The organism is Bulleidia extructa W1219, from assembly GCF_000177375.1.
GTDB lineage: Bacteria > Bacillota_I > Bacilli_A > Erysipelotrichales > Erysipelotrichaceae > Bulleidia > Bulleidia extructa.
Window position 1 is genome coordinate 114,974 of the sequence record NZ_ADFR01000002.1, and the last position, 56,649, is coordinate 171,622.

The window sequence follows — 56,649 nt, forward strand, 5'->3', positions numbered from 1 at the left end:
TTTTGAAAAGCTCTTAAAAACTAAAGTTAAGAAAGCCACCTTTTTTTCAGAAAGCATTCGTTACTCTATAATTTCCAATTAGCCGCTCGTTCACGTGCGTTGATGAAAGATGAATAAATACCTTCTTCCTTTATCAAATCACTATGCTTCCCCTCTTGTACCAATTTACCACCATCAATCACTAAGATTTGGTCTGCTTTTCTTACAGTAGAAAGCCTATGAGCAATAGAAATCACGGTATGTCCTTTAGACAGCTCTTCAATAGCCGCCAAAATTTCATATTCATTTTCAGGATCAACTGAACTGGTTGCTTCATCTAAAAGAATAATTGGTGCATTTTTAAGCAAGGCTCTAGCAATAGAAACCCGTTGCTTTTCACCGCCAGAAAGTGAACTTCCACCCTCACCAACCATGGTATTATAGCCATCCGGAAGCGCCATAATGAAATTATGACAATGTGCCTTTTTAGCAGCTGCCACCACTTCTTCATGACTTGCCTGTGGATTAGCAAAGCGAATATTATTCTCTATCGTATCTTGGAAAAGATACACATCTTGAAAAACAAGAGAAAGATTTTTAAGCAATTTTTCAACCTTGTATTCTCGTATATCCTTACCTCCTAATCGAATAGCACCACTATCAATATCATAAAAACGGGATAATAAATTGATAATCGTTGTTTTTCCGGATCCTGAAGGCCCTACTATAGCCGTTCTTGAGCCTTGAGGAATAGTAAACGATATATCTTTTAAAACCGGATTACTTTTATCATAACTAAAATTTACCTGATCAAAAACAATATTTTGATTTGCTATGACTTCTAAAGTACCATCATTTATTTCAGGAATATCCAAAACCTCATCTAAATACTGCATATTAGCAGGATTTTTCACCATCAAGATAGCCGCATTTTCAAGCTGCTTCAAACCACCGAAAATCATAAAACCAGCTGCCGAAACCGTCAGTGCTTGTGGTAATAAAACCTCTCCTTTGGTATAAAGATAACAAGAAAGTAATGTAACAAGTAAGCTGGAAAGGTTGATAACAGTTATAAAAATTCTTGAATAAGCGACAAAGACCACCTCAAAATGAATTTGCGCACGCCGAAGTTCCTCAGAAGAATTTTTCAATTTAGAATGAACTTCTTCCACCACTCCTGCATCAGCCAATGGAAAGCTACGCAACACAGGAATACCACAAATACTATCAATAAGAGCATCACTCACCTTGGTAATTGCGGCATGTTCTCGAGTAACCTCTTTCTTAGACTGATTGACCATAAGAAATACACAAAACCAAATCAGAGCTAAGCAAATCAGCGTCAAAAAGCCAATTTTAATATTGACACCAAACATCCCAACTAAGAGGAAAAAAGATATTGAAGCACCAGAAATCGCAAAATCAATACTCATCGAAGAGTAGTTTTCAAGACTTTTCATAACATTAGTAAATGCTGCCATGATTCTTGAAAGACTCTGCTCAGCAAAATAACCCATAGGGGCTTTTTTTAATTTTTCACCAACTATCAGTCGGTAATCCTTAAAAATGCCAAAAAAGACTCCATCACTAAGACTACTTTTTGCCCAACCTGTTAGAAAATTAAACAAGAAAGACGCAAACAACACTCCAAAAATCATCCAAATATGAGCTTTGGTCGTTTCTTTCATCCAGCTAAATGAAAGAAAGAGGGCAAAAAAACCAAATAAGACAGAAGCGTTCTGTAGAAAAATAAAGAATATTCCAGCTTTAAGACGATTTTTATACTGGCCAGCTAATTTAAACGATAATTTAATAAACTTCATACCTTATTCCTCCCCTAAATATTGTTTCCAAAGTCTTGCATACAGTGGCTCTTTCATTAATTCATCATGTCTTCCTTTTGCTACAATTTGGCCTTTATCCATTAAGATAATTTGATGAGCTTGCTTGATTGTATTCAGTCTATGTGCGACTATCACAAGATTTTTTCCCTTTACAAGATGAGATATTGCTTCTTGAATAAGAGCTTCATTTTCCGGGTCAGCATAAGCGGTTGCTTCATCTAAAACAATGGTGGAAGCGGGTTTTAAAATAGCCCTAGCAAGTGTTATACGTTGGCGTTCACCACCCGACATTGCACCACCTGCCTCGCCTGCTTTGGTATTGTATCCATCCGGCAGTGCCATAATAAACTCATGACAATGAGCAGCTTTGGCCGCAGCAACGATTTCTTCTTCCGTCGCATTCGGTTTGCCAAGACGAATATTATCCCTGATGCTGACATCAAATAAGAAGTTGTCTTGTGAAACAAAAGAAACCTCTTCGGCCAGTTGCTTAAATGAAATATCTGTTGTGTCTACCCCACCAAGAGAAATTGTACCTGATGACTGATCCCAAAAGCCTACTAAAAGTTTTGCAATGGTCGACTTTCCGCTTCCAGAAGGGCCTACAAGTGCAGTTACTTCCCCTGGCTTAGTTACAAAGGAAATATTATGTAATACTTCATTGCCATCGTGATAAGAAAAACTTACTTTTTCAAATTCAATTCCCTTATTACTGTCAATAACCACCCTGTTTTCAGCATCAGGGCGCTTTTGAACAGGCATATCCAACAATTCTTTGATTGGTACCCAGTTGCTAGAAGCCATCTGAAAAAGTTCAAAGCTCATCATGATGGCAAAAGCCTGCGGTAATATAGAAATGGGAAGGATTAGTGATAATAACAAAGTTTCCATGCTCATCTGACCTTGTCCGTAAAAATAAAAGGCTAAAGGCATACTCACCAGCTGTGGCGTCATCATTGCAGCGGTCATTAAGGCTCTACCTAACCAACTTTGTTTCCACCACTTCATCGTAGAAAAATGATAAAATTTCACGGCATCAGAAAATTTCCCATAAGAAAGCTTATCCTGTGCAAAGGCTTTAATGACTGGAATCCCACGAACATATTCTGCACTTCTGTCAGCAACATTAGCATAGCTGGATAGCCAAACAGCCATCCTAGCACGATATTGGTACATCATCGCTGCCATACCGATAATGACAATAGGCAATGGTGCAAAAATAGATAAACCTATCCGCCAATCCACAAAAAATAAAATGATGACACAAAGTATTGGGTGTAAAAGCCGACTTGGTAATTCAGGCATAAGATGAGCCACCCAGTCTTCCATATCCGCCACTCGCTCCATAATAATCACCTTAATTTTACCAACAGGATTATCAACCAAATATCCCATTGGAATCACTTTTAGTTTTTCAAATAAAGCTTGCCTGAGCCTTGCAAGTATAGAAAAAGATGTTTTATGAGAAATAATAGTACTGAATCCAGTCAATATGAAATAAAGCAACAATGAAGCCATTGCCAAAAAAGCATATTTCAAAAGTTCATCAAAACCGATCGGAATGCCACCGGCTCTTTTTATAAGCCAGCTAGCAGCGTAAGCACTGAAGAAATAAGTAGCAAAGCTAAAAAGCTCTCCAACACAGGCAAGAATAACGGAAATACGCATCCACCCTTTACACTCTGGAGCAATATTCATCAGCTCCTTGCTCAAGCCACCTATACTGATTTGCGCCTGCTTTTCACTTTTCTGCATATCATCCTTAATACGATTCAGAATTTCATCAGGAACATCCAGATTTAGACTTTTGACCTCTTTCATTAAATCTTCCGTTTGTTTGACTTCCTTACTATCCAAAGTATGATGAAACTTTTCATCACAATGACACTTCTCATTTTTCATATCAATCACTCCTTTTTATTCGTATCAACCAGTTTATGCCTCAATATTATTTTATTTTGCCTTCATCGTGGCGATCCATAAATAGTTTTACTATTTCAACAAAAAATTCTCTATTCTTCACAAAGCTATCCCTTGCTCCATCCAAAATTTCGCATCCTAGAACAATTGTATTCATAAAAAAGATTAAAAAATCGTTGGCTAGATACATGTAATCACTGTTTTTTGCCTCTTGAACTCCTAAATATGTAGCACTTAGGGTTTCCTCAACCAAGATGGGAAATAATTTTTTTAAATCTTCATTATTTTTTTGCGCCTGAAGATAGATGACATATACACTTATCAGTTCGTTGTCATCGAGCACTTTATCCACAATGATCTGCGCTATAGCATTTTTATCCAATCCTCCTGAATAATCCTTCAAAAATTCTTTCATCTTATCTACACGATATGCTATACCTTCTTTCATTAAGTCATGTAATATTTCCACCTTATTTTTATAATGGTAATAGACACCTCCTCGAGATAAGGATGTTTCGGTAATAATATCTTCCATTACCGTATCAGCGAATCCTTTCTTCAAAAAGACTTTTTTAGCTACATCTAATATTTCTTTTTTTCTGATTTGACCAGCTTTTTGCTTTTTGTCTTCCAAAATAGCCCTCCTCTTACGGTCAATAAAAACCGACAGCTTTGTCGGTTTTTATTTTAACACCGGTCCTAGTTAGCGTCAACTAACTAAGAAATAATAGTTAATTTTAAAAGCTATTTCCCTATTTAACCACTATGATATGTGTCATAAATCTATAATCACTTTATAAATTAGATTCTTTATCCACTTTATTTACTCTCATTCCAAATAACCCAGCACACGAAATAAAAATATTTACACCACAAGAAGTAATTGAAAAGCCTATAACAATCATGGGCGAAGTTGTGGAAAGAAGATTCTTAAAAGTGGTGATAAGCTATGACCAATCATGCCAATATATCCAACTATATTCATGAAGTTTTAAACTATTATATTTTGCTAACAACTATAGATTTTTCAACATATAATAGAATCATGGAAAAACTACCATCTTATATTACTGGAATTATCATTTGGTTATTTATTATCTATCTTACTTATAGACATTATGCTGTTCCAATACGTAAGTATAAAAAAGATACCAAAATCACATGTAAACGAGAAGAAAAACCAAAAAACTTGAAATAAGAAAAATCAAAGAACAAACAATGGCAAAAACTATTGTTAAACATGCTAATAAAGGTCAACCTGATGTTGATTTCGTTAAAATTGACATTAGTTCTGCTCATCAAGGTGATAATATGGCACATGAACCCAGAAGATATAACAAAGAAGTACTATTGAAAAAGTATTAAAAAAGTTGACAAAAAAAATCTAAATGTATAGAATGAGCTTACTTAAAAGCTGTGGAAACTTGTGAAGCCCATTTGCGAGAAAAGGTCTACTCATTTGAGAAGACCTTTTTCTTTTATATCCACAAGAGGAGAATGACATGAAAAAATTCAATTCAGTTGATGAGCAAATCGAAAAACTAAAATCGAGAAATGTTAACATTTCAAATGAACAAATCGCAAGAAGATATTTAGAGCTCAACAACTACTATAATGTTATAAATTGTTGTGCACGTCCTTTTTTGCAAAATAAGGGAAATAGTGAAATGTATAAAGACGGTTCGAATTTTGATGAAATTATAGCTATCCATAAATTCGAAAATGCCATTAAACAAGATATACTAGAAAATTTACTATTAATTGAAAAACATTTGAAATCAACAATTGCACATGTTTTTTCAAAATATCACCAAGAACCTTTTTCTTGTTTAGACAAAGATAGTTATAATTTCAACACCTGCACAATTTTAGACATTTCTACTCTAATTTCATTGATTTCTAAGAAAATCAATGAGCAAACAAAGCAGAAAGAGCCGAATTCTGTCAAGCACTATATTCGAGATCACAAAGATATCTCGATGTATGTTTTAATTGATCATTTTACTTTTGGAAATATTGTATCAATGTTTAAAATTATGAAATTTAAAGAACGCGCAGAAATCATAGGTACATTTAACAAATTATTATCTGAAAACATAGATGGCGTTGTTTTAAATATTTCTCCTCATAATTTTGATACAATGCTAGCCAACCTGTTATCTTTACGAAATACAACGGCACATAATTCAAGTTTATTCTCATTTAGCACCAGAGCAAATATCTCATACATTCCAGCCCTTCATGATAAATATAGAATCAATGCAACCTCATCAAAGCAAAATCTATATAGTAACCTTATCACTTTTGCATGTTTTCTACCAAGCAACGATTTCAAAAAATTTTATAATTCAATTTTGAAAAGAAGCAAAAAACTGAATAATAAACTACATACAATTAGTGTTAATGAAATATACATGAAATTAGGTTTCCCTATTGGTTTTCACACATATCCAAATTTAATGCAAATATAACAATAAACTCAGTTGCATAAATTTGATTACAAGGTTAACCATCTATTAAGAAGCGAAAAATAGTACCTAATTACAGTTAGATATGTAAAAAACCGCCATTTCAAGCGGTTTTTATGTTATATAGTGGAGCTGAGGGGAGTCGAACCCCTGTCCAAGAGAAGTCCCACATTCGAGCCTCTACAGTTTAGTTACTTTGTCATAAGACGAATACTTTTAAAGTCACCAAAATATATTCGAATTTACCTATTCATTGTCGAAGGAATAAGCTAGGTTATTATTCCTCGTATCCGTTTTTTTACACTATTGAAAGAAGACGGCTACTCTTCCAATAGGGCGCTGCGAACGCCTCTAGCGTTAAATTAAGCAGCGAATGCGAAGCTTGCGCTTCTATTTGTATTTGCGTTTAATTTGTTTGATGATTAGGTCATCACTCCACTGCCACCCGAATCAAACATTAACCTGTCGAAACCTTGACAGCCCCATAAGATAACTATAGGTAACTTTTCTTTGAAAATCAATAGCGCTTTAAAGCTTTCGCCATTTCCCTCTTCGCATCTCTTTCCTTTTGGCTTTCTCGTTTATCATGAAGATTTTTACCCTTAGCCAATGCAACCTCCAATTTAGCCTTGCCGTTTTTTAGATAAATACGAACCGGAATCAATGTATATCCCTTCAAACGAACCTTTTGATCCAAGCGTTGAATTTCCAACTTATGCAATAACAGCTTGCGGTCTCTTGTCTCATCCACATTGAAAATATTGCCATACTTATACGGAGAAATATGCAGCATCTTGACCCAAGCCTCCCCCTTACGAATGGTAATATAAGAATCCTGAAACTGAACCTTTCCCAAGCGAATGGATTTAATCTCTGTACCCGTCAGCACCATACCACACTCAAAACGATCTTCTAAGAAATAATCATGTGCAGCACGACGATTGAACGCCACTACTTTTATAGAATCCATATTTCTTCTCCTTATCAATGACCGGAATGTTTTTTCCGTCTTTTTTTAGCGAAAGACTCTCGCTTTTCCTTTTTACGCTTTGGAGGCGAGGAATGAAATTTGAACTTTCGATCTCTTGGATTATCCCAATACGAAAAAGATTTTTCTTCCCTTTTATGTCTTTCCAAATTCTTTTTCAAACGAAAATCTTGACCCTTTTGCCTTGGAAGAACCAATTCAAAATCCACATTTCCCTTTTGTTTATTCGCTGCAACCACTTTAACTTTTACCGATTGGCCAACCCGATATACAACCCCGTTTCTTTTCCCAACCAACTCACTACGATCCTCATGAAATAAATAATAATCCCCTGGAATGGAACGTGTTTGGACTAAACCTTCTACTGTATTTTCTAACTGTACAAAAAATCCAAAATGAGTCACACCTGTAATGATTCCATCAAAATATTCGCCAAGATGATCTTGCATATATTCCGCTTTCTTCATATCCAAACAAGCGTATTCTGCATCACTACAATTTCTTTCTTGGATAGAAGCGTGTTCCGCAAATTCCCGATTGCGACGATTATCCCAATCTTTATCTTTCTTCTGATTTTCACCAAACATATATTTCCATAGCATACGATGAACGATTAAATCCGGATAACGGCGAATCGGAGAGGTGAAATGTAAATAATCTTGTTCCGCTAAACCAAAATGGCCAATATCCCGAATATCATACCGAGCTTTTTGCATAGTTCTTAACATCATCATATTCAAAATAGGAGCACTGTTTTCATCCTGAATACTAGTCAAAAATTGTTGTACATCTTTTGGCTGAACATTTGATGTTTTAAGGGTAAATGGTTTTCCTAATATCTCGGCTAAATGACGATATTCTTTCAATCGTTTAGCACTAGGTTCCTCATGAACCCGATAAATTCCCGGAATTCCATACTCCTTTAAATATTTAGCCACCGAAACATTGGCTACTATCATACAATCCTCGATTATTTCTTCAGCAACACCTCTTTGTTTTGGATAAATATGGATTGGTTTTCCCCTTTCATCCAAGTCTATTCCCGTTTCTGGATGTTCAAAATTAATAGCTCCTTTATCTACTCTTTGATGACGAATAGCATCCGCACAATCTAACAATACTTCAAAAAAGTTACCCATATCCGCATATTCTTGAATGACACTTTCATTTCCAATGAGGATTTGATTGACCTTGTTATATGTCATTCTCCGCTTCGAACAGATAACAGAAGGGTACACATCGTATGAAACAATTTCTCCCTGCTTTGATATCTGCATTTCACAAGTTAACGTCAACCGATCCACTTGTGGATTTAAAGAACAAATTCCATTAGATAATTCATGTGGCAACATTGGTACCACACGATCCACCACATAGGTCGAAAAAGACCGTTGTTGGGCTTCTTGATCCAAAGCAGTATTTTCCTGCACATAACTCGATACATCCGCAATCGAAACCCACAAATGGTAACCATTTTCATCCTTTTCAACCGATACAGCATCATCAAAATCTTTGGAACTATCCCCATCAATTGTTACAAATATTTGATTTCTTAAGTCCTTTCTTCCAATAAATTGAGAGGGATGTACTTCCTGGGAAATAGATTTAAGTTCTTCTAAAACCTCTTCCGGAAATTCCAAAGGAATTTCATGATCCACCAAGATAGAAGCAATATCCGTTCCCGGATCATCCTTATGACCAATCACTTTTAAAACAGTCACATCCAAAGGATCACCATAACGTGTAATATGACCAACTACTTTTAAACCATCAATCGGCAGAAAATCCTTAGAATACGATAAGCGAACTTTTCTTTCTTTCAGTCGCTCATCATCCAATCCCAAATATACTTTTTTACCTTTGGTAAAAATTGTACCGACAACGGTATCTTTTGCCCTCTCTTTAATAGCAATGACTTTTGCAAAAGGTAAAATCTTCAGAGCTTGAATCAAAACAAGATCTCCATTCATGGCCGTAGCCAAATCAGGAGCTTCAATTCGATATGAATCCTTGTCCTCTATATCCACAAAACCAACGCCCATTCGATTAACAGACAACCGTCCTTCTATCACTTTTGCTTGACTTTGTGTTAAAAATTCATTACGAGCATTGCGGAAAATAAAATATTCTTGTTCCATTTTCTCTAAAACATGATTCAACCGAATAAAATCCGCTGAAGAGGTCATCCCAAAAGATTCCAAGAGATGAGAAATCGTATGTTTATACCTTGGTTCTGTTTGTAAATAACGTAAGATTCTTTTTTCTAATTCTTCCATAAAACAACTCCATCATACAAAAAACCGGTAGGATTACCGGCTTTTATTTAACAACACGAATTGCAACAACTAGGATAAAGAAGATAACACCGAGAACCAACGTCATATTAGAAATCACTTTCTCAGATCCTCTTTCCTTTTGATTCGCAAATAAGTTCAGTCCACCGTTTCCTGTAAACGCTCCAGAAATACCATCAGACTTACCACCTTGTAACAACGTTAAGACGATGATCAAAGCGGACACAATCATTAAAATTGGATTTAATACATTTGCCATTTATACCACCTTTTTATCATAAGCATTATAGCATCTACTTTCTATTTCAACAACTCTAGCCCGCTTTACAACCGGACTTATCACTATTACAACCACCCACTTGATTTTTTTCTTGAGCTCGCTTATTTTGTTTCACCAATTGAGCTAAACGTTCTTTCAGAGAAGCTCTCTTTTCCGATGTCCAATAATCTTTGGTTTCCATACCACTCACTTCACTGGTTTCATTATCAAAACCAACAATTTTACCCTGCTCCACAAATAAGACCAAAGGCACATAAATCACTTGTTTGCCATCGTTATCGTACTTCACAATTTTCTTACCTGTTGTGTTATTTTTTTCCAAAATAGTCGCTACTTGGTCATAGAAAGTGCGATCAGATTTCTTTTGTTCATAAATATTAAAGTACTTCGTTTTTAAAGAAGCCATTTTTAAAACTTCATTTAAATCGGGATAATAGGCTTGACACCATTTACATTCCGGAAATCCTAGTGTTAAAACACCAGTTCCATGCTTTAAAAAGTTCAAAACATCTTCTTTTTTCATCTGTTCAAACTGATGATCTTTCGGTAAACCCGTATAAGAAGTCGCTAAATTTACTTCTTCTTTTTTTTCTGTTGATTTAGTCACCGGTTTTCCACAACCCATCAATAAAACACCGATCAAAGAAAAACATAGCCATTTTTTACACATAGCACTTAGCCCCTTCTAATTTGGTTCGAATATACCACACTTTCCTTTTTAAGTCTAACTAAAAAGAAGATCTCCTAAAAGAAACCTTCTTACTGAATCTCCTTATTTAGAAGAAACGGCTTTAACGTTATAGAAAGCCTTTCTACCACGGTATTGAGCCACTTCATCCAATTCTTCTTCAATTCTCATCAATTGGTTATACTTAGCAATACGATCTGTACGACTCAAAGAACCTGTCTTAATTTGACCGGCATTGGTAGCAACTACTAAGTCAGCGATTGTGCTATCTTCCGATTCACCAGAACGATGTGAAACAACCGCTGTGTACTTCGCTTCCTTAGCCATTTCAATCGCATCTAAGGTTTCCGTCAAAGTACCAATTTGATTTACTTTAATTAAAACAGAGTTAGCTGCCCCAAGTTCAATGCCCTTCTTAATGTAAGTCGTGTTAGTTACGAATAAATCATCACCAACTAATTGAACTTTTTCACCTAAACGTTTGGTTAATTCAACCCATCCGTCCCAATCATTTTCTGCTAAACCATCTTCGATAGAAGTCAGTGGATACTTTTCAACCCATCTTTCTAACATTTCAATCATTTCTTCAGAAGATTTCTCACCTTCACCAGAACGAGATAAAACATACTTGCCCTTTTCAGCATCATAGAATTCAGAAGCCGCCAAGTCCATTGCAAAACAAATATCCTTGCCTAATTCATAACCGGCTTCCTTAACAGCTTCCACCATCAATTCTAACGGACCTTCATTTCCCAACGTTTCTAAAGGACCATGATTACCTTTGATAGTTGATGGAGCGTATCCACCTTCATCACCAACTGATGTGTTATAGCCATATTTCTTCAATACTTTCTTCAAAGCATGGAATGTTTCAGCCCCCATACGAACAGCTTCATGAACATTATCAGCCCCTACCGGCATAATCATGTATTCTTGACAATCTGAAGCAGAATCCGCATGTTTACCACCATTTAAGACGTTCATCATAGGGACAGGCAATACCTTAGCGTTTGTACCACCAATATACTCATATAATGGAAGTCCACAAGAATCAGCAGCTGCACGAGCGGTAGCTAAAGAAACCGCTAAAGTAGCGTTAGCCCCTAAATTACTCTTGAATTCAGTGCCATCTAATTCAATCATCACACGATCAATTAAAACTTGATCAAAAACATTTAATCCCTCTACCACCGGAGCAATCTTTTCATTAATATTATCAACAGCGGTTAAAGTTCCCTTTCCTAAATAACGATTTTTATCCCCATCACGCAATTCCAAAGCTTCCCGTTCACCAGTAGAGGCTCCGGATGGAACAATGGCACGACCAAACGCACCGGATTCTGTATAAACTTCCGCTTCTACGGTCGGATTACCACGAGAATCTAACACTTCACGAGCAAATACTTCTACAATTGGATCAATAAAATTAGGCATTCTTATATCCTCCTATTCCTAATGTATTACTTTGTTGCCATGATCAATTCTTTAAAAGAGTCTTCCTTAAGAGAAGCACCGCCAATTAAAGCACCATCAATATCTTCACAAGCCATGTATTCCTTGATGTTGGTTGGTTTCACCGATCCACCATACTGAATACGAACTGCTTGAGCCGTTGGTTCATCGTACAAACCACACACCGTTTCACGAACCAATTGACAACAAGCTTCAGCTGTATTTGAATCAGCTGATTTGCCGGTTCCGATTGCCCAAATTGGCTCATAAGCAATAACCATTCTAGAAACTTCTTCTGCCGTTAAGCCAGACAAAGAACCAGACAATTGAGACTTGATTACTTCTTGAGTCTTCCCGGTATCATATTCCGCTTCCGTTTCACCAATACATAGAATTGGTGTAATTCCATCTTGGAATAAGCGCTTTGCTTTAGCAGCACAAGCTTCATTGGTTTCATTAAAGTATGTTCTTCTTTCTGAATGACCGATAATGCAATAGGTCACACCCACCGCTTTCAACATCGGAACAGATACCTCGCCCGTATAAGCACCATTGTCTTTTTCATGACAATTTTCAGCCGCAATCAACAGATGCTTAGCATGACGAACAGCCACATCCAAATCAATAAACGGTGCACCAATACCATAATCTGCTTTTTCATCTCCGGTCAAAACAGCTTCAATTTCTTTCACAAAAGCTTCCGTTTCAACCGGCGTCTTATTCATTTTCCAATTTCCAACAATAATCGGTTTTCTATTCATTTTATTTTTCAGGAATAATCGCAATTCCCGGCAACTCCTTTCCTTCCATGTATTCAAGAGAAGCTCCACCACCGGTAGAAATGTGGCTAAACTTTTCAGCGTAACCTAAATTTTTCGCAGCAGAAGCAGAGTCACCACCACCAATAATCGTTGTGGCGTTTTCCAAACCGGCTAATTCTTCACAAATGGCGATTGTTCCTTTAGCGAAACGTTCATCTTCAAACACACCCATAGGACCATTCCAGAACACAGTTTTAGCCCCTTCTAATTCCTTTTTAAACAGTTCCACTGTCTTAGGTCCAATATCTAAACCCATGAAATCACTAGGGATATGACCGGCTTCCACCGTTTTGATTTCCGTTGGATTTGAGAAATCATTCGCAATGACCGTATCTACCGGTAAGAACAACTTCCCCTCTCCCTTTGCCATAAATTCCTTGGCTAAATCCATTTTATCTTCTTCTAATAAAGAAGTACCGATTTCACCACCTTTGGCTTTAGCGAATGTATAGGACATACCGCCACCAATCAGAACCTTATCTGCAATCTTCAATAAATTTTCAATGACACCTATTTTATCCGATACTTTAGCACCACCTAAAATAGCCACGAACGGACGTTGAGGATCATTCACCGCCTTACCCAATACACTCACTTCTTTTTCCACTAAGAAACCCAATGCACTAGGTAAATGACTGGCAATACCCACTGTCGAAGCATGAGCTCTATGCACCGAACCAAATGCATCTTCCACAAACAAATCGCCTAAAGAAGCCCAATAAGCTCCCAGTTCTTCATCATTCTTGGATTCACCCTTTTCATAACGGGTATTTTGCATTAAGACAATTGAACCATTTGCTTGATTCTTTACTGCCTCTTCCAATTCAGTACCGCGAGTCGCATTCACAAATGTGACAGGAGCACTTTGAAGCTTTGCCAGACAATCCGCTACGATAGACATATCATTCTTAGCTTTGTCTTCTTCTGTCTTCACTTTACCAAGGTGGCTGAGTAGTAATACCTTTGCTCCCTGCTCTGTTAAATAATTGATGGTAGGTAATGCTGCACGCACACGATTATCATCCGTAATAACTCCATCCTTATGAGGTACATTAAAATCCACACGCACAATGACGTGCTTGCCTGTTACCTCTAAATCTTTAACCGTAACCTTCGCCATGGTTATCCTCCTTTTACTTGTTTATTATATCACTAAGTTTTCAGGGCTTTCTATCCTTTTCATAGACTTTCTAAATGAAGGAGCCATTTTCCTTTTCTATCTCAACAATTTAAAAGGACAACCGATCGAAATAAGAAGAATCAGTTGTCCATGGTGCCCCTAATTATCGCATTATTTTATTTATTTTCTTCCTCTAATATATCAATAATCACTGTGTAATAATGTTTAATCACCTTGAAATGTGACTTCAGTTGTTCTATTTTTTCTCTATTTTTTGGAGCATCCGGTAAGTAACAACATCAATACAATACAGATCTTTTCTTTTCTCATATGTTTCTCTCCTATCTACATACCATCTAAACAACATCCTATTTTATAGTCTTATTTTATTATGCTTTTTTTGGTATGATTATTATGTTGTGAATATACAACTAAATTGGAATTTAAATAATAAATGAGAAACGATAAGTGAAAAAGGAGAGATTATGGAAGCAGATTTTTTACAAGATAAACCAGAACTGATTTTGGCATATCCCCATAAGTCTAAATTTAATAGGATAGGCTATTTGTTTATAATATCTTCGTTTTTTATTGTTATATCGATACTGAATCATCTTAAAAGATATAGAACTGATTTTTCAGACAAAATGATTATTGTAATAGTGCTGATTTACTTTCCGATCCTCGTTTGTTTTATGGGATATTATCTCTTCATAAATGGAGTGAAATTAGAAATTTATGAAAACAATGTTATTAAATATTATACTTATGGAAGAAGAGGATATAGTGTCTTACATTTTAAATTTAAACTCGAAGATATAGAACAAATAAAAATTCAAAAACGTCCGTTTAATTGTTTAAAACTGACCATAAAAATCAGGAATCCTATTTTTTATGGTTTGCATGAGAAGAAACTAAATAAGCTAATGAATGTAAATATCATCACAGATAGAAAAAATTGGAAATTTTTATGTGACAGATGGGATAATTCCAAAGAAAACAAAGAAGAATAATTAATTAGACAAATGGCTGTATTAAACGAAGATAAGAGTAAATGTGTTAGGAAATCAGTAGGAAATGCTTTAAGGGATATTAGTAAAAAATTTTCAGAGTTAATTAAATCTGAACTCAAAAACCGGAAGTTAGAAAACAAAGAAATAAATTAAGTGTATAAATTAGAATTTATTTTATGTTAGCTATTTTAAATCCTTTTACTCTTAATTATAAAAAAGTGGTTTCTTTTAGAACCACTTTTTTACCATTGAATCGGATCATAACCCCATTTTTGTAATTGCTCATTGACCTTTCGAAAAACACCAGATCCAAAGAAACCTCGATATGCTGATAAAGGAGACGGGTGAACCGACTTCAACACCAAATGCTTTTGCGGATCAATCCACTTTTCTTTAGCTTGGGCTTGTCTACCCCAAAGTACAAAAACCACATGGTCTTTTTCCGCATTGATTTTCTGTAAAACCGTATCTGTGAACATTTCCCAACCTTGACCTTGATGACTCAATGGTCGTCCCTCTCGAACCGTTAAAATCGTATTTAGAAGAAAAACCCCCTGTTTAGACCAATCTTGCAAATTTCCCTTGTTCCTTTGATAACCATATTCACTTTCAATTTCTTGGAAAATATTTTTTAAACTGGCTGGTAATTCCCTTCCTTCCTTCACGGAAAAGGCTAACCCGTGCGCCATCCCTCTGGTTGGATAAGGATCTTGTCCTAAAATCACTACTTTAATATCTTCAAACGGACATAAATCAAACGCACAAAAGATTTCATTTATCGGTGGAAAGACCACTTGACGACTATATTCCCTCGCCACAAATTCATGTAAGTGCTGATACTCGGGATTTCCCAATTCTCTAGCCACATACCCATTCCAAGCTTTTGTCTTAGCCATGTTGAACCACAATTTTTTGGAAACTCATTGCCAAATTCATCACCAAAACCTTAAAAGAAAATTCCGTCTGCACTCCTTTTTTCTTTAAGAAGGCATCTACATCTTTTTGTACCATCCAAAAAGGACGATCCCCATTGGTTAAGAAAACTTCATTTAACTCTTTAAGTACCTTTGAACCAAGCTTTTCAACAACCTGATACTTCATTGTTAGAAATTGAGTCAAACCAACGCCATATGGTATATAAATAGCCGGATCCTTGATCACAGCTTCATACAATTCTTTTGCTGCATTGCCATCCAGTCCTTTGCTGTTGACATAATTGATCACATCCTCTCGCTTCCAACCAAGTCCATTCACACCAATATCAATAGCAGCCGGTAGCATGTAATTAATATTAGTTAAAGTACGATTATATTCCACTGCCTTTTTCTTTAAACCGGAAAACTGCCACATAACATCTTCCACATACATAGCCCATCCTTCACTATATCCAATATGACCCACTACCGAGCGAATCGGGTGTGGTTTCGTGTTTAAAAACCATGTCATTTGGTATAAATGACCAGGGTACCCCTCGTGAGCTAACGTGGAATACATTTCATTGGTATCTTTAACAGCCGAACGGTTAATCCGGATGACATTATTTCGAATATCATCAATTGTCGGATTCAAATAATAAGCGACCACTCCATCATTGGCAACAGACGGATCTAAATAACTAACTGTATATTGCACCTTAGCAGGGCTAGGGAACAACTTCTTCAAATTTTTCTTATGCTCTTCCAAAATTTGAACCGGATCTTTCCGAGGAATTCTTTCCCCCAATTCTTTTTCTTTGGACGTCATAGATACAGTCATTAAGGCTCGAATCTCTTTATCCAAAGCTTTATCGACTAAATCAAAGATTTCTTTCGGTGTTCCCTTTGTGTTGGATTTGGCTTGCAATAGATTTTTATAATAATCCAAGCCCCCTTTCATATCGTAAAGCGACCTCCCTTTGCGACTGCCTCGAAAAGACTCCAGTTCTTTCTTGGCTTTTTCATAAGAAGGGATAAAGTGTTTCAAAACAAGATCCCGATTTTTCTTTTTGTATTCTTCTTTTTTGGTATCGGAAATTCCCTTAACAGCATCTATTTTCTGATTAAACGTTTTAATCAAAGCACTATTTTCCTTTTTTCTAATAAATTTATCAATTTGTGCTTCCGTTTCATCTAAAGCCTTATCACTCATAAAGAAGCCTCGATTGGCTTGATCTTTCGTTACCTTTAAAGCTCCATCAATATAAGATGGAACCGACGTTAAAACCTTCAGATAATTTTGAATGTCCGTTTCATTTTCAATCTTAAATTCTGTGAAATTCGTAGTTAAATTTGTGATCAACCCTGATTGAGGCAAGAAATAAAATTGAAAATTATAAAAATTTTGTTGACTATCTCTTTCCAAATGATCCTTCAAAATATCATAATCCACTTTTTCTCGTGCACTTAATTTATCTCGATCGAATTGTTTCAATTCATTCAAAGTTTTCCTATTTTCAGCAAGTCCTTTTTCATATTCCTCTTTGCTAGGCGCTTTTCCTAAAGAAATTTCTTTGGCTTTGATGCCATATTTTGACGGATTTTTCAAAGAGAAATGAAGATTCATGAAATCATCTTCCATGCTGTTTTTGAACTGTTGCATCGCCCACTCACTAAAACTAGGTTCTGCCTTTATCGGTGTCAAAAGAGCTAAAGCCATCCAAATTGAACAAATAGATAAAGTTAGTTTACGCCATATCAATCGCATCATTTACCCCCTAAACGAAGTTGTTGTTGTAGGTCTTCTAAGAAGAGAGAAGCTTTTTGTTGTGCCGCTTCTTGATTCTTACCAACAACCGTTAAATAAATCTTTAATTTTGGTTCTGTACCGGAAGGACGAACCATTACTTGAGTTCCTGACTCAAAATGATAAGAAAGTACATTTGCTTTTGGTAAGCCCGTTTCTTCCTCATAGTCCACGACTTCCATCACCTTTTGCCCATCTACCGCTGTCATCGGATCCTTACGAAGACGGTTCATAATTGCGGCCATTTCCTCCATCGCTTTAAAACCGGTGAATTCATAGCTCATCACTTTAGCATAATAGTAGCCGTGTTTTTGATAAATCTCTTGCAGGGCTTGCACAATAGAGGAACCAACAGAACGATAATAAGCGGCCATTTCACAAATTAACATACTCGCTACCACCGCATCTTTATCCCGAACATAAGTTCCTGATAAATAACCATAACTTTCTTCAAATCCAAATAAGAAACGAGATTCCTCTCCCTTTTCTTCCAATTGATGAATCTGATCGCCAATCCACTTAAAGCCTGTTAAAGTATGGCGTAATTCCACCCCATATTCTCGCGCCACTTCATCTGCTAAAGGGGTAGATACAATGGATCGAACCGCTATCGGATTGGAAACCAAAGTTCCTAATTCTTTCTTACTCTTAGCTAAGTAATCTAAAAGAAGCACCCCCATTTCATTACCACTAATTAAGTGATATTCTCCATTATCTAATCGTGCCGCAATTCCCACACGATCGGCATCCGGATCCGTCGCCAAGACAAGATCAGCTCGTTTCTGTTTCGCTAAAGCAATCCCCAATTCCATGGTTTCTTTCTTTTCCGGGTTTGGGTAAGTACAGGTGGAAAAATAACCATTTGGATACGCTTGTTCCTTGACTAAGTAAATGTCTTGAATACCTACTCTTTTTAAAATTTCACAAACAGGTACTAACCCCGTTCCATTCAAAGGACTATACACCAACCGTAATCCTGATTTTCGAACCACATCCTGACGAACCTGTTGTGAAAGAACGGCTTGATAAAACGCTTCTAAGCAATCATCTTCTACAAACTCCACTAAGCCGGATTGAATCGCCTTAGCAAAAGACATTCTCTTGACCCCTGTAAAAATATCGGTCTTTTGAATCTCGTCATAGACCGTCGTGGCTCCTTCATCGGTTAATTGGCAACCATCCTCACCATATACTTTATAACCGTTATACGTTGATGGATTATGGGAAGCCGTCAACATAATACCAACTCCACAATGATAATAACGAGTCGCAAACGATAAAGCAGGAACAGGCATTGCTGCACTATATAAGTAGACATGGATTCCATTAGCCGCCAAAACACAAGCCGCATCCTTAGCAAAATCCCACCCTTTTAATCGTGTATCATAACTGATGGCTACTCTTGGTTTTTGAATTTGATTGACATAATGAGCTAATCCTTGTGTGGTTTGACGAACCACAAAACGATTCATTCGGTTTGTTCCAACCCCCAAAACACCTCTTAAGCCAGCCGTTCCAAAACTCAAAGATTTTCCAAAATGATCTTCAATGATTTCTTCTTTCCCTTGCATGGAACGTAATTCTTCCATTAAATCTAATTCTTCTAAATCTTGTTGACACCAACGTTTGTATTCTGAATTCATGTCATACCTCCTTATCTAAAAAAGAGGAGCCGAAGCCCCTTTTCCCATTTTCATTAAGCAATCACTTTTTGTGCGCGTAATACGTCTTCGATTGTCTTAGCAGCTAATTCTTCATCGTCACCTTCACAAGAAACCGTGATTTCAGATTGTGTCGGAATTCCTAAAGACATCACACCCATGATAGACTTCATGTTCACCGTACGACCCTTATACGAAACCTTCACTTCACTCTTAAATTTACTTGCAGCATTAACAGCTACCGTAGCAGGACGTGCATGCAACCCAACCGGGTCAATGACCGTAACTGTAATTTCCTTCATATAAAATCCTCCTATAGTCCTCACTAGTACACTGTCATTCTACACTTATTTATTTTTCGTTGCAATCGAAAGTTAAGCGATTTCATTTCTAAATAGGGACATGTAGTGATTGAATTTTCTATTCTCCAGGCTACCACAAATCTTCATACTGATGAATCCATTTGAATATAACAAAACCATTCTGTTTTTCAATATATCTGTTTAGAAAACCAGGACAATATCCTTAAATTCGTTCAAAAGATATTTTATTTGTGATAAGGTTCATGATTTAAAATTCGAAAACTGCGATAAATTTGTTCTAAAAGAAGAATACGGACCAATTGATGAGGGAATGTCGACAAAGATAAACACCAACGATCATTTGCTCTAGTCATGATTTCTTTACTCAAGCCTAAACTGCCTCCTACCACAAAACAAATTTGACTTTTTCCTTGAGTATAAAGATGATCTAATTGATTGGCTAATTCTTCGCTTGTCCTTTGTGTACCGGCCAAATCCAATAGAATCACATATTCCTGACTCTTAATGTTTTTCAGAAGACGATTACCTTCTTTTTTCTTGACTTCTTCATTTTGAGCCTCAGAATTTGATTCCGGTGCTTTTTCATCGTTTACTTCCACCACTTCCACTTTTTCATAAATAGATAAACGCTTTAAGTATTCCTGAATTCCTGAACGCATCCAAGACTCTTTTACCTTTCCAACCACGATTAAACGGATCATTAGAAACTCCTCGGAATAGATCTTTCTTTTTCATCTTGCCAAATTTTTACATGAATACTATCTTCTTTTTTCTTATGAATACACAACACCTTCATAAATTCCTCCACAGGCCTAATCTTTTAACCATCCAGCATGGTGATCACATACCATTATTCTGATACCACTATGATTTGAAAACAGTTACCAGCTAAGAATGAGATTCCATATCCACAACAGACCAATCATTACCAAAGTCCATTTCTCCAGCCTTTTCCCCTTTTTTTAAAGCGCAAAATTGTTTTGCTACTGCTACTTTGATCGAACCGTTTAATCTCATTTTCTTTAAAGCCTGAACCGTACAATTTAAAGCTAATTTCGGTGTATTAGCCTCTTGAGATAAATGTGCTAACCAAATATACTTAGTATTTTCCGTCACGATTTTTTCTAAAATAGCCGCACAATCTTCGTTATTTAAATGACCTTCATCGTCCAAGATTCTTCGTTTTAAATAAAGGGGGCGATTGGTATTCATCAACATCTCCACATCATGATTGCTTTCAATAATCACATAATCCATTCCCCTTAAATAAGAAATGTATTTTTCATTTAAATAACCTGTATCTGTCATATATAACAAACGTTCCACACCATTATCAAAGACATATCCAACGGTTTTTCCAGCATCATGTGACAAGCCAATCGGCATGATCTGAAGTGTTTCAATCGTAAACGCTTTATCTGCCTCGATTAGGAAAACATCGACTCCTTCTAATTCCACAGGAGAATAGATAGGATAGTCTTTAAAAGCAGTTACGGCTGCAATGTGATCACCATGATTATGAGTAATTAAAACCGCATCTAACTCTCTTTCATCTACCCCAAAATCGTGAAGACCCGCTAAAATCCTTTTTTTAGAAGAGCCACAGTCCACTAAAATATGAGTGGTACCATCTTCCAGATAAAAGCTGTTTCCTTTCGAGCCTGAACAAATCAATGTATATTTCATCATTTCAAATACCCCGTACAATCCATCAACCCGTTACAAGCATTCATCAATTTACCTGTTTTCTTTTGACGAATAGAAAAACCCACATGTGGGTGACTTGCCTTTCCACTCATTCCGATCCAGCCAATCACATTTCCTTTTTTCACAATTGAGCCTAATTCACCCTTCGCTTTTTCTTTCAGATGACTATATACAGTTTCATAACCATTATGATGATCAATGATGATATAGTTCCCTAACGTATCATTCTTCCCTATTTCCGCAATAGTTCCATCATCACTAGCATAAACCTGAGCCCACCGTTGATAGGCATTGATAAAATCCAATCCTTCATGCCCGGCATAACAAGCCCACTTGCAACTGATTTTAGGATTTTTAACAGGAGCTATATAGCTACCCGTTCCAATAGCCAGTTCATTTTTATTACCAACTGCAATCAAAGCATTTTTAGCTTCTTCTATGACCCTATGACTCTTTTTTTTACCACTGACTAAGATACCATTCACCCATTTTTCTTCGTATAAGACATTCTGAAAACCATTCTTCCCTGCTTGAAGTTGTTTCCATTCTCCCTTTTTCAATTGATTATCTTGAACATATTCAGTCCGAAAAGGAATTTCTTCTTTCTTTAAAACTTCTTTATAAACCACCACCTCCAAAGGTGAGCGAAAATATTGTACATTCCATACTTGTCCCTCGGAAATAGCTTTTACATTAGCATTTAGACGCTTCAACTGTTCAACACTCAAACCACCATTTAACGTGCCAATACCATCCAACTGATCCCCCTCTTTCGCCACATACGTGTTCCTCTTCTCTAAATCACCATATTCTAAGAAACGAAGAACTTCTTCTTCACTACTTTTGATTTCTTTTGGCAAAGCATAGGCAGTTTCTATTTTAGTGTTTTCCGGAAAAGAAACAGAACGAATTTTTGTGCCATAATCTTTAAATTGACTGGTTGGCTTTTTTAAAGAAGCTAAGTTATCTTCACTTACAAAATAATGTAAAAAACGTTGATAGGCTTTTTGATATAGATCTTCCGAAGCCACGTAGATCCTTGTATATTCCTTCCCTTCCTTCAAAAAGCGAACAGCTTTAGTTTTCAAGGTATAAGCTTCATTTTTTTCTAAATACGCAAATATTTTTTCATCTTGATTCTCTATCTTCTCAAAGCCTTTTTGTTTCAAAAGATAAAACCCATTTCCTAAAGAGCAATGGCTATTCGGGTATTTTTTCTTATAATTATTTTCATAGATTTTTTTAAGATGTTGTTCATAGGCTTCTTGAGAAGAAATAAAACCAATAAATTGATCACGATAGTATAAAGCCAAATGATTTTTTGGAAATAAGAAAAGGGACTCCACTTTCTGATTAAACATACCCACGAGTCTTTCTCTTGATAAATGCAAGGAATCAGGGGATTGACTACAGAATGTGATGCCAATAGCCAACCATAAAGCTACCAACAAATGAGCCCATTTTTTCATTAGTGACTACCTCTCCAATCCACCGAACTAACCGCATTGGTGTTACCTGTAAAGGCTAATTTAACCGTCCCTGTTTCACCATTACGATGCTTTGCAATGATCACTTCCAGTTCATCCGCTTTTCCATCTTCTTCCGGCCTTTTTTCCGCTCCTTCACCTGCTCGATCATAGTAAGCTTGGCGATATAACATCATAACAATATCCGCATCCTGTTCAATTGCCCCTGACTCACGCAAATCTGCCAGCATAGGTCGCTTATTTTCACGCTTTTCCACTTCACGAGATAATTGAGATAAAGCCATCACCGGAACTTCCAACTCTCTGGCAAGACCTTTTAAAGCTCGTGAAATTTCCGAAACTTCTTGTTGACGATTTTCACCTTGTCTACGATCTGTCGATAACAGCTGAATATAGTCTACCACTACCAGACTAAGACCATGTTGTTTTTTAATTTCACGACACTTTTGATACATATCCCGTACTTTTCGATTAGGAGCATCATCAATAAAAATCTTGTTTTTCATCTTAAAGTCATTCATGACTTCATACAATAAATTCCATTCATCATTATTTAAATTTCTAGGAGATTTTAATTTATTAGATTGAATACCTGATTCAGCACTTAAAATACGTCTTCCCAAGTCCACATTTCCCATTTCCAAAGAAAACATCACCACAGCACCATCGTTATGATTCGCCACATTCTTTAAAACATTTAATGCAAACGCTGTTTTCCCCATCGCCGGACGAGCAGCCACAACAATCAAATCCCCTTTTTGTAAACCATGGGTAATGCGATCTAAATCCGCATAGGCTGTTTTATAACCTGTCACATCGGTTTTTAATTCTGCATTCCGTTTCAATTCATTTTTTAACTCATCCATAGTTTGAATCATATCTTTAAAGCCACCGGCTTCCCTTGAACGGGCAATGCGCAAAATATATTCTTCCGCCTCTGAAAGATATTCCCCCAAATCAGAGACACCTTCATAGCCCTTTTCCGCAATAGCTTCACTGGCTTGAATCATTTCTCTTTGGATTCGTTTTTCCTTTAAGGTAGGAACAAATTGTTCAGGCTTATTATATGAAATGGCGGATTCTTGCAGTTCTAATAAATAATGAAAGCCGCCCACTAAATCTAATAATTTCTCATCTTCCAAGGCTGATTGAACCGAAGGGATCTCACTTGGAATTCCTTTTTCTCTTAGTTTCTTTAAAATACGAAACACATACTGATGTCTTTCTTCAAAAAAATCTTGTTCCTCTAAACTATCTAATACTTGATGATTCCCTTCCGGATATAACAAAATAGTTCCTAAAAAGCTTTTTTCAATATCAGGAACGGTTGGTAATTTTCTAGCCATCAGTTCGTTCCTAACACTTTCACGGAAATTGTACCAATCACACCCTTAAAGATTTCCAGACGAACTTTCGTTGTGCCTAAGCTTTGAATGGGGTGTGTATCTAAAATAACATGTTTATCAAAGTGATATCCCAGCCTTCTTAACTCCGTCATGATTTGCTTGGTAGAGACAGAGCCAAACATGCGACCGCTTTCTCCTGATTTCACATGAAAGGTTAAGACCAATTGATCCAATTCTTTAGCGGTTTCCTCCGCCTTAGCTTTACTGAGTTCATATTCCTTTTTCGCTTCTTCTTTTTGTTCGGAAAGAATTTCACGAGAGATTTTCGTTTCCATAACCGCTAAACCACGAGCTACTAAAAAATTACGTCCATACCCATCAGAGACCTCTACTACTTCTCCTTTTTTGCCCACTTTTTTAACGTCCTGTTTCAAGATCACTCTCATTTCTATTTCCTCCTTCTTGTTGAATTTGTTGAATCAATTGTGTTTTTAAGTCCTCAATGCTTAAATCATTCCTTTGAACAGCCGCAGCACTCAAATGACCGCCGCCACCCAGTTTTTCCATGATTCTTTGCACATTGACATTTCCATTACTTCGAGCACTAATACAACTTAATCCTTGTTCATCATTGGCAATCACAAAAGCCGCTTCGCTGCCTTGAACGCTTAATATTTGGTCTGCAATCTGTGACATCATAGAACGAGAAATACGCTTCTGACTCACCAAAGCAATGACAATTCCCCCCTCATACCGCTCAGCATTCGACATCACTTGATTTTTTAGTTGAAACTCTTCATAAGTTTCTTTCAAATACCCATACGCCACCTGTGGATCTCCTCCATAGCTTCGAATGATGCTGGCCGCATCGTATGTACGAGATCCCGTTCTCACACGCCATTGTCGCGTATCAATAATCATACCGGCCATCATAAAGGACGCATCCAAAGGACTAATATCTGCCTTAGGAGCCACATACGGGATCATTTCCGAAACCAATTCATTCGCACTGGAGGCCGCTGCTTCAATATACATCAAAATTGGTTTAACCCCCATTTCACTACTACGGCGATGATGATCGATGATGACCACTTTCTTGGCCTGTTCTTCTACCTTAGAACCATTGGATTGTTGCACATTATGGTGATCCACCATAATCACCAAGGTTTCTTCGCGAAGTTCATTTAAAGCTTCATTTTCCGAAATAAAATGAATACCCTCTTCTTCAAATTCAGAAAGGTGTTGTTCTAAAGCAGCTGATACCTTTTCTTCCAAACCGCCTGTTTTTGCAATAATAGACGTATCTTTTCCTAAAGACATGGTCATCTTCGCTACCGCTAAAGCCGATCCAATACAATCAAAATCCGCATCTTTATGCCCTGCTACAATCACATTAGAACTATTCAGAATCAAATCTCGAAGAGCATGTGAAATCACCCGAACACGAACACGAGATCGTTTCTCTGTCGCCTCAGAAGAGCCGCCGAAGAATTGCACTTCTTCCCCTTTGGTTTGAATGGCCACCTGATCTCCCCCACGAGTTTGAGCTAAATCCAATAACTTCGTCACCATTTCATCCAACTCTAAGAAATTACTGGTGCCTTTCGCAAAAGCCATGGATAGCGTAATGGACACATCAACCGCATTCGCTGCCTTTCGAATGGTTCTGAGAATAGAAAACTTATCTTCTACCAATTCTTCATAAATTTTTTCATTTAAGACCATTAAATATCGATTATTGCTCAAACGACGTAAAAACATCTTATGTTCTTGGGCATACACGTTCAATGGTGTACGGATACTAGCATTAATGAAAGCTATATCCCCCTCATCTGCATATAAGGTACTTTCTTCGTAGTTATCAAAATGAGCGATAGCAATTACAATTTTTTCTTGTTTTAATTGATCCTTTAATTGGTTTAGATCCGTGACATCTTTAAAAAAGATAATGGGTTCCTCTTCTTGTCTGGTTAACTCATAAACTCTTCCATCTAAACTGACATAGCTAATATCTGCTGCCCCACTCAATAAATCATTGGCTTCCGGAATCCAACTCAGCAGTTTATAACCGATACGATCAATCCCTAAATCTTTGAATAAATCGGACATTTGAATGACGACATAGTTTTCATCATAAACGACCATCCCTAATTTTGCTAAGCGATATCCATCCATCGCCGATTTTCCTAAAACACGTTCAATCGTTGTTGTCTCTTCTAAAGCACTTTTTTCCAAATAATCAAAACACCACACTAAAAGAACCACCTCAACAACAATCACCAATATCATCGGCCAAATCGTCATTTTAAAGACAGTTCCTAAGGCAATCGTTACAATCAGTTCAAACCCTATGACAATCGCTGCCATTCGTTGTATTTGTGATAACTTTTCTTTCATAATTCTTATCCTCTAATTTTTGGATAGAAGATGGAAATCATCCCTATCAATAAAACTACATAGTACAAAATAAGCGATACAATCAATACTAATAAAGCAGACACCATTTTAGGAAAACCAAGGTGCATCAACCACGCAATCAAACATAAACAACCCCAAAACATTAAATAAACCAGACCAACTAAGCCAATGGTTAACCCCAACATCTGCAAAATTTCTTGTGACAGCGGACGACGCATTAAATAGATAAAAAGAATGACAGCAGCGGTTGATAAATAACCATACAAAGACCTAGGCTTTTGGTTACCAAAACGTTCTAAAACAGGACTTTGAATCTTTAAGCGATCCAATAGAACTTGAGATAACAAGCACGTACTTAATGCTTGTAACATTCCTAATAAGATAGAACTCAAATACACTAAATTCTTCAAAACAGATGGTTGATACATTTTCACGATATTTGGAAATAAATCCGTCATTTCTTTGACTTGAGAATCCAAATTGACACCAAATACCTTTAAAGAAATTGTAAAATCAATTAATTGCACAAGCACCCCAAAAATCACCATTTTCCAAAGAATTTGTTTGAAATTCTGACCATGATTCGCTAAATAACCATAGAAAAAACCGATGATTTCTTGGGCTGATACCAAAAATAGAGATAACGGGTTAACTAATACAATATTCAGAAAAAAGGCAGCAACTAAAACCATCAAGCCTATCTTTCCTCCATGTTTCCTTGTATAAACAGCCATTGGTAATGGCATCACAAACGCAAACACAGACGATAAACTGCCCGCTAATTGACGATCCACTAGGAGAAACACTCCCATCATCGCTAAAATCATGGCTCCTTCTGTTATTTGTAAGGTTGTTTTTTTCATTGAATTCATTGTAACACAATGTCGAAAACAAGGAAAAATAGGAAAGTCAAAATATACTTCTCCATAGTGAAAATAATGGTTGATTTCCACCAAAATATCCCTTATTTCTTACACTTATTGATTATTCTTTGATGATATCTCCATGAGATCTGTTTCATATGGTTCATAACTCTTTCATATCAGGAAACTCTTTTTGTAAATCTTTAACTAATAATTTTACAAAGGTATCTTTCCATGAATGTGATTTCTGATGTTTACGATATATTCTTCCAAAAGGCTACTACAAATCTAATAGCTCATCACTGACCTTTATGACTGTTTTTAGTTGACTACTTCTTATTTTCTCTTTTAACTCTGATCATCGATTTTGATGATCTACATGTCCCTTTTCATCTTTGCGTAGTCGATTTTCTATCATGATACAAGTTTCTAAGTCATAACCATCTATTTAGAGACCACTCAAAAGAATCCTTTAAAGCTAGAGCTGCTCAATTAAATAATTTTTAATATCTTCTAAATAACTTTTTTTCCATTGCCCATTTTCCGCTTCTTTTGCTAAGGGATATATAATCCGAAAATCCAAGCCTTCGCCCTCCACACGACCACTCCTTTTTTCTGCTAAAAAGTTTTCTTCCCATTGTTTCTCACTTGCCTGCCTAAATTCTTCCGGCTTTTGATAGATCAATTGACGTTTATAAGCAGACACCATCATTTTAGCTGCCAATGGTTTTAATAATTCATACTGATCAGAAGGAACATGTTGGAAAATCACCGGCAATGGGCAAGCTTCAATGTGCTCTACATCTCGATTAATTTTAATCCCCATGGCATCCCAGACAAATTCCGTTTCTGTGAACTTAATTTTCACCAATTCTCCTATATCCGTATGAAATTGACTGCGTTGATAATCCGTATCAAAAATAAAATTTCCAAGGGAATAAAAAATAATCTTATCTTTTACGATTTCATAATTCATCGGTACATGCGGATGATGGGCGACGATCACATCAGCTCCCATTTCTAAATAACGCAAATATCGATCTCGAGTATACGGAGAAGGTAATGAAGTAAACTCTTCTCCTCCATGAACCACCAACACACACCATTGACAATTTTTCTTGATGGTTTCAATACTTTCTTGAATCAATTCCATTTCATTCCAGAGATAACAACCGGCTTGATTCTTACTTGCCGGTTTACACCCTCTACGATAGCCCACGCTAAAGATACCAATACCGCCGGCTTCCTCTAAGTAAACGGGTCTTCTAGCTTGCTCCAAATTCATGCCAGCTCCTATGGTTTGAACTTGATGCTCGCGTGCCAAATTCAAAGTATTTTCAACTCCTTTTTCACCCGCATCCATCATATGATTATTACAAAGATTCCAAATATCCGCCTTCATTTGTTCAAGTACTTGAATGGCTAAAGGATTCATCGTATGTTTCAATTCTTGATGATTTTCTTGTTGTTCAATCAAGGCCCCTTCCACATTCACAATCACATGATCTCCCTCATGCAAAAAATCCATTACCTCTTGAGCAATTAAATGTGGATCTTCCCATTTATGATCCATGTATTTATCAAAACCAATATCCCCGGTGAATACCAATGTACTACTCGTCTTCATCATGACCTCTTCAATTCTTTCTATCATCATAGCACGTATTCTATTTCTCTTAATGGAGTATAATGATAAACGTGTCAAAAGGAGACTACTCATAATGATTCAAAACCAAGTCAAACCTGAGCTATTAACACTTGCTCAACAGTCCGAACTGGATTTAAAAGAAATTTACGAGCAGATTGATGAAGTTTGCCTTTATAATTCTGACCGTATTCTTTCCGCTTTCATTGAAAACAATGTTTCTTATTCCGATTTTGCGGATATCAATGGTTATGGTAACTACGATGAAGGTCGGCATAAATTAGAACACATTTTCGCCACTGTTCTAGGTTGTGAAGATGCCCTTGTTCGCCCTCAAATCATGTCAGGAACCAACGCCTTATATCTAACCTTCTCCGCTCTTTTAAAATATGGAGATACGATGATTTCCTTAACCGGTACCCCTTATGACTCCCTACAAGAAACGATTGGTCTAAGCGGTCATTCCAGTCAATCTTTAAAAGCTAATGGTGTCCTTTACGAACAAATCGACTTAATTAACAGTGAATTTGATGAAGAAAAAATCATTAAACGCTTACAGAAAAAAGATGTCCGGTTAGTAGAAATTCAACGTTCCAGAGGCTATGCTTCTCGTAATTCTCTTTGTTTAAATAAAATAGCCCAGTTGATTCAAAAGATTCGTAACATCAATCAAGAAGTCATCATCATGGTCGATAATTGTTATGGAGAACTGGTAGAGAAACAAGAACCGGGGCATATCGGAGCCGATGTCGTCGTTGGTTCTTTAATGAAAAACTTAGGTGGTGGCATTGCCTCGACTGGAGGTTATATAGCTGGTAAAAAAGAGCTTATTCAAAGCATTTCAGATCGTTTGACCGCTCCCGGTATAGGAAAAGAACTGGGGGCTAACTTTAATACACATAACACTTTCTTTAAAGGCATTTTTATGGCTCCCAATGCAGTCCGTAGTGCTTTGAAAACCCAAGTGTTTACAGCTTATATGCTCGAAAAACTGCATTATAAAAATGTTTCACCTAAGTATAATGATGTCAGAACCGATATCATTCAAACCGTTGAATTAGAAACAGAAGAAAACTTGATTAATTTCACGCAAGGAATCCAAGAAACGTCCCCCATTGACTCTTATGTAAAGGTTTTGCCGGCACCTATGCCCGGTTATCCCTTTGATGAAGTGATGGCTTGTGGATCTTTTACACAGGGAAGTACCATCGAATTAAGTGCAGATGCTCCTGTCATTCCACCTTATGTGCTTTATCTTCAAGGTGGTTTATCTTTAGAATATGGTAAATTATCCATTTTATTAGCTTTATCAAAATTACATGAATCATCCTCTAAAAATCATGAAAAAAGCACTACTTTATAAAAGATAGTGTTTTTTATATCTGCTTTTTTTACCAGAGAGATTTTTCTCTTTGTTCAGTATCCAATAATTTTTTTTGATAAGATTTTCGTACCAAGCAATAACTAATCAAAACTGTTCCTAATTCCGCCGATAAAAACGATAACCAAACGCCATCTACACCAATCAATTTTGGCAAAATCAACGCAAATAAACAAATTAATGCCGTCCCTCTTAACATGGAAATCACAAAAGATTCTTTTGCTAAACCAATAGCACTATAATAACCGGCTTGAACCACATTAATCACCGCTAAAAAGAATCCTATAAAATACAACCGTGTTCCTCTTTGTGCTAATTGAGCTAAAGCCAAAGACCCTTCTTCATTAAACACCGCCACCAATTCTTCCGTAAACATAAACGTAATCCCCACTAAAACAGCGGTTAATGAAAGCCCAAACAATAATGAATATTGATAAACTTTTTGGCTTTCTTCTTTTTTCCCTGATCCAAAATAATGAGAAGCTAATGGCTGTAACCCTTGTGCAATTCCATTATAGATAGCGATAATCACCAAGGCACAATTGGCCACAATCCCATACGCCGCTACTGTAATATTTCCCCCAAGACCTAATAATACAAAATTAAACACCATGGTTGTCATTCCCGAAGCCATTTCACCAATAAAAACCACCAACCCCAAAGACATGGAACGAAATAATTTTGAAATTGATGGTCGACGCCATATCCAATATAAATGATTTTCTTTTCGCCAAAAATGAAGTGAACAGATACTCATGGAAACCATTGGTGCAATAGCGGTCGCAAGTGCAGCCCCCAGCATTCCTAGCCTCATTGGAAACATCAACCACCAGTCCATCACAATATTAAACAAACCTGAAAATAATGTAGCGACCATTGCCAGTTTCGGATTATGATCATTCCTGATAAAAGCCACAAAACAACTATTAACCATCGTAAACGGAGATAAAATCATCGCTGTCCGCATATATGGTATACCAACCTGTAATAAAACAGCATCTGCACCTAAAAATCGCAAAATTGGTTCTGTAAAAAAACCAAATATCAAAGCAAACAACAAACTAAGGCACAGATTCCACATAATCGCATTAGAAAAATAAAAATCAATATCTTTTGACCCTCTTGCCTTTTGCAAAGAATAGCGAGTAGCTGACCCAATACCAATCATCCCACCAACTCCATAAGTGATGGAATATAAAGGTAAAACCAAGTTTAAAGCCGCAATACCATTCGATCCTTCCGCTTTCGCAATGAAAAAAGTATCGGCTAAAATATAAAGCGATGTACCCATCACCGCCAACATGCTCGGTAATAAATAATGTGCCAATTCTCCCACTATTTTTTTCTTCATATCATTATCTTAGCAAAAAAAATTCTAAGCTACTATTCTTGTGGAATCTTGATTTTTTGAACCATGACACAAACCAATGTAGCACCCGATGCACATGTTATCCAACAAAACATCAAAAAGAAAGAAACTCCAAAATGATCTAAAAAATAACCACCTGTGATATTACTGATAACTCCTGCTATCAACATCATCATGGTAAATAAAGCTTGACCTTTAACCGCCTCCTTTTCACTCATAATTTCTATCGTGTAATTCACCATGGCCGGATAGAAAATCGCATAGCCAATCATCTGCAAAGATTGCGATACATATAACATCCAAACACCCTTTGCAAAACAAAAAATGCTAAATTTCAATACAAAACCCATCATTGAAAACACCAACATTTTCTTAGAACCAAATTGTTTTTGAAGACGACTATAGAAAATCATGGAAGGCACTTCTACGATAGCCATTAAGGCAAACAAAAAGCCCATATCCGTCTCTGTTCCACCGATCGGTTGAATCATTTGAAATAAGAATGCTCCTAAAGCATTCACATGATAAAAAACCAACATCACTCCGAGGTTTAATAATAAAAAAGTTCTATTATTTCGTACAAAGGTGCTTAAAGAAATTTCTTCCATTTCTTCTTTGTAAAAAGAGAGATTCGGTTCTTTTTTCATAAGTTGATGACACATAAAATTAGAAGCCATCAATAAAATTAAACAAATCAAAGAAGCCATTAAAATGGATTGATTCCCATAAATCATCACTATTGAACCTAACAATCCCGTAACCAATGCAAACCCAACCGAACCGGCCGATCGACATAAACCAAAATTAATAGCATACCCTTTTTTCAAAAAACGTTGATTTAAAGCATTGATAAATGGTTGAAATACCCCATGCGCGGCTAAAGCTAACACAAACAAACTAAATACCCAAAAGGTATGTCCCTTTGCCCAAAACAAAGCCAATAACGCAACCAACAGAAAAAGACCGATACCGGTAATAATATCGGTTAATTTCACTTTTTCGGATCGATCTGCCCAATTGGCCAAACCCGGTTGAATAAAAACAGCCAACAAATTCGCGATACTGACACATAATCCAATTTCAGAATTAGAAAACCCTTGTGCCAATAAATACACCGACACAAAGGAGCCGATTCCTGCATAAATCATGGAATAACTTCCCTGGATTCCGGCGTAAACAGCTGTTATTTTTTGTTTCATGTTATTCATTGGTGTAATTATCGAAATAGCCTTGAATATGAACAATTGGGGTTCCTTTATCACCCGATCCAGAAGTTAAATCGCACAAAGAACCGATCAAATCCGTCAACCTCCTCGGTGTAGTTCCCTCTGTTTCCATCTTGCCGACTAAATTTGTGTCTTTTTCTTTAATACGATCTGAAATAGCATTTTTCAACGCTTCTCCAGTTAGTCCCTTGAAATCATTATCCGCTAAATACTTCAGTTTTAATTCATTTGGTGTTCCATCTAACCCTTCTGTAAAAGCTGGCGAAACTACCGGGTCGGCTAATTCCCAAATCTGACCCACCGGATCTTTAAATGCGCCATCTCCATAGACCATTACTTCCACATGCTTCCCTGTCTTTTCTAAGAAATTCTTTTGAATTTTCTGAACTAAATCTTGGCATTCATTCGGAAATAATTTCACACTACTTTCTGTACTTTTATTTGAACCCAATAGACCATATTTTGCATTAAAACCACTGCCATTCACCGAAGTAGTTAAAATATCGGATAATGAACAAACCGTTGCTTTGGCTTCTTCCAAAATTCTTTTCGTTCTTCTACGAGTATGAATATCACAATTGATCACTTTATCCGTATACTTCAAGATTTCTTTAGCCTGATTTGCAAACACAAATTCCACCTCTGCCCCCGCTGATTGAACCACTTCTTTATAATAATCCACATAATCAATACCGGTAAATGGATGCTTATTTTCGCCAAATAAGGCTCGATATTCCTCTAAGCTCAAAACCGTTTGATAAGGGTCAATATGATGCTCATCTAATTGCTCTTCTGTTAATAACTGATTTCCCACTTCATCTCTTGGGAAAGATAACATCAATATGATTTTTTTTGCGGCCAGGGAAATACCTTTTAAACAAGTCGAAAAACGATTTCTAGATAAAATAGGGAAAATAACTCCTATGGTTTCAGTCCCTAATTTATTCCGAACATCCTGACCAATCGCTTCAATATCGGCATAATTTCCTTGGCTTCTGGCTACAATTGACTCTGTGATTGCAACCACATCTCGATCACGAATATCAAATTTTTCACTTTCCGCCGCTTCTAAAACAGAATCCACCACAATCTTGACTAAATCATCCCCTTGACGAATGATAGGACAACGAATCCCCCTTGAAACAGTTCCAACTTTTCTTTCCATACCTTTTTCTCCTATGACACTCTTAGTGTACCTATATCTCTGTACGCTGCCAATAGGATAAAAATAAATTTGTTTCAAATCCTACATTTTTGGTATTCCACGTCAATAAAATTTCAGTCTCTAAATCTTTTTCTTCCAGTGGTAATACTTGTAAGTCTTTCTCTATTAGTTTTAAAGAAGCCGGCACGATGGCTATTCCATTTCCTAACTTAGCTAACTCAACTGCATCTCTTCCATCATCACACAAGTAAGCAATCCGGCAATTCAGATGGCGATGATCAAATGCTGATATAATTAATTTTTGATAACGACGATACACAATCAAAGGATATTGACTGACTTGGTCTAATGCCACTTTTTTGAATTGGTAAGATTTTCGACAAAAAACAATCACCATATTTTCTTTCCGAATCAAATGGCTTTTCAAATTACCTAAAAACACAGGACTTCTCAATAGAGCTACATCAATCATCCCTTCTTTCAAAAGATGATTCAATCGATAACTATTTTCATCCCATAATTCATAATGAATGTGTGGATAATCCATTTGAAATCCTTTTAATACAGGCATTAAAACCGGTATCGTCGTCGGTGTTACTCCAATTCTTAAAATAGGATGATGTCCGGCTGATCTCACTTCCAATTTCAGGGCTTCTAATCTTCTTAATAAATCACCGGATTCTTGGTATAAAAGTTGACCGGCCTCCGTTAAATGGATCTCTTTTCTTCCTCTTTCAAATAATGATAAACCCAATTCATCCTCCAATTTTTTCATTTGAAAGGATAACGGAGGTTGGGAAAGGCTCAATTTTCTAGCTGCTGCTGAAATAGTCCCACTTTCAACGACAGCTCGAAAGTATTCTAATTGTTTAATTTCCATATTTTTTTCCTATACTTTTCTAATAAAAACAATATTTTACATGATAGTATCTTCAGTATATCCTAAAGACGAAAAGAAGAGAATATTTTATGAAACGACTATTTATGTATATGAAAGATGATCGTAAAGAAATCATCTTGGCTCCTTTATTTAAACTGTTAGAAGCTCTCATCGATTTGTTTATTCCTATTATTGTGGCAGATATCATCAATCAAGGAATTCAAAAAGTCAATTTTCCTTATCTATATTCCCGCTTTTTCTTGATGTTTATACTAGCAACCATCGGATTCTGCTTTTCTGTTTTAGCTCAATACTTTGCGGCAAAAGCTTCCTCTGGTACTTGCTGTCAGATTCGCCAATCCCTTTTTAATCATATCCAGGATTTATCATATAAAAATTTAGATCAAGTTGGAAAAAGTACGTTAATGACTCGTTTAACTTCGGATATCAACACCATTCAAAATGGTCTTAATTTAGCTTTACGCTTAGTATTACGAAGTCCTTTTGTGGTTTTCGGTTCCATGATCATGGCTTTTACCATCAACGTACAAGCCGCTCTCATTTTTGTGGTAGCGATTCCACTTTTATTCTTTGTCATTGTTACGATTATGTTGATTAGTATTCCTCTTTTAAAAAAAGTACAAGCCCAATTAGATGAAGTCATGACCGCTACTCGAGAAAATCTAGCCGGTGTTCGTGTGATCCGTGCCTTTTGTCAAGAAGAAATTTTTAATGCCTCTTTCCAGAAAAAAAATAATCAATTTACCAAATTATCCGAAAAAGTCGGTCGTATTTCAGCTCTTTTAAACCCAATGACTTATGTCCTGATCAATTTGGCAACTATTTTCCTAATTTATACCGGATTTCTTCAAATTCAATCTGGCATGATGAAACAAGGAGACTTAGTTGCTTTATATCATTATACTGCTCTAATGATCATTGAATTGATTAAACTTGCCTCTTTAATCATTACCATTAACCGCGCTTTAGCTTGTAGCGATCGGGTTGCAGATATTTTAGATATAAAATCTGATCTATCCTACTCCTCTGCTATTATCAAAACAAATGTCCAAGGAAAAGTCGAATTTCAAAATGTTAGCTTTTATTATGACAAACAGGGGGAGCCTTCTTTAAACCACATTAGCTTTATTGCTAATCCTCAAGAAACCGTCGGTATCATTGGTGGAACCGGATCGGGTAAATCCACCTTAGTTCAACTCATTCCTCGCTTTTACGATGTTCATCAAGGAGCGATTTTTGTGGATGACCATTCGGTAAAAGACTATCCTCAAACACAATTGATTCAAAAGATAAGTATTGTTCCTCAAAAAGCTGTTTTATTTAAAGGAACAATTCGTGAAAATCTATTATATGGCAATGAAAATGCCAACGATGAGGATTTATGGAAGGCTTTATGCCTTGCTCAAGCTGAAGAAGTGGTTAAGCAAAAAGAAGGACAATTGAGCTTTCTCTTAGAGCAAGGAGGAAGAAATCTTTCCGGCGGTCAAAAACAACGTTTAACTATCGCAAGAGCCCTTGTTCGAAAACCGGAAATTTTAATTTTAGACGATTCTGCCAGTGCTTTAGATTTTGCGACCGATGCTGCTTTACGAAAATCATTACAATCAATCCAAAATACAACTATTTTTCTAGTGAGTCAAAGAGTCACTTCAGTTCAACAGTGCGATACCATTCTAGTCCTAGACAATGGTCAACTTGTAGGCAAAGGCAAACATGAAGAGTTGATGAAAACCTGCCCTGTTTATCAAGAAATTTATAAATCGCAAATAGCTCAATAGGAAGAAAGGAAGTTCATATGAGAAAAATTCAAGAAAATGATTCTTTTATTCTAAGAAAACTTTTTCACTATCTAAGACAATATCGGGTTTTTCTAGTTCTCAGTATCCTATTTGCCATCATTTCTTCCATTTTTATGTTGTATGTACCGATTCTATTTGGTCAAGCTATTGATGACACCATCCATCTCAATCAATTTCAATTTTCCATCATTCTTCGAACTCTGATTTTCATTAGTATTTTTGTATTGATGGGTGGTTTATCAACTTGGCTCATGAATCTTATTAACAATAAACTTACTTACTGTATTATTCGCGATTTACGATCTGACTCTATGAATAAAATCCAACATTTACCTCTTCAATACCTAGATACTCATTCAATTGGAGATATAGAAAGTCGTATCATTGCAGATTGTGATCAAATAGGAGATAGTTTACTGCTCGGATTTTCACAATTATTTCAAGGCGTTATCACTATTATTGTTACATTGACTTTCATGTTTTCTAAATCTTGGTTGATCACTCTTTTAGTCATTCTTTTAACACCGATTAGTTTCTTTGTAGCGAAATTCATTGCCTCCCGATCGTTCTATCTTTTCAAAGACTTATCTGTCCTTCGAGGAGAACAGACATCTCTCATTGAAGAAATGATTGGCGAAGAAAAAATAGTGCAAGCCTTGGGTTATCAAGATAAAGCTAAAATTCGCTTTCAAATCATCAATCAAAACTTACAAAAGATATCGGAAAAAGCCATTTTTTTCTCGTCCTTAACTAATCCATCCACTAGGTTTGTAAATGGAATCATCTATGCACTGGTGGCCTTAATAGGTAGTTTCTCTATTTTAAAAGGACATCTTAGTGTAGGAGGGTTGTCAGTTTTGTTAGGTTATGCCAATCAATACATGAAACCTTTTAATGACATCAGCTCTGTAGTGACTGAGTTCCAAAATGCCCTAGCTTGTACTGCAAGAATCTTTGAAATTATTGAACAACCGTCTGAAAGTCCTGATCCAATTGGTACTTTAGGTAAAGCGAAAGGTCATATAAAAGTCAAAGATGTTTGTTTCAACTATGTTTCTTATCAACCTTTAATTGAACGATTTAATGTTGAAGCAAAACCAGGTATGCGGATTGCAATTGTTGGTCCAACGGGTTGTGGAAAAACAACCTTCATTAACTTATTAATGCGATTCTATGATATTCAAGATGGCTCGATTCAAATTGACGGGAAAGATATCCGATCTATTTCACGACATGAACTTCGAAAAAATTTTGGTATGGTTTTACAGGACACATGGATTCAAAAAGGAACGATTCGTGACAACATCATCATCGGAAAACCGAATGCCAGTGAAAAAGAAATCCTTCAAGCCGCAAAAAATGCTCATAGTTATGATTTTATTAAACGTTTACCAAAAGGGTTTGAAACAGAAATTGAGGACTCCAGTATGTCTCAAGGAGAGAAACAGTTATTATGTATTACCCGGGTAATGTTGCAATCTCCTCCTATGTTGATATTAGACGAAGCTACTTCTTCAATCGACACCAGAACGGAAATTCAAATTCAACAAGCTTTTGACCGTTTAATGAAAGGAAGAACTTCTTTTATTGTTGCTCATCGCCTTTCCACCATTCGTTATGCAGATTTAATTTTAGTCATGAAAGAAGGACATATTATCGAACAAGGAAATCATGAAACTTTATTAGCTAAGCATGGTTTTTATCATTATTTATATCACAGTCAATTTGAACGAACTTGCAAATGAATAATCTATCTTAGCACCATTTATTATTTCCACTTTGACTTACTAATCTATCATTTATAATATATAAAAAAGGAGGAATTCATTTATGACAAATCAAGAGATACTAAAAGCAATAAAAGGACAATTAATTGTTTCTTGCCAAGCATTACCAGAAGAACCCCTCCACTCTTCCTTTATTATGGGAAGAATGGCATTAGCAGCTTTCCAAGGAGGAGCTAAAGGGATTCGTGCAAATACAGTAGAAGATATTCAAGAAATCAAAAAAATAGTCAATTTGCCTATCATCGGTATTATTAAAAAAGTATACGTAGATGAACCGAATGTCTATATTACACCAACCATAAAAGAAGTAGATGCCTTAGTGCAAGAAGGGGTTGATATTATCGCCTTAGATGCAACTCAAAGATGTCACCCGGGGAAAAAATCAATTGATGATTTATTCCGAGAAGTGCGCCAAAAATATCCAAATCAATTATTCATGGCAGATACTTCAAATCTGGAGGAAGGACTTCATGCTGCTGAAATTGGCTTTGATTTAGTTGGAACAACCTTAGCCGGTTATACCGACTACACTAAAGGAGTTTCCTTACCACCTTATCGGTTCTTGAAAGACTTAGTGAAACAATGTCCTGTGCCTATTATTGCTGAAGGGAATATTTCTACTCCGGAACATTGCCGTCACGCTATGGATATTGGTGTTCATGCAGTTGTTGTAGGAAGTGCTATTACCCGTCCATTAGAAATCACTAAAAAATTTATGAAAGCCTTAACAGAATAATCAAGCTATTGGTATGAACTATATCGAAATTCCTTAAGAAAGACGACTTTGTCTTTCTTTTTAAATTCCACAAAAAAAGAGAATGAATTCATCCTCTTTTTATCCTTAAACCAATTCAATGAATGCCATTGGAGCAGCATCTCCACGACGTACACCTGTTTTAATAACACGAGTGTAACCACCATGACGTTCTGCATACTTAGGAGCTACTTCATCAAATAACTTTTGTAAAACTGTTTGTTGAGCCTCTTCGTCAGCTACTACATTACGAATATAAGAGGCAGCTTGACGACGAGCAGCCAAATTTCCTTTCTTACCTAAAGTGATTAAATGGTCAACGACCGAACGCATGTCCTTAGCTTTAGCCTCTGTTGTTTCTACACGACCGTATAAAATAACAGAAGTAGCTAAATTCCTTAACATCGCTTTACGGTGATCCGCATTGCGACCAAATTTACGATTCCACATAATATTCCTCCATTAGTCAAAGGTCTTAAAGCCAAAGCCCATTTCAATAAGCTTGTCTTTAACTTCCTTAAGTGATTTCTTACCAAGATTACGCACACGCATCATTTCATCCTCTGTCTTTTGAGTCAATTCATCAACCGTTTGAATGCCTGCACGTTTTAAACAGTTATAAGAACGAACTGATAAATCCAAATCTTCAATCATCATTTGATGACCCTTATTTGGTTTTTCTGCTGTGCTTTGCTTAATAACGCTATCGGATATCATAACCTCATCGTTAATTCCAGCAACAATCTCTAAATGATCCACCAAGATCTTAGCTGCCAATGATAAAGCCTTTTGTGGATTAATGGAACCATCGGTTGTTACTTCCATGGTCAATTCATCATATTTCACGTTCTCTCCAACACGGGTTGGTTCTACATGATAAGCCACCTTGGTAACAGGAGTATATATGGAATCTGTATAGACGGTTCCAATTCCTTGAGAAACTCCCGATCTTAATTGTTTATTAATATCAGCACTAACGTATCCACGTCCGTTTTGTACTTTGATTTCCATTTCTAATGATGCTCCTACTTCAAGATTAGCAATCACTAGATCTTTGTTTACTATTTCAACTTGTGCAGGAACAATTAAGTCCGCAGCCTTAACAGTACCTGGACCCTTAGCAGAAATTTGTAAAGTATATTCTTCATCATCTTCAATCTTCATTACTAATTGTTTTAGATTCAAGATAATCATGGATACATCTTCACGCACCCCCGGAATAGAGGTAAATTCATGATAGACTTGATCCACTTTGATGGAGAAAACTGCGGCTCCAGGCAAAGAGGAAAGTAGAACACGGCGAAGCGCATTCCCGATTGTGGTACCAAATCCTCTCTCTAAAGGAGTTAGGATAAATCTACCGTAATTTTCAGATTCAACGTATTCTTGAACTTCGAAATCAGCGCGTTCAAATTTTTGCATGTTTCAATCCTCCTTATCTTTCATTAACCACGAGGTCTCTTCGGTGGACGACAACCGTTATGAGGAATAGGTGTTACATCATTGATCACCGTGATATTCAATCCAGCTGTTTGTAATGAACGAACAGCGGCTTCACGACCAGCACCAGGTCCCTTAACGTTTACTTCAACACTTTTCATACCTTGTTGAACAGCGGCCTTACCAGCAGCTTCAGCGGTTAATTGAGCTACATAAGGAGTTGACTTACGAGAACCCTTATATCCCAATGCCCCAGCAGAGCTCCAAGCAACCACATTACCCGCTTCATCCGAGATGGTTACGATAGTGTTATTAAATGTGGAATGAATATGGGCGATTCCTTTAGCGACGTTACGGCGTGTTTTCTTCTTACGAGTTACAGCGCCTTTTTTCTTTGTATTAGCTGCCATATTATCCTCCTATTACTTCTTCTTATTGGCCACTGTACGACGTGGTCCTTTTCTTGTACGAGCGTTAGTTTTTGTTCTTTGACCACGAACAGGCAACCCTCTTCTATGACGTGTTCCGCGATAAGATCCAATTTCCATTAAACGTTTAATGTCTAATGCTGTATCACGACGTAAGTCACCTTCCGTCTTAACGGAATCAACTTTGGAACGAATGGCTGTTTCCTGTTCATCGGTTAATTCAGATGTTCTTGTTGATGGATCAATTCCACATTCTTCTAAAATCTTTTTAGCAGTTGTAGGACCAATACCATAAATATAAGTCAATGAAATTCCAATCACTTTATGACGTGGAATATCAACACCGGCAATACGTGGCATATTTATTTCCTCCCTTTATTAACCCTGTCTTTGTTTGTGCTTAGGGTTTTGACAGATTACCATAACAACACCCTTGCGTTTGATAACTCTGCACTTATCACAAATCGGTTTTACTGATGGTCTAACTTTCATGTTTTGTGCCTCCTAGACATTTTCTATATTGTATTACTTATGACGATAAGTAATACGCCCACGTGTTAAATCATATGGTGAAATTTCAACGGTAACCCGATCGCCTGGTAAAATGCGAATGTAATTCATACGGATTTTACCAGCAACGTGGGCTCGGATTTCGTGACCATTTTGAAGTTTCACCAGGAAGTTCGCATTCGGAAGAATATCTTCGATTACGCCTTCAATTTCAATTACGTCTTGTTTACTCATTTACTTTCCCTTATTTAACTGAATCAAGAATACTTTGGATATCGGCGAACACTTTATCTGGTTTTTGACCAGCATTCACATGTTTCGCAATCCCTTGTTTTTCATAATACTGAATCACAGGCTCCGTTTGCTTTCTATATTCATTCATACGTACTTGGAGTTGTTCTAATGTATCGTCTTTTCTCTGTGTCAATTCACTACTACACACATCACAAACACCCTCTACTTTAGATGGATGATTCTTAATATGATAAATAGAACCACAATTCTTACAAATACGTCTACCTGTAATTCTTTCTTCCAGCACAGCAATATCAACATCTAAAACCAAAGCTACATCCACCGAGCGATTAATCTTACTCGTGATTTTTGTTAAAGCTTCAGCTTGGCCTAGGCTACGAGGAAAGCCATCCAATAGATAACCATTTGCACAGTCATCTTGTTGAAGACGATCCTCCACCATATCGTTGACCAAGGAATCCGGTACTAATTTACCAGCTTCCATATATTCTTTTGCTTTTGTGCCAAGAGGAGTGTTATTCTTGATATTCTCGCGGAACATATCTCCTGTTGAGATATGGGGAACACTGTACTTCGTCTTAATTTCTTTAGACATTGTGCCTTTACCAGCACCGGCTGGACCCATGATGAGAATATTCATACTTTCCTCCTATTTTTTAAAGAATCCCTTGTATTGTTTCTGAGTCAATTGACCCTTCAACTGATTCATTGTTTCTAAAGCAACACCGACAACAATGATAATCCCCGTACCACTAACGGCTGTTGCTTGCGATAAATTCGTAAACTTGGTTAGTAGATAAGGAAGGACAGCAATAATAGTTAATCCAATCGCTCCTAAAACTGTAATACGATGTAAAACTTTTGAAACATACACTTTCGTTTCATTTCCAGGACGAATACCCGGAATATACGCTCCTGATTTACCTAAGTTATCTGCCATTTGATCCGGATCCACTTGTAAATCAGTATAGAAGAATGTAAATAAGATGGTTAATACAGCATATAGCCCAAGACCGGTCCAACTTGTCAAACTCAACCACTGACTTAACTTATTGTATAAGCTAGTGTTGAAAAAGCTGATGATAATCTGCGGTGCCAGCATGATACTTTGCGCAAAGATTACCGGAATGACCGAAGCCGAATTAATCTTAAGAGGAAGGAAAGTAACATCCGCTCCCCCTCTTGTGGTCGAGCTATTTGTATATTGAACAGGAATCTTACGAATGGCTGTTTCCATAATAATAACGAAAATAACAATCGCAAGGAATAATAAGACATATAAACCAAACTGCAGAATTCCGTTAAACACTTCTCCTCGTGATGATCCGCCTGTTAAAATAGCGTAGACTTGACCAAAAGAAGCCGGAAAATTCGACACAATACCAGCAAAGATAATCATGGATAACCCATTGCCAATCCCTTTCATGGAGATACGGTCACCCACCCAAATAAGGAACATGGTACCGGCCGACATAACGGTAGCTGTGTATAAGTATCCTGAAAGATTTGCGTTTTGTAAAATCTTATATTGAACATCAAATCCATATACAAGTGAGAAAGATTGAACAAAGGCTAATACAACGCCTAAATACCGTGTTGTCTTTTCAATCTTCACACGCCCTGTTTGTCCAGATTTACTCATTTCTGTTAAGGATGGAATCACATCCATTGATAATAACTGAATGATAATACTCGCTGTGATATAAGGAGTAACCCCCATTGCAAAAATAGAAAGTCTTTCCAAAGCACCACCACCAAGCAAATTCATCATTCCAAGTAATGAGTTGCCTGCAATCTGCTTAGCGAACTGGGCGGTGTTCACACCCGGAACCGGAATAGCAGATCCAAAACGGTAAATCAGCAGCATGGCTAAAGTAAAGAAAATCTTATTTCTTGTCTCTTTATTTTTAAACAAGCTGGCAAAGGTACCTAACATGTTAGAGCACCTCTACACTTCCGCCTGCCGCCTCAATTGCCTTTTTAGCTGATTCAGAAAATTTATTAGCTTTGACGGTTAATTTCTTTTCTAAAACACCATTGCCTAGAATCTTAACACCGTCAAATGTCTTTTTAACAAGACCACAAGCCTTTAACGCTTCTACATCAACTGTTACGTCTTCTTCAAAAACATTTAATGCTTCTACATTCACCACAGCATATTCTTTATGATTGAAATTTGTAAAGCCACGTTTAGGCATTCTCTTGAAGAAAGGAGTTTGACCACCTTCGAACCCAATGGCTACACCGCCACCGGAACGGGAATTTTGTCCTTTCTGTCCGCGACCAGAAGTCTTTCCATTACCAGAACCTTGGCCACGACCTACACGATTGGAACTAAAACGGGCTCCTTCGTTATACTTTAGGTTTTCTAATTTCATCTTGAACCTCCTTAGCGAACTTCAGCGACTTTTTTATCGCGTAATTTAGCCACTTCGTTAACTGTTCTTAATCCTTTTAATGCTTCTAGCGTTGCATAAACGACATTTACACTTGTTCTAGAACCAATGACTTTGGATAATACATCAGAAACACCAGCTAATTCAAGAATCGAGCGAACCGCACCACCAGCAATGACACCAGTACCTGGAGCAGCTGGCGCTAAGAATACGGTTGAGGATAAATGTTTACCTTTCACCTGATGAGGCACTGTGCGGAAGTTGTCTACCAAATTCACACGGAAAACATTCTTTTGAGCAGCTTCTGTCGCTTTACGAATCGCATCCGGAACTTCGGCCGCCTTACCCATACCAAATCCAACACGACCCTTCTTATCACCGACAACGACAAGAGCAGCGAAACGCATACGTCGTCCACCCTTGACTGTTTTACTAACTCGATTAATGGAGACAACAACATCTTCGAACTCTTTTGGTTCGCGTTTCTTAAAAGTTTTCTTATTTTCGTTTGCCATTTGTTTTCTCCTTACTAGAACTTCAAGCCAGCTTCTCTAGCTGCATCCGCTAAAGCTTGCACACGGCCGTGGTATACATATCCGCCTCTATCGAAACGAACACTTTCAATCTTAGCTGCTAAGCATTTCTTAGCGATATCTTCGCCAACTTTCTTAGCCGCTTCTACATTTCCGCCTTTTTCTAACTTAAGTTCAAGGGAACTAGAAGCACATAACGTCTTACCCGCAACATCATCAATGACCTGCGCATAAATTTGTGCATTTGAACGGTACACATTCAATCTAGGGCATTCAGGAGTACCGTTGACGATCTTACGTACACGTTTATGACGACGAATACGAACTTGATTCTTATCGATTAATTTCAACATATCTTATCTCCCTTCCCTATTTCTTAGCCGTCTTTCCTTCTTTACGACGAACATTTTCATCAACATAGCGAATACCTTTTCCACCATATGGTTCAGGTTTCTTAGTTGCACGAACAACAGCAGCGAATTGACCAACAATTTGTTTATCAATCCCACTCACATTAATGGTATTAGCGTCAGGCACTTCCACCTTAACATCACTAGGAACCGTGAACTTAACCGGATGAGAGAAACCAACATTCAACGTTAGTTCAGAGCCAGCTAAAGCAGCACGATAACCAATACCGACAATCTTTAAAGTCTTAGTAAAACCAGTATTGACACCTTCGACCATTGCAGCAATCAAAGCACGTGTCGTGCCATGCAATTGCTTTGTGTGTTTTTCTTCATTTGGGCGCTTAACTGTAAGTACATTAGCGTCCACAGAAATTTCCATTAATGGAGAAAAAGTCTTCACTAATGTTCCCTTAGGACCCTTTACAGTCACCTCATTACCACTGGCAATGCTAACTTCTACGCCAGCAGGAATGGTAATCGCCTTATTACCGATACGTGACATTTCTTTATCCTTTCCTTACCACACATAAGCGACAACTTCGCCGCCAATGTGATTTTTACGAGCTTCGCGATCGCACATCATACCCTTAGAGGTAGAAATAATAGCAACACCTAAGCCATTTAACACCTTAGGAATGTTATCACCCTTTGCATAAACACGAAGACCCGGTTTTGAAATACGCTTAATTCCCGAGATCACCTTCAAATCACCCTGATATTTCAAAGTGACTGTAATCTTCTTTTCTGTACCTTCACCAGATACAACATAATTTTCAATGTAACCTTCAGATTTTAATAATTTTGCAATTTCTACTTTCACCTTAGAAGCAGGAACAACATCCACACTCTCTTTGCGAGCTTGAACACCGTTTCTAATACGTGTAAGCATATCAGCAATAGGATCTGTCATATTCATAATGTTGTTTCCTCCTTACCAACTTGCCTTCTTGACACCAGGAATTTGACCTTTATAAGCTAATTCCCGGAAACAAATACGGCAAACTTTATATTTCTTCAAAACTGAATGTGGACGTCCACAAATTTCACAACGAGTATACTCACGTGTGGAGAATTTTGCAGGACGAGATTGTTTAACTCTTAAACTTGTCTTAGCCATGATATTCTCCTTTCTTACTTAGCAAATGGCATACCCATGCCCTTTAATAATGCTGTGGCTTCAGCATTTGTCTTAGCCGTTGTCACGATAACAACATCCAAGCCACGAACTTTATTCACCTTATCAAATTCGATTTCAGGGAAAATTAATTGTTCCTTAACTCCTAAGGTATAGTTCCCGCGGCCATCAAAAGCAGTAGCACTAACACCACGGAAATCACGAACACGCGGAAGAGAAAGATTGATCAACTTATCCAAAAATTCATACATCCTTTCGCCACGCAATGTTACCTTGCAACCAATGGACATGCCCTCACGAAGCTTAAAGTTCGCAATAGATTTCTTAGCCTTTGTTACCACCGGCTTTTGACCAGAGATAGCGGTTAATTCTTCAACAGCTTCATCCAATAACTTAGGATTCGCAATCGCATCACCAACACCCATATTAAGAACAACCTTAACAATTTTTGGTGCTTCCATTGCAGAACTGTATTTGAATTCTTTCATCAAAGAAGGCTTAACGACTTCATTATATTTAACATGTAATTCGTTCATTATTTCTTAGCCTCCTTCACTTCTTTCCCTGTTTTTTTCAAAACACGAACCTTTTTACCTTTTGCATTCACCGAATATCCCACACGAGAAGCTACTTTTTCTTTCTTGTCATATAACATAACGTTTGAAACATGAATAGGAGCTTCTCTTTCGATCACGCCACCTTCCGGATTAGCTTGTGTTGGCTTCAAAGACTTCTTAATCATATTCACGCCTTCCACAATCACTCGGTTGGTGCTTGGGCTAACCGCCTTAACCTCAGCGATGGTTCCCTTGTAGTGGCCACTGATGACCTTGACTGTATCACCTGTCTTAATTTTCATATTGGCCTCCTTATAACACTTCCGGTGCAAGGGAAACGATCTTCGCATACCCTTTATCTCTTAACTCTTTGGCAACCGGTCCAAAGATACGTGTTCCAACTGGCGTACTATCTTCCTTGATAATTACAGCCGCATTTTCGTCAAACTTAATATAGCTACCATTGTCACGACGAAGACCATACACTGTACGAGCAATAACCGCCTTTACAACTTGACCTTCTTTAACAGTCCCATGTGGAGTAGCATGTTTGACCGAACAAACAACAACATCCCCGATAGTAGCACTCTTACGCTTAGATCCGCCTAAACAACGAATAACCAATAATTCCTTGGCACCAGTGTTATCAGCGACTTTCAATCTTGTTTCATTTTGAATCATACTGTCCTCCTGTGCCTTATAAGATAATCGCTTTTTCAACAACCTTAACAAGGCGGAAATGCTTATCTTTACTTAATGGTCTAGTTTCCATGATTTCAACAACATCACCAATCTTAGCAACGTTTTCTTCATCATGAGCTTTATATTTTTGCGAATACTTAACACGACGGCCATATAAAGGATGGCTTCTAGTTGTGCTGATTTCAACAACAATGGTCTTGTCCATCTTATCTGAAACAACCGTTCCACGTAGGACTTTACGAGAATTTCTTTCCATTTCCAGCTCCTCCTTTACTTAGTTTCAGAACTTTCACGTTCTGTCAATACAGTGTAAATACGTGCAATCGTCTTCTTAATGTCCTTGATGCGAGCAGGATTTTCTAAACTTCCTGTCGCTTGAGCAAATCGAAGAGTATATAGTTCTTCTTTCAAACTAATCACTTCTTTTTGAAGTTCTTCGCTACTTAAATCTCTAATTTCTTTAACGTTCATTATTTAGCCTCCTCGCCTTTTTTCACAAAGCGGGTTTTAACGCCTAACTTATTAGCAGCTAAACGTAAAGCTTCGCGGGCAATACTTTCACTAACTCCTGCGATTTCAAACATAACGCGTCCTTTTTGAACAACCGCCACCCAGTGATCAGGAGCCCCTTTACCAGAACCCATACGGACTTCTAAAGGTTTCTTTGTCTTAGCTAAGTGTGGGAAAATCTTAATCCACACTTGACCTTGACGATTCATATGACGTGTCATTGCAATACGAGCCGCTTCAATTTGAGCAGAGGAAACATACGCTCCATCATCCGCCACTAAGCCATATTCACCAAAAACAATCTCACGACCTGCTTTGGAAATACCCTCGTAGCTTAAACGATGAGGTCTTCTATACTTTGTACGCTTTGGCATTAACATAGTTATTCTTGACCTCCTTTGTTTTCTTCAGCAACAGCTTCTACTTTTTCTTGGCGAGAAGCATGGTTGTTAGAACGACGATCATTTCTTCCACCACGACGATTGTTACGACGGTCATTACCACGTCCCTTAGGAGCTTCAGGTTCCTTAACCAGTTGTCCAGGAAGAACTTCTCCTCGGCAAATCCAAACCTTAACACCCAACTTTCCATAAGTGGTTGTCGCTTCTTGAGCCGAATAGTCAATATCACTACGTAATGTATGTAAAGGCACAACACCACGAGAATACCCTTCTTGACGAGCAATTTCAGCCCCACCTAAACGACCCTTAGCTAATGTTTTAATTCCCTTGGCACCGGATCTCATGGTTTGTTGAATCGCTTTCTTTTGTGCAATTCGGAACGATTGACGAGCCTCTAATTGTTCCGCAATACGACGAGCTACTAAGCGAGCGTCTAAATCAGGGTTAGCTACTGCGATCACATCAATCTTGACATTCTTGCCACCTGTCAGTTTGCCCAACTTTTTGCGAAGAACAACCATCTTATCTTGATCACCATCTTTGCCTAATAGCGCTCCAGGACGAGCACAACGAATGATCACCTTAGCATCTTTCTTACCAGTTCTTTCAATTTCGATGCGAGAAATGTATGCATCTTTAAATTCTTTTTCTAAAAATCCACGAATGCGATTGTCTTCATTTAGAAGATCACCGAAATCTGACTTGTCGGCATACCATCTGGATTCCCAATCACGAATAACGCCAACGCGTAATCCAATTGGACTAACTTTTTGACCCATTTTCGATCTTCCTCCTTACTTCACATCGCTAACCACAACTGTAATATGGCTAGTTCTCTTTAAAATTTGAGCGGCGTTTCCTTTTGCTCTAGGCATGAAACGTTTCATAACAACCCCTTCATTTGCATAGCATTCCTTAACATATAATGCCTCAGCATTTAATTGGTGATTATGAGTAGCATTAGCCGCTGCACTCTTAACAACTTTCGCTACGGCAGTAGCTGCGTGATTTGGCATAAATTGTAAAATTGCCAAAGCTTCTTCAACACTCTTACCACGCACCAAATCCAAAACCAATCTCACTTTACGAGGCGTATAGCGGACTGTTTTCGCTGTTGATTTAACATCCATCTTTACTTTCCTCCTTACGCCTTCTTGTCATCCCCATGGCCACCAAACTTACGGGTTGGAACGAATTCACCCAATTTATGGCCAACCATATCTTCTGTCACATAGACAGGCACATGCTCTTTACCATTGTGAACCGCAAATGTATGCTCAACAAAGTTAGGGAAGATTGTTGAACGACGAGACCATGTCTTAATAACTTCTTTTTTGCCGGCCGCATTCAATGCTTCAACCTTTTTCATCAAATGTTCATCACAGAATGGGCCTTTTTTCAAACTTCTTGACATCTAATTTCTCCTTTCAACTTACTTTCCATTACGTCTTCTAACAATGTACTTACTACTATGTGCCTTAGGATTCCGTGTTTTAAGACCCATAGCCTTCTTACCCCAAGGTGTCATAGGTGCCTTGCGACCAACAGGAGCCCTACCTTCACCACCACCATGTGGGTGATCCACCGGGTTCATAGCCGAACCACGTACAGTAGGACGAATACCCATCCAACGAGAACGACCCGCTTTACCTAAATTGACTAAACTGTAGTCCCCATTGCCGACAACCCCAACAGTCGCGCGACAATTGCCGTGAACTTTCCTTACTTCCCCAGAAGCCAAACGAATCGTAACAAACTTACCTTCAGAACCCAAAATTTGAGCAGAAGTACCAGCCGAGCGCGCTAGTTGACCACCTTTTCCGGCTGTCAGTTCCACGTTATGAACAAATGTACCATCCGGGATATTTTGCAATTCCATTGCATTACCAACTTTAATATCGACCGCAACACCGGAAACTACCGTGTCACCATCATGTAAATCCGCCGGTGCCAAGATGTATCTCTTTTCACCATCCGCATAATGTAACAAAGCAATGTTTGCATTACGATTTGGATCGTATTCAATGCCAGCAACCTTAGCAGGAACATTATCTTTATTACGCTTGAAATCAATAATACGGTACTTTTGTTTCACTCCGCCACCTTGATGACGAGTGGTAATACGACCTGTATTATTACGCCCACCTTTTTTGTTCAGTGGCGCCAATAAGCTCTTCTCAGGGCTTTTCTTAGTAATACGATCATTACTAAGGGTCGACATATTACGACGACCGGCACTGGTTGGCTTGTATTTAATAATTGCCATTTTCTTTTTTCCTTTCGCACTTTGTCCGGAGATAGCGATTTCCTCCGATAATGAATCAATTATTCAGCAGAACCGAATAACTCAATAGAACTTCCTTTTGGCAATTGAACAATCGCCTTCTTTAAAGCGGAAGTCTTCCCTTCGTAGCGTCCAACTCTTCTTGTTTTAGAATGAACGTTCACAACATTAACCTTTTCAGGCTTAATTCCATAAATTTCTTGGATTGCTTGTGCAACCAAAATCTTGTTTGCGTTTTTCTTTACGATAAATGTGATTTTATTTTCTTCATTTGTTAAACGCATTGTCTTTTCTGTAACAACAGGTCTTACGATGATATCACGTGCAGTCATTACGCAAATACCTCCCCGGCTTTTTCAGCAGCCTTTTCTGTGAAGACAACCTTATTTGCATTTACAAGATCATACACATTTAAGTCGAAAACAGTCGTTACTAACGCATTTGGTAAGTTCCTCATAGAAATATACGCATTAACAAAATCTTCCGAAGCGTCTACCACAAATAACGTCTTACGATCGAATCCGAACGCCTTTAATAAAGCAACTGCTTTCTTTGTCTTCATTTCCTCAAAGTTCAAGTTTTCAATCAATACAAAATTAGATTCCAGAACTTTTTCCGATAAAGCAGAACGTAAAGCCAAACGACGAACCTTACGATTTGTCTTTACACCATACTTACGAGGGTGTGGTCCAAAAGCAACAGCACCATGCCTCCATTGTATTGCTCTTGTAGAACCTTGACGAGCGCGACCTGTTCCTTTTTGGCGGAAAGGTTTCTTACCTGTTCCCGAAACAAACGATCTTGTCAAAGTCGAATGTGTTCCTTGTCTTAATCCAGCTTGGTAAGCAAGAACAGCGTCAAACATAACTTGTTGGTTCGGTTCAATACTGAACACAGCATCAGAAATTTCTACCGTCTTAACAGACTTAGCTTCCTGATTGAATACCTCCATTTTAGCCATTCGTTATTCCTCTACTTTCCTTCTTCAGTCGCAACTGCTTCTGAAGCAATTTCCTCATCAATTGTTTCCGCTACTTTTTCAAGTTCTTCTTCAACTGATGTGCCGGCATAAGAAATAATTTCTACTGGAGTTACCTCTTTAACCGGCTTAACTGTTGTCTTAATAACAACAAGCCCTTTTCTAGGTCCAGGAATATTTCCTTTCACTAGAATATAACCTTCTTCAGCATCCACTTTGATCACTTGAAGATTTTGGTTCGTTGTAGTGTATCCGCCTTCTTGACCAGGCATAGCTGTTCCTTTATTCACAACTCCGTTATTACGACCGTTTGTGGCCAAGGAACCGATGTGACGGTGATGGCCGGAACCATGAGACATTGGACCACGAGCCGCATTGTTACGAACAATTGTGCCGCTGTATCCTTTACCCTTGCTTGTTCCTTGTACATCGACAACGTCACCAGCTTTGAATAGATCCGCCTTAACCTCAGCGCCAACTTCAAAATTCATCATTTCATCAGCTCTGATTTCCTTGATGTACTTTTTAGGAGCGGTATTAGCTTTTTTAGCATGACCAATAGCAGGCTTGTTGGAACGTTGTTCCTTAACATCTTCATACCCTAATTGAACAGCTTCATAACCATCCGTTTCCTTTGTTTTCTTTTGTAGTACGACATTTGGTTTAACATCAATCACTGTGACAGGAATTAAAGTTCCGTCGATCGTGAAGACTTGAGTCATACCAAGTTTACGTCCTAGAATACCTTTCATGTTTTTTCCTGTCCTTTCTATAACTTAATTTCAATATCAACGCCTGACGGTAAGTCCAAACGACTTAAGGCATCAATCGTTTCAGCACTCGGACCAATAATTTCAATCAATCTCTTATGAGTGCGAATTTCGAATTGCTCACGAGCATCCTTATATTTATGGACAGCTCTTAAAACCGTGATGATTTCTCGTTCGGTAGGCAGCGGAACAGGTCCGACGATCTTTTTAGCACCGTGGCTATCAACCGTCTTTACAATCTTTTCACTTGCAGCGTCAAGACTTCTGTTCTCGTAAGCCTTCAAACGAATTCTTACTGAGTTCTTTGCCATGAATTTTTCCTCCTTATATTCACTCCACTTCCGTGGATCGCTCCGCAGGAATTCCCCGGTTATCACGCCTTGTGACAACGCCTATAGGCGTGCCGGCAACCTCCCACATCTATGCGAGTGCCCTAGTAGTTTATCATAAAAACAGGAGATTGCAAGCTATTTTCGCAATCTCCTCCAATATTTTTTTACTTGATACATCCTGTCCTTTTCAGAAAATTTTCATTTTGAAATATGACCGCTTACCCTATAAACCATTCACACTCTATTTCGCCAGTTACAGTTCTCCCTCAATTATTTTCTGCATGTATAAGGATAAATTATTTATAAATTCTTCAAAACTACACATGTCTTTTATCTCTTCATGCTCTATGTCATAGAAAGCCACCTTCTTTGTTTTAGGATTCCAGACGATGCAGATATGGTCATAATCCCCCATCAATTTAGATAGACGCAAAAATTTTTGTCTACCTTTTTTAATGGGAACGGTATCCATTAAAGAGAAAAACTCCATCCATTTAAAATCACAGCCTTTAAGCTCAAAATATAATTCATTACTTTGCAAGAATTCAATGACTGCCTTAGGTAATTTAAACGGCTTAAGTTCATCCAATTTATTCTGTAAGCTATGGTATCTTTCCGGTTCCAAACCCTTAAAATACTCAGCCATGGCTGTATCACCTTTTTCAAGGGCAATACTGTATGGGCGCATCCCATCTTTTTCGGTGATTGTCACATTTGCTCCATTTTCTACAAGATATTTACACATTTTCAAATCACCATATCTTGCTGCTATGCATAGAGGAGTCGGCTTAAAAGGATATACCATATCAGCTGCATTATAATTTATATCAACACCATTCTTTATAAAGAAATCAAGTACCGCATAATTTCTTTCTGAAACAGCTTTCCGAAATGCGTTCCCACCGTATTTCTCTACTGTATGACCTAACCCATGGATAACAGGCAAATTCTCATATCTTTTTCCATACAATGCTTGTTCAAACGCTTCCGTCTTTACATGATTTACACTGTTCACTTTTGCGCCATGTTCCACAAGGTACCTGATAATAGCTTCATCACAATACTTTACAGCAAGTAAAAAGGATGGATTACCTTTCACATTCAGATTTACCCCCTTCCCTACAAGCCATTTTACAGAGTTAAAGCTTTCCATAATCAACGCAATGTCTAAAGGAGACAAAGCAGTATACTTGCTTATTTTGATACTCTTTTCAATATCCCAGCCTTTTGAAAAATACTCATCTAGTGCTAATGTATTCCCATTTATAATATCAATCACCATTTGTGGAACAGATTTAAATTCCCCTATATCTTTTAATTTGATCATTTTAAATTTCCTATCTGTCATGGTCTCATCTATCATAACTTGTTTCACCTAAAGGAATCGGATCCCGATTTAACAACACCCAGAGAACCGAAAGTTCACACAAACGCTCTGTTATTGTTTCTTCATCATCCCCATTTGTACGGATACTTGAAATTAGTTTTTTAGTTTCTTCCAGTTCTCTCTTAGAAAGAGGTGTGCCTGAAGCAAAATGATTTGGCAAAGCACGAAGCATATTTCGATAGCTTTTATCCCAATTTACACCACCATTTCTGTATAGTTCATCCTGAACTCGTCCTGTTATACGAATCACTTCACCCTGTACTGTTTTCGCAGCTCCACTTGAAGGAATCAACATATCCCAAAGCTCATCAAATTGTTCCTTCCAAGAACCCTCTTTTACAATAATCGGAGAAACTCCATCATGCCTTTTATGCTTTGGGACAGGCTTTACATCAAATAGTGCATAGAGTTTTTCAAGCCCCGCTTCAGTTTCAGCCAAATAATCTTTATTGAACTTCTCCCTATGAAATTCAAAATCACTGCCGATTCGTTCGACTCTTTCCGCCATTCCAGAGGTTACTTCAGCACCTTCCTTGATTAACATTTCTGAAATTTCTGCCGCCTGCACGATATTAATGTTTCTACAAGTAGCAAGAGTACAAGCTAAAGGAGTTCTTCCCATATCATTTTTAACGTGAACATTCGCTCCTTTTTCCAGTAAAAAATGAACGGTATCCGGATGAAAGAACTCCGCTGCCGTATGTAGAGGTGTATTCCCATATTCATCCGGCTTTTCTATATCTCCGCCCAATTTGAAAAGTAATTTTACAGTCTCTCCACCCATCGTCGCATGCTTATATAAAGGCGTACGCCCATAGTAATTGACAACATTTACATCTAACCCTTGTTCTACAAGCCAGACAACAATTTCATCAGGAACCCCTCCGTAATGAAGGGCTGTGTTTAAGCTATATTTCCCGCTATGGGCTGAAAGCTCACATTTTTCATAAACAGCCTTCAGAGCTTCAATATCTCCTGATGTAATCAATTCATCAAAGTTTTTAGGTAAAGTAACCCTTTTCTTTGCCATTATATTTCTCCTTATTTATTCACTGCCAAATCCATCTAAGCTCATTAACATCTTTTAAAATCATGGTTTTTCCATCATAATCGTTTTTTAATTCAACTTCCTTTTCCTTAACAGATATATGATTGTACCAATGTTCCAAACTTACATATTTTCCTGTATGGATATTGATAAGCACACTTGTGATAGGATCCCAAGTGCCCTTCTTTACCGTTTCCGCCAACAAATAATAAGCATCTAAAAATATTAGATTTCTCCCATATAGCCAAAATGGAAGTTCAATATCTAACAACGGCAATTTGGCAGAAAAAATATCATCTCCATGTGGCGGTACTGTCTCATAATAAAATTCTATCTCACTTCCATAATACGCAACCGTTGCCCCCTCATATCCTATGCTTAACGGCATTCCTTCTTGGGCTATATGAAATTCCATTGTATTTATCTCCTTACCGTTTACTATAACAAGATTTTCATCGCACTTCTATATCAGCCAACCCATCTGAACTGGTATCATTCAGAACATTAACTTTGCCTAGTAAATTAAGGAAGATTTCTTTTTCATCAATTGATTGATTCACCTCTATTTCTTGCCACTTCTTTCCGACACTTTGTTTCATCACTTCATCAAATTTCTTGGCAAATTCTTCTTTTGAATCAATATGTTGATCAAAAATCCAATTTATATGTCTCAAATAGTTCAAATCATTCTTAAGTATTCTGGTCTTTCTGCACCATTGACACACTCACCATAGTACTGACTTGCATATTGAACAAACTCATATACATTTGAAGCTATACGTTTCATTTCAAAAGAACCCAAAGCCCCCAAATCATTCATATAAATGGTGTCATCAGAATCTTTTTTTATAAAGAAAGCCAAATCGCCATCTTGCCCAATTAGGAAAAAATCCGGCGCAAATTCTTCTATCTGATAGGTAGAGTTTCTTTCCGCCAAATCTTCCTTTGAATATAAAATAATACCGGTATTTTTTACTAAAAACTCTCTTGCCTCTTCCATTTCCGACAAAAACTTTGTGTATAAATTTGAAAACGCAAAATCGATTTGATGATTCATATCCATCTCCTAATATATTTCATTTGCCTTAAAATTCTTCACTTAAATTTGAAATAAAATATTTAAAGCGACCTTTTCTAATGTAATTCTACTTA

The 56,649-nt window shown here is 37.3% G+C and carries 66 protein-coding genes and 1 other RNA gene; 7 read left to right on the forward strand and 60 right to left on the reverse strand.

Features of this window, described 5'->3' with window-relative positions:
- Positions 1-65: 65 nt before the first annotated feature.
- The 3 genes from HMPREF9013_RS01040 to HMPREF9013_RS01050 are packed head-to-tail and all read right to left on the reverse strand — an operon-like array spanning position 66 to position 4,377.
- Positions 66-1,802, reverse strand: a complete 1,737-nt coding sequence (locus tag HMPREF9013_RS01040; protein WP_006626512.1) for an ABC transporter ATP-binding protein — start codon at positions 1,800-1,802, stop codon at positions 66-68.
- A 3-nt stretch (positions 1,803-1,805) separates the two neighbouring features.
- Complete coding sequence (locus HMPREF9013_RS01045; RefSeq protein ID WP_006626513.1) at positions 1,806-3,725, reverse strand: ABC transporter ATP-binding protein; 1,920 nt, start codon at positions 3,723-3,725, stop codon at positions 1,806-1,808.
- A 46-nt stretch (positions 3,726-3,771) separates the two neighbouring features.
- Positions 3,772-4,377 carry a TetR/AcrR family transcriptional regulator gene (locus tag HMPREF9013_RS01050; RefSeq protein WP_006626514.1) on the reverse strand — a complete coding sequence of 202 codons (606 nt, stop codon included), beginning with the start codon at positions 4,375-4,377 and terminating at the stop codon, positions 3,772-3,774.
- 584 nt (positions 4,378-4,961) lie between these two features.
- Here HMPREF9013_RS01050 and HMPREF9013_RS07525 point away from each other — a divergent pair.
- Together HMPREF9013_RS07525 and HMPREF9013_RS01060 are read left to right on the forward strand one after the other, a co-directional pair.
- On the forward strand, positions 4,962-5,108 hold the full coding sequence (locus HMPREF9013_RS07525; protein WP_006626515.1) for a hypothetical protein: 147 nt from the start codon (positions 4,962-4,964) through the stop codon (positions 5,106-5,108).
- A 137-nt stretch (positions 5,109-5,245) separates the two neighbouring features.
- Entirely contained in the window at positions 5,246-6,214 is a 969-nt protein-coding gene (locus HMPREF9013_RS01060; RefSeq protein WP_006626516.1) for an Abi family protein, read from the forward strand.
- Between the two features lie 121 nt (positions 6,215-6,335).
- Here the strand turns inward: HMPREF9013_RS01060 and ssrA are convergent.
- The 8 genes from ssrA to HMPREF9013_RS01095 form a co-directional block, all read right to left on the reverse strand.
- Positions 6,336-6,695: a transfer-messenger RNA gene (gene ssrA, locus HMPREF9013_RS07320) on the reverse strand.
- A 33-nt stretch (positions 6,696-6,728) separates the two neighbouring features.
- Positions 6,729-7,181, reverse strand: coding sequence for an SsrA-binding protein SmpB (gene smpB, locus HMPREF9013_RS01065; RefSeq protein ID WP_006626517.1), 453 nt, complete (start codon positions 7,179-7,181; stop codon positions 6,729-6,731).
- A gap of 14 nt (positions 7,182-7,195) precedes the next feature.
- Entirely contained in the window at positions 7,196-9,475 is a 2,280-nt protein-coding gene (gene rnr / locus HMPREF9013_RS01070) for a ribonuclease R (RefSeq protein WP_006626518.1), read from the reverse strand.
- Positions 9,476-9,518: 43 nt separating this feature from the next.
- Complete coding sequence (gene secG, locus HMPREF9013_RS01075) at positions 9,519-9,752, reverse strand: preprotein translocase subunit SecG (protein ID WP_006626519.1); 234 nt, start codon at positions 9,750-9,752, stop codon at positions 9,519-9,521.
- A gap of 55 nt (positions 9,753-9,807) precedes the next feature.
- Positions 9,808-10,443, reverse strand: coding sequence for a hypothetical protein (locus HMPREF9013_RS01080; protein ID WP_006626520.1), 636 nt, complete (start codon positions 10,441-10,443; stop codon positions 9,808-9,810).
- 102 nt (positions 10,444-10,545) lie between these two features.
- Positions 10,546-11,895, reverse strand: a complete 1,350-nt coding sequence (eno, locus tag HMPREF9013_RS01085) for a phosphopyruvate hydratase (RefSeq protein ID WP_006626521.1) — start codon at positions 11,893-11,895, stop codon at positions 10,546-10,548.
- 26 nt (positions 11,896-11,921) lie between these two features.
- The gene (gene tpiA, locus HMPREF9013_RS01090; RefSeq protein WP_006626522.1) at positions 11,922-12,674 is read right to left on the reverse strand and encodes a triose-phosphate isomerase; all 753 of its coding nucleotides are present in this window, start codon (positions 12,672-12,674) and stop codon (positions 11,922-11,924) included.
- A 1-nt stretch (position 12,675) separates the two neighbouring features.
- A complete protein-coding gene (locus HMPREF9013_RS01095) occupies positions 12,676-13,854 on the reverse strand; it encodes a phosphoglycerate kinase (RefSeq protein WP_006626523.1) in 1,179 nt (392 codons plus the stop codon).
- A gap of 485 nt (positions 13,855-14,339) precedes the next feature.
- Between HMPREF9013_RS01095 and HMPREF9013_RS01100 the strand changes: the two genes are divergently transcribed.
- Complete coding sequence (locus tag HMPREF9013_RS01100; RefSeq protein ID WP_006626524.1) at positions 14,340-14,867, forward strand: hypothetical protein; 528 nt, start codon at positions 14,340-14,342, stop codon at positions 14,865-14,867.
- Between the two features lie 242 nt (positions 14,868-15,109).
- Here HMPREF9013_RS01100 and HMPREF9013_RS01105 read toward each other — a convergent pair whose 3' ends face one another.
- From HMPREF9013_RS01105 to HMPREF9013_RS01160, 12 genes are all read right to left on the reverse strand, one after another.
- Complete coding sequence (locus HMPREF9013_RS01105; RefSeq protein ID WP_006626525.1) at positions 15,110-15,763, reverse strand: uracil-DNA glycosylase; 654 nt, start codon at positions 15,761-15,763, stop codon at positions 15,110-15,112.
- Entirely contained in the window at positions 15,756-17,549 is a 1,794-nt protein-coding gene (locus tag HMPREF9013_RS01110) for a DUF885 domain-containing protein (RefSeq protein ID WP_006626526.1), read from the reverse strand. Before HMPREF9013_RS01110 ends, HMPREF9013_RS01105 begins: the two co-directional genes overlap by 8 nt.
- Positions 17,549-19,231 carry a phospho-sugar mutase gene (locus HMPREF9013_RS01115; protein ID WP_006626527.1) on the reverse strand — a complete coding sequence of 561 codons (1,683 nt, stop codon included), beginning with the start codon at positions 19,229-19,231 and terminating at the stop codon, positions 17,549-17,551. The genes HMPREF9013_RS01110 and HMPREF9013_RS01115 overlap by 1 nt, the downstream gene beginning before the upstream one ends.
- Positions 19,232-19,284: 53 nt before the next feature.
- Entirely contained in the window at positions 19,285-19,551 is a 267-nt protein-coding gene (locus HMPREF9013_RS01120) for an HPr family phosphocarrier protein (protein WP_006626528.1), read from the reverse strand.
- 245 nt (positions 19,552-19,796) lie between these two features.
- Positions 19,797-20,273, reverse strand: coding sequence for a 23S rRNA (pseudouridine(1915)-N(3))-methyltransferase RlmH (rlmH, locus tag HMPREF9013_RS01125; RefSeq protein WP_006626529.1), 477 nt, complete (start codon positions 20,271-20,273; stop codon positions 19,797-19,799).
- Positions 20,274-20,460: 187 nt separating this feature from the next.
- Positions 20,461-21,261 (reverse strand): MBL fold metallo-hydrolase, encoded by an 801-nt coding sequence (locus HMPREF9013_RS01130; RefSeq protein WP_006626530.1) that lies wholly within the window; start codon positions 21,259-21,261, stop codon positions 20,461-20,463.
- Positions 21,258-22,748, reverse strand: a complete 1,491-nt coding sequence (locus HMPREF9013_RS01135) for a M23 family metallopeptidase (protein ID WP_006626531.1) — start codon at positions 22,746-22,748, stop codon at positions 21,258-21,260. Before HMPREF9013_RS01135 ends, HMPREF9013_RS01130 begins: the two co-directional genes overlap by 4 nt.
- A complete protein-coding gene (gene dnaB, locus HMPREF9013_RS01140; protein ID WP_006626532.1) occupies positions 22,748-24,112 on the reverse strand; it encodes a replicative DNA helicase in 1,365 nt (454 codons plus the stop codon). Before dnaB ends, HMPREF9013_RS01135 begins: the two co-directional genes overlap by 1 nt.
- Positions 24,112-24,558, reverse strand: a complete 447-nt coding sequence (gene rplI / locus HMPREF9013_RS01145; RefSeq protein WP_006626533.1) for a 50S ribosomal protein L9 — start codon at positions 24,556-24,558, stop codon at positions 24,112-24,114. Before rplI ends, dnaB begins: the two co-directional genes overlap by 1 nt.
- Complete coding sequence (locus HMPREF9013_RS01150; RefSeq protein ID WP_006626534.1) at positions 24,530-26,509, reverse strand: GGDEF domain-containing protein; 1,980 nt, start codon at positions 26,507-26,509, stop codon at positions 24,530-24,532. Before HMPREF9013_RS01150 ends, rplI begins: the two co-directional genes overlap by 29 nt.
- 5 nt (positions 26,510-26,514) lie before the next feature.
- Positions 26,515-27,393: a DUF2232 domain-containing protein gene (locus HMPREF9013_RS01155; RefSeq protein WP_198002108.1), complete on the reverse strand. Its 879-nt coding sequence runs from the start codon at positions 27,391-27,393 to the stop codon at positions 26,515-26,517.
- 478 nt (positions 27,394-27,871) lie between these two features.
- Entirely contained in the window at positions 27,872-29,050 is a 1,179-nt protein-coding gene (locus HMPREF9013_RS01160) for a CapA family protein (RefSeq protein WP_006626536.1), read from the reverse strand.
- 64 nt (positions 29,051-29,114) lie between these two features.
- Between HMPREF9013_RS01160 and HMPREF9013_RS01165 the strand changes: the two genes are divergently transcribed.
- Complete coding sequence (locus HMPREF9013_RS01165; protein ID WP_006626537.1) at positions 29,115-30,401, forward strand: methionine gamma-lyase family protein; 1,287 nt, start codon at positions 29,115-29,117, stop codon at positions 30,399-30,401.
- A 28-nt stretch (positions 30,402-30,429) separates the two neighbouring features.
- Here HMPREF9013_RS01165 and HMPREF9013_RS01170 read toward each other — a convergent pair whose 3' ends face one another.
- Genes HMPREF9013_RS01170 through HMPREF9013_RS01185 form a run of 4 tightly spaced genes read right to left on the reverse strand, consistent with a single transcriptional unit; the run spans position 30,430 to position 35,059 of the window.
- Positions 30,430-31,770 carry an MATE family efflux transporter gene (locus tag HMPREF9013_RS01170; RefSeq protein WP_006626538.1) on the reverse strand — a complete coding sequence of 447 codons (1,341 nt, stop codon included), beginning with the start codon at positions 31,768-31,770 and terminating at the stop codon, positions 30,430-30,432.
- A 32-nt stretch (positions 31,771-31,802) separates the two neighbouring features.
- Complete coding sequence (locus HMPREF9013_RS01175) at positions 31,803-32,996, reverse strand: MFS transporter (RefSeq protein WP_083793751.1); 1,194 nt, start codon at positions 32,994-32,996, stop codon at positions 31,803-31,805.
- Positions 32,989-34,179 carry a coenzyme F420-0:L-glutamate ligase gene (locus HMPREF9013_RS01180; protein WP_006626540.1) on the reverse strand — a complete coding sequence of 397 codons (1,191 nt, stop codon included), beginning with the start codon at positions 34,177-34,179 and terminating at the stop codon, positions 32,989-32,991. Before HMPREF9013_RS01180 ends, HMPREF9013_RS01175 begins: the two co-directional genes overlap by 8 nt.
- Before the next feature lie 31 nt (positions 34,180-34,210).
- The gene (locus tag HMPREF9013_RS01185; protein WP_006626541.1) at positions 34,211-35,059 is read right to left on the reverse strand and encodes a LysR family transcriptional regulator; all 849 of its coding nucleotides are present in this window, start codon (positions 35,057-35,059) and stop codon (positions 34,211-34,213) included.
- An 89-nt stretch (positions 35,060-35,148) separates the two neighbouring features.
- On the opposite strand from HMPREF9013_RS01185, the gene HMPREF9013_RS01190 reads away from it, so the two are divergent.
- The 3 genes from HMPREF9013_RS01190 to HMPREF9013_RS01200 all read left to right on the forward strand — a co-directional run bounded on the left by HMPREF9013_RS01190 (position 35,149) and on the right by HMPREF9013_RS01200 (position 39,402).
- Complete coding sequence (locus HMPREF9013_RS01190) at positions 35,149-36,858, forward strand: ABC transporter ATP-binding protein (RefSeq protein WP_006626542.1); 1,710 nt, start codon at positions 35,149-35,151, stop codon at positions 36,856-36,858.
- A gap of 17 nt (positions 36,859-36,875) precedes the next feature.
- Positions 36,876-38,624 (forward strand): ABC transporter ATP-binding protein, encoded by a 1,749-nt coding sequence (locus HMPREF9013_RS01195; protein WP_006626543.1) that lies wholly within the window; start codon positions 36,876-36,878, stop codon positions 38,622-38,624.
- A gap of 85 nt (positions 38,625-38,709) precedes the next feature.
- Positions 38,710-39,402 carry an N-acetylmannosamine-6-phosphate 2-epimerase gene (locus HMPREF9013_RS01200; protein WP_006626544.1) on the forward strand — a complete coding sequence of 231 codons (693 nt, stop codon included), beginning with the start codon at positions 38,710-38,712 and terminating at the stop codon, positions 39,400-39,402.
- A gap of 105 nt (positions 39,403-39,507) precedes the next feature.
- Here the strand turns inward: HMPREF9013_RS01200 and rplQ are convergent, their stop codons facing one another.
- The 33 genes from rplQ to HMPREF9013_RS01365 all read right to left on the reverse strand — a co-directional run bounded on the left by rplQ (position 39,508) and on the right by HMPREF9013_RS01365 (position 56,554).
- Positions 39,508-39,870 (reverse strand): 50S ribosomal protein L17, encoded by a 363-nt coding sequence (rplQ, locus tag HMPREF9013_RS01205; protein WP_006626545.1) that lies wholly within the window; start codon positions 39,868-39,870, stop codon positions 39,508-39,510.
- 12 nt (positions 39,871-39,882) lie between these two features.
- The gene (locus tag HMPREF9013_RS01210; RefSeq protein ID WP_006626546.1) at positions 39,883-40,842 is read right to left on the reverse strand and encodes a DNA-directed RNA polymerase subunit alpha; all 960 of its coding nucleotides are present in this window, start codon (positions 40,840-40,842) and stop codon (positions 39,883-39,885) included.
- Positions 40,843-40,865: 23 nt separating this feature from the next.
- A complete protein-coding gene (gene rpsK, locus HMPREF9013_RS01215) occupies positions 40,866-41,270 on the reverse strand; it encodes a 30S ribosomal protein S11 (protein ID WP_006626547.1) in 405 nt (134 codons plus the stop codon).
- A 12-nt stretch (positions 41,271-41,282) separates the two neighbouring features.
- Positions 41,283-41,648: a 30S ribosomal protein S13 gene (gene rpsM, locus HMPREF9013_RS01220; protein ID WP_006626548.1), complete on the reverse strand. Its 366-nt coding sequence runs from the start codon at positions 41,646-41,648 to the stop codon at positions 41,283-41,285.
- Positions 41,649-41,666: 18 nt separating this feature from the next.
- Positions 41,667-41,780 (reverse strand): 50S ribosomal protein L36, encoded by a 114-nt coding sequence (gene rpmJ, locus HMPREF9013_RS01225; RefSeq protein WP_006626549.1) that lies wholly within the window; start codon positions 41,778-41,780, stop codon positions 41,667-41,669.
- Between the two features lie 33 nt (positions 41,781-41,813).
- Positions 41,814-42,032: a translation initiation factor IF-1 gene (infA, locus tag HMPREF9013_RS01230; protein WP_006626550.1), complete on the reverse strand. Its 219-nt coding sequence runs from the start codon at positions 42,030-42,032 to the stop codon at positions 41,814-41,816.
- Between the two features lie 10 nt (positions 42,033-42,042).
- Positions 42,043-42,693 carry an adenylate kinase gene (locus HMPREF9013_RS01235; protein ID WP_006626551.1) on the reverse strand — a complete coding sequence of 217 codons (651 nt, stop codon included), beginning with the start codon at positions 42,691-42,693 and terminating at the stop codon, positions 42,043-42,045.
- Between the two features lie 9 nt (positions 42,694-42,702).
- Positions 42,703-43,989, reverse strand: a complete 1,287-nt coding sequence (gene secY / locus HMPREF9013_RS01240) for a preprotein translocase subunit SecY (protein WP_006626552.1) — start codon at positions 43,987-43,989, stop codon at positions 42,703-42,705.
- Between the two features lies 1 nt (position 43,990).
- Entirely contained in the window at positions 43,991-44,431 is a 441-nt protein-coding gene (gene rplO / locus HMPREF9013_RS01245) for a 50S ribosomal protein L15 (protein ID WP_006626553.1), read from the reverse strand.
- An 11-nt stretch (positions 44,432-44,442) separates the two neighbouring features.
- A complete protein-coding gene (rpsE, locus tag HMPREF9013_RS01250; RefSeq protein ID WP_006626554.1) occupies positions 44,443-44,964 on the reverse strand; it encodes a 30S ribosomal protein S5 in 522 nt (173 codons plus the stop codon).
- A 14-nt stretch (positions 44,965-44,978) separates the two neighbouring features.
- A complete protein-coding gene (rplR, locus tag HMPREF9013_RS01255; protein WP_006626555.1) occupies positions 44,979-45,335 on the reverse strand; it encodes a 50S ribosomal protein L18 in 357 nt (118 codons plus the stop codon).
- Positions 45,336-45,351: 16 nt separating this feature from the next.
- A complete protein-coding gene (rplF, locus tag HMPREF9013_RS01260) occupies positions 45,352-45,894 on the reverse strand; it encodes a 50S ribosomal protein L6 (protein ID WP_006626556.1) in 543 nt (180 codons plus the stop codon).
- A 15-nt stretch (positions 45,895-45,909) separates the two neighbouring features.
- Positions 45,910-46,308: a 30S ribosomal protein S8 gene (rpsH, locus tag HMPREF9013_RS01265; RefSeq protein WP_006626557.1), complete on the reverse strand. Its 399-nt coding sequence runs from the start codon at positions 46,306-46,308 to the stop codon at positions 45,910-45,912.
- Between the two features lie 15 nt (positions 46,309-46,323).
- A complete protein-coding gene (locus HMPREF9013_RS01270; protein WP_006626558.1) occupies positions 46,324-46,509 on the reverse strand; it encodes a type Z 30S ribosomal protein S14 in 186 nt (61 codons plus the stop codon).
- A 14-nt stretch (positions 46,510-46,523) separates the two neighbouring features.
- Positions 46,524-47,063 (reverse strand): 50S ribosomal protein L5, encoded by a 540-nt coding sequence (rplE, locus tag HMPREF9013_RS01275; protein ID WP_006626559.1) that lies wholly within the window; start codon positions 47,061-47,063, stop codon positions 46,524-46,526.
- Positions 47,063-47,386 (reverse strand): 50S ribosomal protein L24, encoded by a 324-nt coding sequence (gene rplX, locus HMPREF9013_RS01280; RefSeq protein WP_006626560.1) that lies wholly within the window; start codon positions 47,384-47,386, stop codon positions 47,063-47,065. Before rplX ends, rplE begins: the two co-directional genes overlap by 1 nt.
- Before the next feature lie 10 nt (positions 47,387-47,396).
- Entirely contained in the window at positions 47,397-47,765 is a 369-nt protein-coding gene (gene rplN / locus HMPREF9013_RS01285) for a 50S ribosomal protein L14 (RefSeq protein WP_006626561.1), read from the reverse strand.
- A 16-nt stretch (positions 47,766-47,781) separates the two neighbouring features.
- Positions 47,782-48,042: a 30S ribosomal protein S17 gene (rpsQ, locus tag HMPREF9013_RS01290; RefSeq protein WP_006626562.1), complete on the reverse strand. Its 261-nt coding sequence runs from the start codon at positions 48,040-48,042 to the stop codon at positions 47,782-47,784.
- Positions 48,043-48,056: 14 nt separating this feature from the next.
- Positions 48,057-48,257: a 50S ribosomal protein L29 gene (gene rpmC, locus HMPREF9013_RS01295; RefSeq protein WP_006626563.1), complete on the reverse strand. Its 201-nt coding sequence runs from the start codon at positions 48,255-48,257 to the stop codon at positions 48,057-48,059.
- A complete protein-coding gene (rplP, locus tag HMPREF9013_RS01300; RefSeq protein ID WP_006626564.1) occupies positions 48,257-48,676 on the reverse strand; it encodes a 50S ribosomal protein L16 in 420 nt (139 codons plus the stop codon). Before rplP ends, rpmC begins: the two co-directional genes overlap by 1 nt.
- A 2-nt stretch (positions 48,677-48,678) precedes the next feature.
- Positions 48,679-49,476 carry a 30S ribosomal protein S3 gene (gene rpsC, locus HMPREF9013_RS01305; RefSeq protein ID WP_006626565.1) on the reverse strand — a complete coding sequence of 266 codons (798 nt, stop codon included), beginning with the start codon at positions 49,474-49,476 and terminating at the stop codon, positions 48,679-48,681.
- A 15-nt stretch (positions 49,477-49,491) separates the two neighbouring features.
- Positions 49,492-49,827, reverse strand: coding sequence for a 50S ribosomal protein L22 (gene rplV, locus HMPREF9013_RS01310; protein ID WP_006626566.1), 336 nt, complete (start codon positions 49,825-49,827; stop codon positions 49,492-49,494).
- 14 nt (positions 49,828-49,841) lie between these two features.
- Complete coding sequence (gene rpsS / locus HMPREF9013_RS01315) at positions 49,842-50,111, reverse strand: 30S ribosomal protein S19 (RefSeq protein WP_006626567.1); 270 nt, start codon at positions 50,109-50,111, stop codon at positions 49,842-49,844.
- Between the two features lie 18 nt (positions 50,112-50,129).
- Positions 50,130-50,963, reverse strand: a complete 834-nt coding sequence (rplB, locus tag HMPREF9013_RS01320; protein ID WP_006626568.1) for a 50S ribosomal protein L2 — start codon at positions 50,961-50,963, stop codon at positions 50,130-50,132.
- Between the two features lie 59 nt (positions 50,964-51,022).
- Entirely contained in the window at positions 51,023-51,313 is a 291-nt protein-coding gene (gene rplW, locus HMPREF9013_RS01325) for a 50S ribosomal protein L23 (protein ID WP_006626569.1), read from the reverse strand.
- Positions 51,313-51,942: a 50S ribosomal protein L4 gene (gene rplD / locus HMPREF9013_RS01330; RefSeq protein ID WP_006626570.1), complete on the reverse strand. Its 630-nt coding sequence runs from the start codon at positions 51,940-51,942 to the stop codon at positions 51,313-51,315. The genes rplW and rplD overlap by 1 nt, the downstream gene beginning before the upstream one ends.
- An 11-nt stretch (positions 51,943-51,953) precedes the next feature.
- Positions 51,954-52,712: a 50S ribosomal protein L3 gene (gene rplC, locus HMPREF9013_RS01335; RefSeq protein ID WP_006626571.1), complete on the reverse strand. Its 759-nt coding sequence runs from the start codon at positions 52,710-52,712 to the stop codon at positions 51,954-51,956.
- 17 nt (positions 52,713-52,729) lie between these two features.
- Positions 52,730-53,041 (reverse strand): 30S ribosomal protein S10, encoded by a 312-nt coding sequence (gene rpsJ, locus HMPREF9013_RS01340; RefSeq protein ID WP_006626572.1) that lies wholly within the window; start codon positions 53,039-53,041, stop codon positions 52,730-52,732.
- A gap of 274 nt (positions 53,042-53,315) precedes the next feature.
- Positions 53,316-54,389, reverse strand: coding sequence for an ankyrin repeat domain-containing protein (locus HMPREF9013_RS01345; RefSeq protein ID WP_040333295.1), 1,074 nt, complete (start codon positions 54,387-54,389; stop codon positions 53,316-53,318).
- Positions 54,390-54,414: 25 nt separating this feature from the next.
- A complete protein-coding gene (locus HMPREF9013_RS01350) occupies positions 54,415-55,479 on the reverse strand; it encodes an ankyrin repeat domain-containing protein (protein WP_006626574.1) in 1,065 nt (354 codons plus the stop codon).
- A 19-nt stretch (positions 55,480-55,498) separates the two neighbouring features.
- On the reverse strand, positions 55,499-55,912 hold the full coding sequence (locus HMPREF9013_RS01355) for a hypothetical protein (RefSeq protein WP_006626575.1): 414 nt from the start codon (positions 55,910-55,912) through the stop codon (positions 55,499-55,501).
- A gap of 37 nt (positions 55,913-55,949) precedes the next feature.
- Positions 55,950-56,171, reverse strand: a complete 222-nt coding sequence (locus HMPREF9013_RS01360) for a hypothetical protein (RefSeq protein WP_006626576.1) — start codon at positions 56,169-56,171, stop codon at positions 55,950-55,952.
- A 5-nt stretch (positions 56,172-56,176) separates the two neighbouring features.
- Positions 56,177-56,554, reverse strand: a complete 378-nt coding sequence (locus tag HMPREF9013_RS01365) for a hypothetical protein (RefSeq protein ID WP_006626577.1) — start codon at positions 56,552-56,554, stop codon at positions 56,177-56,179.
- Positions 56,555-56,649: the final 95 nt, after the last annotated feature.

Bases quoted from the DNA above. Each gene is read 5' to 3' on its own strand.
- HMPREF9013_RS01185 (WP_006626541.1), bottom strand. From the start codon at position 35,059: ATGGAAATTAAACAATTAGAATACTTTCGAGCTGTCGTTGAAAGTGGG.
- HMPREF9013_RS01270 (WP_006626558.1), bottom strand. From the start codon at position 46,509: ATGGCTAAGACAAGTTTAAGAGTTAAACAATCTCGTCCTGCAAAATTC.
- eno (WP_006626521.1), bottom strand. From the start codon at position 11,895: ATGCCTAATTTTATTGATCCAATTGTAGAAGTATTTGCTCGTGAAGTG.
- rpmC (WP_006626563.1), bottom strand. From the start codon at position 48,257: ATGAACGTTAAAGAAATTAGAGATTTAAGTAGCGAAGAACTTCAAAAA.
- rplB (WP_006626568.1), bottom strand. From the start codon at position 50,963: ATGGCAATTATTAAATACAAGCCAACCAGTGCCGGTCGTCGTAATATG.
- rlmH (WP_006626529.1), bottom strand. From the start codon at position 20,273: ATGATCCGTTTAATCGTGGTTGGAAAGGTAAAAGAGTCTTGGATGCGT.
- rpsS (WP_006626567.1), bottom strand. From the start codon at position 50,111: ATGTCAAGAAGTTTGAAAAAAGGCCCATTCTGTGATGAACATTTGATG.
- HMPREF9013_RS01080 (WP_006626520.1), bottom strand. From the start codon at position 10,443: ATGTGTAAAAAATGGCTATGTTTTTCTTTGATCGGTGTTTTATTGATG.
- rplO (WP_006626553.1), bottom strand. From the start codon at position 44,431: ATGAAATTAGAAAACCTAAAGTATAACGAAGGAGCCCGTTTTAGTTCC.
- tpiA (WP_006626522.1), bottom strand. From the start codon at position 12,674: ATGAATAGAAAACCGATTATTGTTGGAAATTGGAAAATGAATAAGACG.
- rpsC (WP_006626565.1), bottom strand. From the start codon at position 49,476: ATGGGTCAAAAAGTTAGTCCAATTGGATTACGCGTTGGCGTTATTCGT.
- HMPREF9013_RS01135 (WP_006626531.1), bottom strand. From the start codon at position 22,748: ATGAAAAAATGGGCTCATTTGTTGGTAGCTTTATGGTTGGCTATTGGC.
- HMPREF9013_RS01190 (WP_006626542.1), top strand. From the start codon at position 35,149: ATGAAACGACTATTTATGTATATGAAAGATGATCGTAAAGAAATCATC.
- rplQ (WP_006626545.1), bottom strand. From the start codon at position 39,870: ATGTGGAATCGTAAATTTGGTCGCAATGCGGATCACCGTAAAGCGATG.
- rpsK (WP_006626547.1), bottom strand. From the start codon at position 41,270: ATGGCAGCTAATACAAAGAAAAAAGGCGCTGTAACTCGTAAGAAGAAA.
- rpsH (WP_006626557.1), bottom strand. From the start codon at position 46,308: ATGAATATGACAGATCCTATTGCTGATATGCTTACACGTATTAGAAAC.
- HMPREF9013_RS01210 (WP_006626546.1), bottom strand. From the start codon at position 40,842: ATGCAAAAATTTGAACGCGCTGATTTCGAAGTTCAAGAATACGTTGAA.
- HMPREF9013_RS01130 (WP_006626530.1), bottom strand. From the start codon at position 21,261: ATGATGAAATATACATTGATTTGTTCAGGCTCGAAAGGAAACAGCTTT.
- rplX (WP_006626560.1), bottom strand. From the start codon at position 47,386: ATGAAAATTAAGACAGGTGATACAGTCAAGGTCATCAGTGGCCACTAC.
- rplR (WP_006626555.1), bottom strand. From the start codon at position 45,335: ATGTTGAAATTAATCGATAAGAATCAAGTTCGTATTCGTCGTCATAAA.
- dnaB (WP_006626532.1), bottom strand. From the start codon at position 24,112: ATGGCTAGAAAATTACCAACCGTTCCTGATATTGAAAAAAGCTTTTTA.
- HMPREF9013_RS01095 (WP_006626523.1), bottom strand. From the start codon at position 13,854: ATGGCGAAGGTTACGGTTAAAGATTTAGAGGTAACAGGCAAGCACGTC.
- HMPREF9013_RS01350 (WP_006626574.1), bottom strand. From the start codon at position 55,479: ATGGCAAAGAAAAGGGTTACTTTACCTAAAAACTTTGATGAATTGATT.
- infA (WP_006626550.1), bottom strand. From the start codon at position 42,032: ATGAGTAAACAAGACGTAATTGAAATTGAAGGCGTAATCGAAGATATT.
- rpmJ (WP_006626549.1), bottom strand. From the start codon at position 41,780: ATGAAAGTTAGACCATCAGTAAAACCGATTTGTGATAAGTGCAGAGTT.
- HMPREF9013_RS01200 (WP_006626544.1), top strand. From the start codon at position 38,710: ATGACAAATCAAGAGATACTAAAAGCAATAAAAGGACAATTAATTGTT.
- HMPREF9013_RS01195 (WP_006626543.1), top strand. From the start codon at position 36,876: ATGAGAAAAATTCAAGAAAATGATTCTTTTATTCTAAGAAAACTTTTT.
- rplD (WP_006626570.1), bottom strand. From the start codon at position 51,942: ATGGCTAAAATGGAGGTATTCAATCAGGAAGCTAAGTCTGTTAAGACG.
- secG (WP_006626519.1), bottom strand. From the start codon at position 9,752: ATGGCAAATGTATTAAATCCAATTTTAATGATTGTGTCCGCTTTGATC.
- HMPREF9013_RS01235 (WP_006626551.1), bottom strand. From the start codon at position 42,693: ATGAATATTCTCATCATGGGTCCAGCCGGTGCTGGTAAAGGCACAATG.
- rplF (WP_006626556.1), bottom strand. From the start codon at position 45,894: ATGTCACGTATCGGTAATAAGGCGATTACCATTCCTGCTGGCGTAGAA.
- HMPREF9013_RS01045 (WP_006626513.1), bottom strand. From the start codon at position 3,725: ATGAAAAATGAGAAGTGTCATTGTGATGAAAAGTTTCATCATACTTTG.
- rplV (WP_006626566.1), bottom strand. From the start codon at position 49,827: ATGGATGTTAAATCAACAGCGAAAACAGTCCGCTATACGCCTCGTAAA.
- HMPREF9013_RS01355 (WP_006626575.1), bottom strand. From the start codon at position 55,912: ATGGAATTTCATATAGCCCAAGAAGGAATGCCGTTAAGCATAGGATAT.
- rpsJ (WP_006626572.1), bottom strand. From the start codon at position 53,041: ATGGCAAAGAACTCAGTAAGAATTCGTTTGAAGGCTTACGAGAACAGA.
- HMPREF9013_RS01100 (WP_006626524.1), top strand. From the start codon at position 14,340: ATGGAAGCAGATTTTTTACAAGATAAACCAGAACTGATTTTGGCATAT.
- HMPREF9013_RS01150 (WP_006626534.1), bottom strand. From the start codon at position 26,509: ATGAAAGAAAAGTTATCACAAATACAACGAATGGCAGCGATTGTCATA.
- HMPREF9013_RS01165 (WP_006626537.1), top strand. From the start codon at position 29,115: ATGATTCAAAACCAAGTCAAACCTGAGCTATTAACACTTGCTCAACAG.
- rplP (WP_006626564.1), bottom strand. From the start codon at position 48,676: ATGTTAATGCCAAAGCGTACAAAGTATAGAAGACCTCATCGTTTAAGC.
- HMPREF9013_RS01110 (WP_006626526.1), bottom strand. From the start codon at position 17,549: ATGCGATTGATATGGCGTAAACTAACTTTATCTATTTGTTCAATTTGG.
- smpB (WP_006626517.1), bottom strand. From the start codon at position 7,181: ATGGATTCTATAAAAGTAGTGGCGTTCAATCGTCGTGCTGCACATGAT.
- rpsM (WP_006626548.1), bottom strand. From the start codon at position 41,648: ATGCCACGTATTGCCGGTGTTGATATTCCACGTCATAAAGTGATTGGA.
- HMPREF9013_RS07525 (WP_006626515.1), top strand. From the start codon at position 4,962: ATGGCAAAAACTATTGTTAAACATGCTAATAAAGGTCAACCTGATGTT.
- HMPREF9013_RS01115 (WP_006626527.1), bottom strand. From the start codon at position 19,231: ATGAATTCAGAATACAAACGTTGGTGTCAACAAGATTTAGAAGAATTA.
- HMPREF9013_RS01105 (WP_006626525.1), bottom strand. From the start codon at position 15,763: ATGGCTAAGACAAAAGCTTGGAATGGGTATGTGGCTAGAGAATTGGGA.
- secY (WP_006626552.1), bottom strand. From the start codon at position 43,989: ATGTTAGGTACCTTTGCCAGCTTGTTTAAAAATAAAGAGACAAGAAAT.
- rplI (WP_006626533.1), bottom strand. From the start codon at position 24,558: ATGAGAGTGATCTTGAAACAGGACGTTAAAAAAGTGGGCAAAAAAGGA.
- rplC (WP_006626571.1), bottom strand. From the start codon at position 52,712: ATGAAAGGTATTCTAGGACGTAAACTTGGTATGACTCAAGTCTTCACG.
- HMPREF9013_RS01155 (WP_198002108.1), bottom strand. From the start codon at position 27,393: ATGAAAAAAACAACCTTACAAATAACAGAAGGAGCCATGATTTTAGCG.
- rplW (WP_006626569.1), bottom strand. From the start codon at position 51,313: ATGACTGCACGTGATATCATCGTAAGACCTGTTGTTACAGAAAAGACA.
- HMPREF9013_RS01060 (WP_006626516.1), top strand. From the start codon at position 5,246: ATGAAAAAATTCAATTCAGTTGATGAGCAAATCGAAAAACTAAAATCG.
- rnr (WP_006626518.1), bottom strand. From the start codon at position 9,475: ATGGAAGAATTAGAAAAAAGAATCTTACGTTATTTACAAACAGAACCA.
- rplN (WP_006626561.1), bottom strand. From the start codon at position 47,765: ATGATTCAAAATGAAACAAGATTGAAAGTCGCTGATAACACTGGTGCC.
- HMPREF9013_RS01345 (WP_040333295.1), bottom strand. From the start codon at position 54,389: ATGATCAAATTAAAAGATATAGGGGAATTTAAATCTGTTCCACAAATG.
- HMPREF9013_RS01180 (WP_006626540.1), bottom strand. From the start codon at position 34,179: ATGGAAAGAAAAGTTGGAACTGTTTCAAGGGGGATTCGTTGTCCTATC.
- rplE (WP_006626559.1), bottom strand. From the start codon at position 47,063: ATGAACGAATTACATGTTAAATATAATGAAGTCGTTAAGCCTTCTTTG.
- HMPREF9013_RS01175 (WP_083793751.1), bottom strand. From the start codon at position 32,996: ATGAATAACATGAAACAAAAAATAACAGCTGTTTACGCCGGAATCCAG.
- HMPREF9013_RS01120 (WP_006626528.1), bottom strand. From the start codon at position 19,551: ATGAAGGAAATTACAGTTACGGTCATTGACCCGGTTGGGTTGCATGCA.
- HMPREF9013_RS01040 (WP_006626512.1), bottom strand. From the start codon at position 1,802: ATGAAGTTTATTAAATTATCGTTTAAATTAGCTGGCCAGTATAAAAAT.
- rpsQ (WP_006626562.1), bottom strand. From the start codon at position 48,042: ATGGAAAGAAATTCTCGTAAAGTCCTACGTGGAACGGTTGTTTCAGAT.
- HMPREF9013_RS01160 (WP_006626536.1), bottom strand. From the start codon at position 29,050: ATGATGATAGAAAGAATTGAAGAGGTCATGATGAAGACGAGTAGTACA.
- HMPREF9013_RS01170 (WP_006626538.1), bottom strand. From the start codon at position 31,770: ATGAAGAAAAAAATAGTGGGAGAATTGGCACATTATTTATTACCGAGC.
- rpsE (WP_006626554.1), bottom strand. From the start codon at position 44,964: ATGGCAAACGAAAATAAGAAAACTTTTAAGAAACGCGAACCAAAAGAG.
- HMPREF9013_RS01365 (WP_006626577.1), bottom strand. From the start codon at position 56,554: ATGAATCATCAAATCGATTTTGCGTTTTCAAATTTATACACAAAGTTT.